Source organism: Mesorhizobium sp. M1A.F.Ca.ET.072.01.1.1 (genome assembly GCF_004023325.1).
Taxonomy (GTDB): Bacteria; Pseudomonadota; Alphaproteobacteria; order Rhizobiales; family Rhizobiaceae; genus Mesorhizobium.
The window spans coordinates 1-48,230 of sequence record NZ_RZSF01000014.1; the positions used below are offsets into that span (position 1 = coordinate 1).

The window sequence follows — 48,230 nt, forward strand, 5'->3', positions numbered from 1 at the left end:
CCAAGCACGCTGCCGCAAGCGTCACGAAGAAGATGCGCTTAGAGGTCCCGCCTAATTCAAACAAGGCTCGGCACTCCGCAGATAAGGAAAATAGGTTGAAGGCATGTGCCGGCAAGTCGTGCGGCGAGAGGCATGGCGGAACCAAATGCGAGGCGGACCTCTTGCGCGCCATTTCTAAGCGGCGAAGACCGTAAGCAGCCTTCGCTCCAGTCGCCGACAGAGGCCGCCAAGAGGGAACTCTCGCCTAGAACCATGCGAGGACGGCACCCGACACCGCGAGATATCTGCCGGCTTTGGCAGCCGTGACGATGGGAATGAAGCTCCAGAGCGGTTCGCGAAAAACGCCGGCCATTAGTGTGAGTGGATCGCCGATCACAGGTGCCCAGCTCAAGAGCAAGCTCCACCGTCCATATTGGCGGTATCGTATCGCTGCGCGGTCGAGCGCTGCTGGCTTCACCGGAAACCACTTGCGATCGCGAAAGCGATCGATGCCGCGCCCGAGCAGCCAATTGACCACCGAGCCCAGTACATTGCCGACCGTGGCGACGAGAATCAGGGCGGCCGGCGACTGGGCGCCCGTAAGGAGCAGGCCAGCCAGCAGCGCCTCCGATTGCAACGGCAGGATGGTGGCCGCCCCGAACGCGGTCAGGAACAATCCGCCGAACGCGGCAGTGTCGCCAATCATCGCGTCCGTCAGCTGGCCTTCGGCCATCTCGGGTGCCGATCATCCACGACATAGCCGTGCGCGTGCTCGTAGCCCGCCTCTGTCCAGAGGGCGTTCTCTATATGTGGATGGCCGTGCGGCAGGTCGTCGTGAACGTGCGTGATAACGTCGGGATCGTGACGCGGCCACAATCCCATTGCCACCAGCAACGCGATGGTGCCGATAGCGCCGAGCAGAAGATAAGTGAACGGCAAGCCCAACGCCGCCCCTACGCGTCCGGCGATCGGATAAGTGATCAACCAGCAGGCATGCGAGAGCGCGAACTGCGCGGCAAACAAGGCTGGCCTATCGACGGCGTCCGCGGAACGGCGGATCAGGCGGCCCGACGGTGTTTGAGCGATGGAGTAGCCAAGCCCGAGCACGAACCACAGTGCCAGCAGCAGCGGATATCGACCAACAAGCGGCCCAAGGAACATGCCGGCCACCAGAATAGCCGCGCCCGTTAGCATCGCGGTCCGATCGGGTATCTTCTCGAGCAGTCGCGGCAGCGCAAGAGCGGCGATCATGGACCCGCCGCCAAAGGCCGCGAGGGCGAGCGCCGTCTGGCGCTGCGACAGGCCAAACTGACCCTGCACCAGGACGACGGTGTTGACGATCACCATAGCGCCGGACGCCGCCACCGCAAGATTGATGGCTAGCAGACCGCGCAGACGCGGCGTCGCGAGATAAATGCGCAAGCCGCGCGTCGTGCGATCGTAGATGCCGCGTGGTTGCGAAGGCTTCGGGCTCGGCAGCACCACCGAAACTACCAGCGCGGCGGAGGCCAGGAAGCCGATGACAGTGCCCGCGAAAAGGCTGTGAAAGCTGATCACGGAAAGCAGCGCTGCGGCCAGCATCGGACTGGCAACGCTTTCGAGATCGTATGCCAGACGTGAGAGGGAAAGCGCCTTGGTATAGTCCTTCTCGCCCGGCAAAACGTCGGGGATTGTGGCCTGGAACGTCGGCGTGAAACCGGCTGAGGCCGACTGCAGGATGAAGATCAGGACGTAGACCTGCCAAATCTCAGTGACGAACGGCAGGAACACCGCGACCAAGGCTCGAACAAGATCGAGCGCCACCAGCATGGTGCGCCTGGGCAGCCGCTCGGCGAAAGCGGCCGCTACCGGCGAGACGCCGACATAAGCGATCATCTTAATGGCAAGTGCGGTGCCGAGCACCGCGCCCGCATCCTCGCCGGCGAGATCGAACGCTAGAAGGCCGAGCGCCACTGTCGCGAGACCAGTGCCGACCAGCGCGATGACCTGCGCCATGAATAGGTGCCGATAAGTACGGTCGGCAAGGACGCTCAGCATGATGACTTTCTTCTCCGAAGCCTGTGAGACAGGCCAGCCGCCATTTTCAGCTTCCTGGGCATTTTAGTTCTGAGGCCATATCAAACGGAATGGAACAGCAGCAAATAACTTCAGCTCACGTCGATGACCACCATCAGCCCGCCGCCGCCCTTCTCCTCGACATTGTTGTTCGTCGTGTGATGCGGAATGTGGCAATGGATCAGCCACTTGCCGGGCCGCTGGGCCTTCCAGACGACGTCATAGCGTTGGCCAGGTCCGACGTTGATCGTGTCGGCTAGGAAACGGGCCGACGGGGAAATCGTCTCGCCATCGCGGGCGACCACCTCGAATGGTCCGCCATGGATGTGCATCGGATGGATGAAGCCGTTGTTGGTGCCGATGAAACGGACCTTCAGCGTCTCGCCGACCTTCATATGAAATGTATCGGTGGATGGATACGCCTTGCCGTTGATTGTGAAGAAGTTCGGCAGGCCGCCCTCCATCGGCATCGAAGGAAACGTCAAGCTTTCCCGCACCAGCCATTCCTGCAGCTCGATCACATAGTCGTGGTCGGCGGCGACCTCGTCGGCGGGGTTGGCCGGATCGATGATCAGAGCCCCATAAAGGCCGAGCGCTTGCGTGCGGTCTGGCTTGGCATGCGGATGATAGAAATAGGTCCCGTGTTGCGTGGCCGTAAACTCGTATGAAAACTTACCGCCTGGCTCGATCGGTTCTTGCGTTATCTCAGCCGGCCCGTCCATCTGGTTGGGCAGGATCATCCCATGCCAATGAATAGTCGTTTCTTCCGGCAAATCGTTGGTGACATTGACCCTGATGCGGTCCCTCTGACGGATATGGATGCGCGGACCCGGGACCTGGCCGTTATAGGCATAGGCGTCGACCGTCACGTCCGGCAGGATCTGCCAGCGGACCACCGAGGGTCTCAGCTCGAACACCTTCACGCCGTTCTCCATCCGGAACGGCAGGTCTTGGTCTCCCTTGGCCGAAAGGCCATAGGATGCGCTCACCAGGCGCGGATCGGCCGCCGCCATGTCGCGCATCGCATCCGCCGGCGTGTCGCGGTCCATGATCATGCCCGGCGGCATGATCACGCCGCCGACGTCGCGGGCCGACAGTCGCAGGTTCAGCCAGTTCGCCGGAGCCAGCATGCCGACGCCGAGGGCAATCAGCGACACCACGCCGAGCGCCGCGATCTGCGGCGTTGTCGCGTCCGACAGCATCTGGTGGCCTCCCCCGCCCTTGTGTGGACCCATATTGTGCCCGTGCTCATGATGGGCATGGCCACTGGCGTTGGCCTGCTGCATCTGCATCTGCGCGTGCTGTATCTCGGCAGCCGGCTCTCGGTTGTCCTTTCCGGTGTCTGCCGAGCGCTCGGTCATCAGCCCATGCTTCAGGCCGCGCGCGACCAGCCAGACATTGGCGGGATAGGCCAGCGCGAAGCCAGCGATCACGCCGACCGACATCACCCCCCAGAACAGCAGCTCTGTCGGCTCCATGGCGCGCATGTCGCGGCCCATCATCAGGAAGCTCATAACCGGCGCCATACCGGCCATCATGAAGTTCATGGAGATGAATTCGGGCAGGAAGCTCTTCTTCACGTTCTTCCAATAGCTGCCGCCCATCATCGATTTCATGAACAGCGACTGGAAGATGAACAGGCCGAAAGCAAAGCCGGCGAGGTATTCGACGATCAGGTCGAGCCACATCGGCAGGCCGAGCGTGGCGGTGACGACGGCGGCAAGGATGATGCCGGTGGCATCGCCCGCCACGCAATGGATGGTCGAGCCGACGCCCTGCTTCCAAAGGGGTTTTGTGAAGGCCTCATGCTCGCCCGGGCGCGGTTCCTTGTCGGCGAGCACATAGAGCAGCAGCCCGAGCGGGCCCATATAGAGCGTCACCAGGATGAACCCCCATTTCATCACCACCGGCTCGGGATTGTTGCGATACTGGTCGAAGCCGACATAGAGCGTCGATGTTCCCGCCAATGCGAACCAGGCAACGAGGAAATAGTCGATCGGTTGGATGAGCATCCGCCTTCTCGCGCTGTTCGATAAAACGGGTGGTTGTACCAGCCCTGCGGATGAACGCGCCGGCGACCATTACGATCCGCACGGCTCCCCGCCGATCGCGCCTTGACCTTCCAGCAACTGGAACCCTTAGCTTGAGGAGAGGAACGCCCAGGCGGCGCGTTTCAATCACGTGCTAGGAGAAAAAGATGCATCGACGCGGCTTTTTGGTGGCGGGCTTGGCAACGGCTCTCGCGGGCTCTCGCGCGCTGGCGCAGACGAAGAGTTCCATGCCGGGCATGAACAGCCATGCCGGCATGAGCGCCATGGGCCAAGGCCCCGCTGCGCTGCCAGAAGGCGAGGCGCTGCGCGAACTGCCGCTGCTGGCGAATGAAGCCGACAGGCTCGGCTTGTTCAAGGCAAGGCTGACCGCGGGACCCGCCGTGGCGCGCTTTGCCGCCGACCGGGACACGCCGATCCTTGCCTACAACGGCATGAGTCCGGGACCGCTGTTGAGGCTTATGAGGGCGACCGCGTCGAGATCGCTTTCGCCAACCGGATCGAGGGCGAGCCAAGCACGATCCACTGGCACGGCATGCCGGTGCCGGCCGACCAGGACGGCAATCCGATGGATGAGGTGGCGGCGGGCGCGGACCGCATGTACACCTTCGAGCTGCCCGAAGGCAGCGCCGGCTCTTACTGGTACCACCCGCATCCGCACGGCCGGACGGCCGAGCAGGTGTATCGCGGCCTTGCCGGCGCCTTCGTCGTCAAGGCTAAGGTCGATCCTGTGCCGGCCGCCTATGGCGACACGGTACTTATGTTCACCGACCTCCGCCTTGCCGCCGACGGTTCACTGCCCGGCAACACCATGAAGGATCTGATGAACGGCCGCGTCGGCGACCATGTGCTGGTCAACGGCCAGAAGAACCCGCGGCTCGCTGTAGCGACGGGCGAGATGCGGCGCCTGCGACTCTACAACGCCACCAATGCGCGTTTCCTCAGGCTTGCCTTCGCTAATGCCGCAATGACCGTAATCGGCAGCGAGGGCGGCCTGCTTGAGGCGCCCCTGGCGGCCGACGACATTCTGTTAAGTCCAGCCGAACGCGTCGAACTGGTCGTCTCCTTCGACAGGGCGGGCGCCGCCACACTGACCACACTCGATTATGATCGTGGCTGGATGGGACCCGGCCGGCCGGCTGACGCCGGGCTGACACTGCTGACGGTTGACGTTTCAGAGACGCGGGCGGACACGATGCCGCCCCTGCCCGAGCGGCTAAACCCGATCGCGTCGCTTGGGCAGCCAACTGTCACCCGCCGCCTTGTGCTCACCGAGACCATGGCGATGAGCGCCAGCGGCATGGAAATGGGCTTCCTGATCAACGGTAAAGCGTTCGACATGGGGCGCATCGACATCGTCGCCAGGGCCGGTGAAACGGAGCTGTGGGAAATCGTCAACCAGGCCGACATGGATCACCCGTTCCATCTCCACGGCACGCAGTTCCAGGTCGTCGAGCGCGAGCGCGACGGCCAGGTCGCCAGATCGCCATATCTGGCATGGAAGGACACGATCAACGTTGCGCGAGGAGAGACGGTGCGGCTCATCACGCGCCAGGAGCGGCCGGGTGCGCGCATGTACCACTGCCACATCCTCGAGCATGAGCAGCTCGGCATGATGGGCATTGTCGACGTGCGGGCATGAGGTTCCGGGTCGTTCTTGGGACGGCGATGCTCGCGCTCGCCGGCTCGCTCACCTTTGCTACGTCGCTGGCAGCGGGTTCGGGCGGTCCCATTGTGACGGCGCGACAGAACTCGATGAAGGAGATGGCGGCCGCCGCGAAGGCGATAGCCGAGATGTTCGACGGCAAGCGCGGTTATGAGCCGGCGGCGTTCAAGGCAGCGGCGGACGCGCTGAACGTGCGTGCCGGCGCGCTGATTCGCGAATTCCCGCAAGGCACGCTCGGCGCGCCGTCCGCCGCCAGGCCGGAAATCGACGACGCCCGGCCGGAATTCGAGGCGCTCGCCCGCCATATCGGCCGGTTCGCCGACGCGCTCGCCAACAAAGCCGGAAAGGCGCCGGACGGGATCACCGCCGATATGCGCATGACCGAACCGCCCATGGACGGCGGCAGCCTGCTCGGCAAGCGCCCGGGTGCCGCCGAGGCCGATCCGGAAAAAATGCCGGAGGAACATCTGCTGCACTTGATCCTGCAGGATTGCGCCAGCTGCCACTCGAAGTTCCGGCAAAAGGAGAAATGAAAGAGGCGCTGACGCATTGGTCATCACACCGGGCCGAACGTAGAACTTTCCATGCCTCGTCCCCTATGACCTTGCTCTCGTGCTACCATGTTTCGCAACGGCTTGCGCCTAGCGCGAATTGGTCCGCGAGCCCCACGGCATTCACCAGGACGTCTGCTTTCAGGACAAGGCGAAATTCCTTCTCACGACCGCGATTGGGCGCAGAGCTGCCGTCGCGGCATTTTCGCGGTGGAGACGCCATCAATCTTGGGGAATAAGAATTCGAGAAGTGCTGATCCGGTGCGCAGGGCTGTTTAGCCAGCCGCGTCCAGAGTGGCTTGGTGCTTCCGTTTTGCTAGAAGTCCCGTCAGCCAATCCGGATCCATTGCCGGGACGGAAGAGAGAAGCAGTTCGGTGTAGGCAGCTTGAGGTGACGTCAGTATCTCGGTTTTTGGACCCTGCTCCACAACCTTCCCTTGGTGCATGACGACGACCTCGTCCGCGATTGCTCTTACTGTCGCGATATCATGGGTGATAAAGATGTAGCTGACGCCCAGTTCGCGCTGTAGGCGTATCAGAAGCTTCAAGATCTCTTCTTGCACAATTTGATCCAGAGCCGAGGTGACCTCGTCACAGATGATGAGCTCGGGATTCGCGGCGAGCGCGCGCGCAATGCAGATTCGCTGTTTCTGGCCTCCGGACAATTCACCGGGCATCCTATCGAGGAAACTTTCGTCCATCTCGATCATGTGCATGAGTTCGCCGATCCGGCGGTCGCGCTGCTCCCCTTTTAAGCCTAGATAGAACTCAAGCGGACGCGCGATTACGTCCTCGACAGTCTGGCGAGGGTTAAGCGCGCTGTCCGGCGACTGATAGATCATTTGGATACGCCGCAGCAGGTCTTTCGAGCGTTGCTTTAAAGACAGAGGAATCGGCTGGGCGTCAAATGAGATCGACCCGGACATAGCAGGCAGCAAACCGGTAACGACACGGGCGAGTGTCGATTTGCCCGACCCTGATTCGCCCACCAACGCGACCGTTCGGCCACGCGGAACCCTGATGGACACGTCCGACAGCACCTTGACCCTTCCGGCATATGCGGCGGTGACATTGTCGATGGTAAGTATGTGGTCCCGGGCCTCAATCTCCGGCTTGGCGAGCTTGCGCACAGCCCAGAGCGTCCGAGTATATTCCTGAGCAGGAGCTGTGAGCATCTGCCGTGTGCCCGCTTCCTCGACAGTTTGCCCGTGGCGTAGAACCATGATCCGGTCCGCCATCTGCGCCACTACCGCCAGATCGTGTGTCACGTATATCGCTGCAGTGTTAAAATCTTCAACGACCCTCCGGATCGACGCCAAGACCTCCACTTGCGTTGTCACATCGAGCGCAGTTGTCGGCTCATCGAACACAATCAGGTCGGGTCGGCAAGCCATAGCCATGGCGGTCATGGCTCGCTGCAACTGGCCGCCGGATACCTGATGCGGATAGCGGAAGCCTATGGTCTCTGGCTCTGGAAGTTGCAGGCGTTTATAGAGCTCCACAGCATCACGGTTGGCCTCGCCTCGGCTGGCGATCCCGTGCGCAACCGCCGTTTCCACAGTCTGATCAAGGAGCCGGTGAGCCGGATTGAACCAGGCAGCCGCGCTTTGCGCCACATAAGCAATGCGGGAGCCTCGGAGCCGCCGACGGCGTGCTTCGCTCATCGACAAAAGATCGACCCCATCGAACAGCACCGAGCCGCGGGTAATGCGGCATCCCGGCTTGGCATATCCCATTGCAGCAAGGCCGATAGTGGACTTCCCGGCTCCGGATTCGCCAATCAGGCCCAACACTTCTCCGCGCTTGAGCGAGAAATCCACACCGCGCACGATCGGGTGCCAGCGCTCGTCGGAGAATCCTTCAACGTGAAGGTCGCGGACCGTGAGAAGATCTGTCCCCCTTTCGCGCGCGATGACACTGCTACTTTTCATCACGCAGCCCGCTCGTTGAATGCAGGAACCAGTCTACGACGAAGTTAACCGCTACTGTGAGGAGGGCAATGGCGCCCGCCGGCAGAAGTGGCGTGACATCGCCATAGGTAATCAGCGTCGCGTTTTCCCGCACCATCGATCCCCAATCGGCGGATGGCGGCTGTATGCCGACGCCCAGGAACGACAATGCTGCAATGGTCAGAAAAACAAAACAGAATCGCAGACCAAACTCCGCGATGAGCGGCGGCAGAATGTTGGGCAGGATTTCCTTGCGGAGAATCCATGCGGGTCCTTCGCCCCGCAGCTGCGCGACCTCGACATATTCCATCACCACTACGTTCAGGCCAACTGCCCGGGCCAGACGGAACACGCGCGTCGAATCGAGCAGCGCTATCACCAAGATCAGGCTGGTTATCGAAGAGCCGAATATCGAAAGCAACATCAGCGCGAAAATCAGGCTCGGGATGGACATCAACACGTCCACGGCGCGTGACAATAGTTGGTCTAGCCAGCCCCGGTACATTGCAGCGAGAAGACCGAGCGTCACACCCGCTGCAAAGGATAAGATTGTTGTGATGAAGGCGATGCCGATCGTGTTGCGGGCGCCATAGATCAGCCGAGTAAGCATGTCGCGACCGAGTTGGTCAGTCCCGAACGCAAACTCGTGGCTCCAGGGCGCGAAAGCCTCGCTAAAGACCTGTGTTTCTCGATATGGAGCGATCAGAGGCGCAAACAATGCGACAACAACGTAGCAGAGGATCACGCCCATACCGAACCAGGCGCTGAGCGGGGCCTTCTTCAGCGCTATTGTCATGCGAGATCGGCGCGTCCGCCTTGCCCTTGGCGCCCTGGTGGTCTGGATCACGGGCTCTGCACTTGTCATCGTGGGTGCAAAAGTCTCGGGTTGGTTGCGATCGAAATAATGTCGGCGATCAGGTTGAGCAGGATGTAGGTAGCGGCGAACACGAGCGCGCAGGCTTGAACGACAGGTACGTCTCTCGATCTCACGGCATCGACCATCAGTTGGCCGACGCCGGGGTAGACAAACACCACCTCGACAACCACGACGCCTACGATGAGATATGCAAGATTGAAGGCCACAACCGTCACAATCGGGGCCCAGGCGTTTGGCAACGCGTGCCGAAGCACGACCACCATTGGCCTCATTCCCTTCAACCGAGCCATGTCGATATAGGGGCTCGAAAGCATGTTGAGGATCGCTGCGCGCGTCATCCGCATCATGTGAGCAACGATGACAAGCGTGAGCGTGATCGACGGCAGAGCGGCGCGCCAGACGTGGTCCCAGAAAGGGGTCTGGTCGTTGATATTGGCCAGAGTCGGGAACTTCGGCACGACGTTCAGGGTCCAGTTGATCGAAATTGCCAGCCAGACGGGCAAAGACTGTGCGAATTCGCTGCCCTCAAAGGTATCGCGCGAGATAATCAGGAAGGCGAGCATGTAGGCAACAAAGAATTCCGGGAACGAAATCGTCGTAAGTGTTACCGTGTTCACAACCCGATCGAACCAGCTGTTGCGATACAGGGCCGCGACAATGCCCAGCCCCAGCGCCAGCGGCACCGCGATGAGAGCGGTCATGACCGCCAGGAACATGGTGTTGTAGAGACGAGGTGCGATGATCTCCGCGACCGTCCGCCGGTAGCCGGTTCGACTGGCGAAGGAGGATCCAAAGTCCCCCTTTGCCATCTTACCGATCCAGCTGAAGTAACGCTCAATTGGCGGGCGATCGAGGCCGATCTCGTGTTGAAGAGCCGCGACCGTTTCCGGGGTGGCAGATTGACCGAGTGTCGCCTTGGCGAAGTCGCCAGGGAGCATTGCGATCGCCGAAAAGATGATGATCGAGACGATGAACAGGGTAATTAGGCCGAGGCCTAACCGTTGTAGAACCGTTTTTGCGACCGGATTCAAACGCATGCGCGCATTCCCAGAAGTGCGCCGTCCGCAGGGCAAGCGACGCAGTTGGCAACACCCTACGCTTCCGCCATCCACCAGCGCTCCGCCATCTTCAGTCCGTCATTTTCCCAATTCGGCGCCACATCGCCATGGCCTAGTTTCTTGGATTTGGCGCTGACGAAGTTATTAAACACCAGCACGATGCTACCGCTATCGTCGTGGGTCAGCTGCTGCATCTCGCCATACATCGCGGCGCGCTTGGCTTCGTCCGTCTCGGCTCGTGCTTGGACAAGCAATTCGTTGAAACGAGGATTTTTCCAGAATGACTCGTTCCAGCTGGATTCCGCTGCGAAGGCCTGTGTGAACATCCAGTCGGCTGTCGCGCGACCGCTCCAATAGGAAGCGCACCACGGCTTCTTGAGCCAGATATTGTCCCAATAGGCGTCCTCGGCCTCGCGCACCACATTGACGTCGATGCCGCACTGTGCGGCAGTCTCGCGAATGAGCGCCCCCGCGTCCACCGCACCTGCGAAAGCCGCATCGGCGACCGAGAGATCAACCTTTAACTTTTCCATCCCCGCCTTCTTCAGATAGTGGCGGGCTTTTTCAGGATCGAAACGGTGTTGCGGGTCCGGGTTCTTGTAAAACTTGATCGCCGGTGCGATCGGGCTGTCATTGGCAACAGTAGCATGTCCGAGGAAGATTTTGTCAGCGATCTCTTGGCGGTTGATTGCCCATTTCATTGCCATGCGGACGTCCGGATTGTCGAAGGGCGCCATAGTGACGTTCATCGGCAAGGTATAATGCCCATAGCCGGTGACTTCGATGATCTCGATTTTTGGATTGCGTTTCAGCATGCCGAGGGTCTTCAGATCGGCGCGGCCAATGTAATCCACTTCCCCGGTCGAGAGGGCAGCCATGCGTGCCGCCAAATCAGTAATGGCGATGAACTCCACCTCATCCAAGTAAGGCTTGCCGTTCTTGAAATAGTTCGGATTGCGCTTGAGCTTGGCCGAAACGCCAGGTTGGAAATTCTCAAGCACGAATGCGCCGGTTCGTGTTCCTGATGCCCAATCCGCTTTCCCGTCCACGCTCGGCATGATGACGAAGTGATAGTCGCTCATGATGTAAGGGAAATCGGCGTTACCGCTTTTGAGGGTGAAGACAACTGTTTCTGGGCCATCCGCCTTGATGTCGGAAACGGATTCAAGCAGAGACTTTGCCGCCGATTTGGTATCGGCACCCATGTGATACCGCATCGAGGACACGACATCTTCCGCCGTCACATTCTTGCCGTTATGAAAGGTGACGCCCTTGCGCAGCTTGAAAACCCACGTTTTGGCCCCATTGGCAGATTCGAAGCTCTCGGCCAAGTCCGGCTGTATGCCACCCTTGGCGTCGACCTCCGTGAGGCCGTTGGACATAGCGCCTGAAAAGGCCGTTTGCGTGAAGGTATCCGGATAGCCGGCCGGATCGATGGAATCTGTCGTCGCGCCATGCGCCATGCCAAGCTTGGCGAAGCCGCCTTGCTGCGGTTGTGCTCGCGCTGCGGTGACGAACATCTGATCTGAGACAGCGACGGTCAGGCCCGCGGCTAGCCCCAAATGGATGAAGTCGCGGCGGGAAACCTTGCCGCGCCCGATCAGACTCTGCGCGATGCGAAGTTTGTACTCAGATTCAGACATTTTCCTTCTCCCATTTGCGGATTTTCCGCTATTTTTTTAAACCCGTTCAAGTCAGCCGGTCAGGCCTTTTTCCGTTGGTTCCGTCTCCCTGCACCGGACTGCTGATCGTTTTGACCCTCACGCCGTCACATAAATGTTGCCGTCCTCAACTGTGACCGGGAATGTTCGCGCACGCACAGTTGGGTCGACGAGTGCGGAACCCGTCTTGATGTCGAACTCCCAGCCGTGCCAGGCGCAGCGCACGATCTCGTTTTCTCGATGATAGATGAACCGCGCATCCTCGACCGGCGCGGTCGTCCCGCATTGCGGCCCCTCACAGAGGGGCGCACCGCGATGCGGACAGATGTTGAGCAGCGCATGGAAGCTCTCTCCGATGCGGAACACACCCACCGAAAGGCTCCGGACTTTAGCAATGACAGGTGTCCCGACTTCGATCTCGTCAACGCGGCAGATGAAGGTTTTCTCACCCATATTCTGCTCCGTCAGGCAGCGTTCGCGGTCAGAATGGCAGGAATGCGCTTGTAGACCTCGAGCGCATTCTGCCCCATCACCTTCGCTTTCCAGGAAGGCGGAATGTGGAGCGTATTGGCGTCGTCATAGTCCCAGTGCGGATAGTCTGACGCAAACATCAACGTGTTCTCGCCATCCATCGCTTCCAGAATGGACCACAGATGCTGCACGTTGGCTGGCTGCTCCAGCGGCTGTGTTGAGAAGCGGATATTACGGCGGCAGTATTCCGATGGTAGCATCTTGAGCCATGGCGTTTCTTTACGCAGCGCCTTGTAGTCCGCGTCGAGGCGCCACAGCACCGTCGGCACCCATGCGACGCCGCATTCGATCACGACGAAATAGAGTTCTGGCCATTTCTCAAAGACGCCGTGAGCGATCATGCTGGCGACATGGCTGATCGCCGACATGTGCAGGATGGCGTGCGTTTCCCAGAAGAAAGTAGTGGGGGCAGGCGCGACGGCGTTCCAGTTGACACCTCCGTGCCCGCCGAGGTGAATCGCGAACGGCAATCCCATTTCCGCGCAGGCTTCATAGATCGGGTGGTAGAAGGGATCACCATACGGCTTCACTGAGCCTTGGGAGGCTAGAACCTGGACCATGCGAGGATGATTGCCCAGCCGACGGATTTCAGCGGCCGCCAGCTTTGGATCCTGGGGCGCAATGACGATCGAACCCATGAAGCGATTGTCCTTCGGCAACCACTCCGCGATCTGATAGTCATTGTAGGCACTGACCAGGGCACTAGCGTAATACGGGTTTGCCAACGTCGAGGCTTCAATGGGCTCGTCGCCGGTCAGGACTGCCACCCCGACATTATACTTGTCGAGATGTTTTTCCTTCATGATCCGGTAGTTGTCCGCCTCGGTCTCGGGCCGCACATCTTTTCGGGAGAAATCCTGCGGATGAAACCAGGGGCGATGGCCGTGTGGGAAAGATCCTTTGGGGCCAGTCTTCTCGCCCTCGATGAACATGTCCTTCCAGATGCCCGAAAGATACGGCTCCAAAACCGTGGCGCTTGACCAGTAGTTGTGACAATCGCAGTCGACGATAAACACTTTAGCTTTCGCTCCCTGTCTGGCTTAGCCGCGCCTAGCCGTTTACTGCCTCCACCTTCCGCCTTGACAATTCCCGGATCAAGCCAATGATCTCCGGCTAATGATCGGCTTTTTCGATTAAGGCATGCTGCATGCAGTTGGACCACATCGAGACGTTCCTCGACATTATTGAATCGCGCAACTTCAACCGGACTGCGGACCGGCTGAACATCACTCAGTCTACGGTGAGTTCTCGGATCAAGGGTCTGGAAAGCGCGGTTGGGTCAGAGCTTTTCCATCGTGGTCGTGCTGGCGCTGAGCCGACCGCGGCGGGGCGACGTTTCGAAGCCTACGCGCGAGCGATGCTTTCGACGTGGTCGCAAGCGCGCCATGACGTGCGCGCATTCAACCGGTTCGAAGGGACGCTACGTGTGGCCGCACAGGTTGGCATGACACGATCGGTGCTGCCTGGGTGGGTGGAGGCGCTCTGCCAGGTTCTTCCAAAGGCCTCGATTCATGTAGAGTCCGACTATTCCAATCAGATGGTGACCGATCTCAGCATGGGAAATCTCGACATAGCCGTGCTCTATGCACCCCGCTATCTTCCCGAAATTACTTATGAGCACCTCATGGTCGAGGGATATGTGATGGTCTCCACCGTTGCGAGGACGCTATCGGAGGTGAATCCTGACAGTTACATTCGCCCGGGGTACACCGTCCTACTGGAGAAAACCCATTCGGAGCTGATCCCTGCCCTGGCAATTTCCCGGCTTTCCATGGGATCCGAAAGCTTGGCCGAAGCGATGCTGCGGCGAACCGGGGGGAGTTGTTATATGCGCAATGACGATGCCCGCAGGTTCACGGCCGAGGTCCCGTCGTTCCTGGTCGAGGGCGCCCCGACGCTTTACCAGCCCGTCCATACGGCCATGCTCGCCCGGCGCAAGCATGAGCCGATCATCCGCAAGGGGCTTCGTGCGCTCCAGCTCGCGGTGATGTCGCTCGAGAGCTAGATCGAAATCCCCGATTAAAAAGGAGGCCTCAAGCCACTGTTCTGCGAAGGTTTGGGCTGCCATGTTGGCGCGTCATTGAGAGCCAAAATGAACGCACACACCTCGGTTCCGGCTTCCGAATTTGTTGCTGCGATGCGGCAGCGGCAATGGGCTGATGCATCGCCGCAGGCAATGCTCTGCCGTCGGGTGATCGACGAGACCCACGACGTGAAAACGTTTGTTTTTTCGGCTGCGTCAGACCGCATGTTCTGCTTCAATGCGGGGCAATATGTGCTTCTTCGCCTGAGCATTGATGGGCTCAATGTGACGCGAGCCTACTCCGTCTCCTCTCCACCCACTCGGCCACTTGATTTGCACATCACGGTCAAGCGGACACCTGGCGGGCTGGTTTCCAATTGGCTCCACGACAATCTGCGGTCCGGCGATGAAATCAAGATTGAAGGCCCCCTGGGTTCGTTCAAACTCGATGGCGCTGCCAGCGAAAAGCCTCTCTTTCTTGCGGGCGGCAGCGGGATCACGCCTCTTATGTCAATGCTGCGAATGTTGACGGACCGAGCATCCGATCTGGACCTTCGGCTCATCTTCAGCGTGCGCTCGGCACGCGATATCATCTTTAGATCGGAACTCGATGCACTCGCCGCCCGATTTCCCAACATCGAGGTGACATTCCTTTGTTCCAAGGGAGATTCCTCGTGGGCAGGACCGAGTGGCCGGTTAAATGGCCCCATGCTCCTGCACCTTGTTCCCGATCTTGCCAATCGCACAGTCTACACCTGTGGCCCCGAACTCTACATGAAGGCAATACGAGACAGTTTTGATGAAGTTGGTATTGAACCGCTGGCCTATTACGAGGAGAGCTTCGGAGGGTACGCCAGCGGTGCTGCTCCGGATGAAGCCTCTGCCATTTCGTCTTTTGTCCACTTCACCAAGTCTGGAATAGAGCATTGCTGCGCCCCCGGAGAGACCCTGCTGGATGCAGCGCGCAAATGTGGCGTCTATGTTCCCACCGCGTGCCAGCAAGGAGTTTGCGGCACTTGCCGAATAGCCAAGCTCTCCGGCGAAGTGTCGATGTGTGATCTTGGCGGGCTCACGTCCGAAGAGAAGTCTGCGGGTTATGTGCTGGCCTGTTGCAGCCGGGCGCAAGGCAATGTTTCAATCGATCTTTGATGGCCCTGGCGGTGTGCCCCTGTGCAGTGTCGGGGTAAAGCGCAGCTCTACGGTCAGAGTCCGTCCTTCTGAACGGAGGCGCGGCAAAGGAGTCCCTGGTCGCGGCACTCAAACTTTCCGGCCGTCGCGTCCGTGCGAACTTCACTCGACTGCTGAAACCGGGCTGATTGCGGCCGCTCGAGCACATCATCGCCTCACCATTAGGCACAGTTTCAGCCGGCCAAGCCGCCCTCGCGGTGCTGCATCGCCTCGAAGACGACTTCGAACACGCTGTCGAGCTCGTCGTGGAACCCTTCGGGCGAGATGCCTTCGCGCCCTGCAGCCACCATCCGTGGCGCCTGCGAACGTCCCGATGCCTGCATTCTCGAAAGGGCGCACAGTCTCTCAAGGTATGCTTGTGAACGACCTTGCCGGCTTGTGATTCCGGCTCGATGAAAAACAACAAATGTAAATGTGGATCAGGGTGACCGACGCCACAATGAGCCAGGGCCTATCGCAACGCAGTTTGCTGACCATATGGCCCCTTGTCCTCCGACGACCGTCGACACACCCTGGTCCCCCGCCCCCCTCGGCGGTCGTCTTCTTGTTGAGCGACGCGCACCAGCGCTGCTCATGGCCGGAACCTTTCCGTGTGCCAGACGATCTTGCCGTCGACCTACATGGGCTTGTGGATCACAAGCTTCCTCGGCAGATGCTCGGGGTGAACCTCGACGAGCGTCACCTTGATCTCCGGCTTGCAGCGGCTGCAGTCGAACCTCAGGCGGAAGGGATTGGCGCCCCCGCCGTAGACCATCATGAGGTCAGCCGACCGGCAGTAGCGCACGTTCCCGCAGGCGCACTCCACCTTCAAAAGCATGTTGTGCCGGGTCGCCTTGCCCAGCGTGTCGATCATCTCATGCGCCATGAGAACAGAAAAAGAACAAAAAACTTGAACATCAAGCGGGCATATGGAATCTTTTCGTCATGAGCGACGAGCCGACACGCCCTGGTGAGCCTGTGCAAACGCGCGAGCGCGGGCCTCTCGGCCACGAAAACCAGTGAGATGGCTTCCTCGGGCGAGCAAAGCCCCAGCCCGCGTCTTTCCACAACCCTCGTGCTTTGAGCACCGTGGGGAGGGGGAACGCTACCTGTAGCGGAGGCACATTATGCTAAGTGAGACGATAGCAACCGACCTGGAAGTTGCAGCCGACCAGATTGCAGAGTCTCGAGAGCCGACCTTCAGGTGATGCTCCGCAGGGCCGCCCTGATGCTGAGGAATGCGACGGGTCGTCCTGGATCCGAAGGTCGAGGAAGCGTTGGGGCTATCCAAGGCGGAGCTCGTCAGAACGATCGTCGGGGAATGGCTGATGGCCAATGCCTACCTGCCGGTGCCCTTACGCGCTTGATGACGAGAGCGTCCTGACCCGCCGTCCGTCATCACACCTTGCCCGGTGATGCAGGCTGCGCAAGGAAAGCGGGCCCGGCCTGTCGCGAGGGGGGACTTTGGTTAGCAGGAGAGCCCCACCTCCTCCGCGCGCGGGCTCTTTGCGTCGGGACCGACCCGACAGGACGCGCCCCCGGCGCCGCGTCACCGACGATATCGACCGGGTTTGCATGCGACCATGTCGGTGGCAGCACATGACTGAGCCGCTCGATCGTCGACGGCGCAAGTTCAGCCAGCTCGCCTCCTCTTTCGACTAGCTTTTCGACGGCAAGAATGCCGGCGCCGCCGCCATTGGTGATGATGCCGACGCGGCCACGTTCAAGCTGGGGGTAGCGCGCGATCGTTTCGGCGGCGTCGAACAGCTCGGCGGTTTTCCGCGAAGCACTCCCGCCCTATGCAAGACGGCTTCCACGCCCCCGTCAGCCGGTCGCGCCTACGACAGCCACGGATTTCGGTGAGACCGAGTACTCAAGATTTCGGATTGTCATCGCGGAAAACTCCCTGCCCGCCACATTCACCGAAGGCGCCGAGCATTCATTGCGCTGAATCAAAGCATCGGCCGAACCCGTGGCCTAAAGCGAAGCTGTCACTTCCGGCAAAGATCACCGCGATGGAGAACCCTGATGAGCTACTATCTCAGCAAAAGCCTCGAGATGCCGTTCGCCGCGGCAATCGAACATGTAACCAGGAAGCTCCGGCAAGGGCTTCGGTATCCTGCCAAGGATCGATGTCCAGCACACGATGAAGGTCAAGCTGGACGGTGCAGGAAATGATCGGCTAGCTTTGATAGCAATTGCCATGAACGAGCTCGTGCTGCGGCGTGTCTTGCTCACTACTGCCATCCTATGCCTTGTGCTTGGACTGGGTGTTTGGCGAAGCGGTATCGGCCCCCTCTCGCCCAATACAATCTGGACGGCGGCGACCCTGCCTGTTGTTGTGACACTGGCCATCTCGATCCTGCGGGATTTCTGGATCGGCCGGATCGGCGTCGATGCGATCGCTGTTGTTTCGATGTCGGCGGCACTGCTGATTGGCCAGGCATTGGCGGCGGTGGTTGTCGCCATCATGTATGCCGGTGGCACTGTGCTCGAAGATCTGGCACGCGGCCGCGCGGAGCGCAACCTCAGGGCCCTGACTGACCGCGCACCGCGTGTGGCGCATCGAAAGTCCGGGAGCGGCACCGAGACCATTCCGATCAGTCACGTAACGGTCGGCGACGAGCTTTTAGTGCGCGCAGGCGAATTGCTGCCCGTCGACGGCATCTTGATCGACGCATCGGCCCTGCTTGATGAGTCGACTGTTACCGGAGAGCCCCTACCGGAGCGGCGAAGCACCGGCGACGTCCTGCGCAGCGGCACGGTCAACGCCGGCGAAGCCTTTGTCATGCGCGCCGAGGCTATCGCCGACGAGAGCACCTATACCGCGATCGTGCGCATGGTCGCTGCCGCGCAGACCGCCAAGGCGCCTTTCATACGCATGGCGGACAGGTTCGCCCTGCTGCTCCTTCCTCTCACGCTCCTGGTCGCCGGTATCGCCTGGTATCTTTCGGGTGACCCGATCCGAGCGCTTGCCGTCCTGGTGGTCGCAACACCTTGTCCGCTGATCTTGGCCGCGCCTGTTGCATTCATCGGTGGCGTTTCACGCGCGGCACGCGCCGGCATTCTGATGAAAGGTGGCATGGCGCTGGAGGCACTCGCCGGGATACGCACCGCGATCTTCGACAAGACGGGAACCTTGACCCTCGGCGGCGCCGAGCTGATCGAGATTGATGTCGCCCCGGGCCAGGAAGTCGATGAATCGCTGCGGCTGCTGGCCTCGCTTGAACAGGCTTCGCATCATGTGCTCGCGGATTCGATTGTCCGCATCGCTCGCCACAGAAACCTGGTGCTGTCGCAGCCTCATGATGTCCGCGAATATCGAGGAGAAGGCCTGAAGGGCGAGGTAGACCGAGTTTCGGTCACGGCAGGGTCGAGATCGCTCGTCATCGGTGACAGGCCGCTGCCTCACTGGGCGGAAGGTGGTGAAGAACGACACCGCAATGCGCAGGTGCTCAGGGTATTTCTGGCTCTCGATGGAAGGCTCGCCGGCATCTTCACTTTTGGAGATCAGATACGACAGGATGCACGCGACACCGTCGGAGTTTTGCGCTCGGCTGGCGTAAGCCGGATACTCATGCTCACCGGAGACGACGGCGCAGCGGCCGAGAGGGTATCAGATTTGCTCGATCTTGATGCCGTGATTGCAGATGCGATACCGGCAGCCAAGGTCAAAGCCGTCAAGGCCGAGAAGGCGACGGCGCCGACAATGATGGTGGGCGATGGCATCAACGATGCCCCTGCCCTTGCCGCTGCGAGCGTAGGGATTGCGATGGGAGCTCGCGGCGGAACAGCTTCATCGGAGGCGGCCGATGTTGTCGTACTGACCGACCGACTGCAGCCTGTTGCGGAGGCGTTGCGGATCGCCAGACGCACGCGCAGAATCGCCCTGCAGAGCATTATCGTCGGCCTGTTACTCTCGGGCGCGGCAATGATCTCTGCCGCCATGGGGCACATAACGCCAGTGGCGGGAGCGCTGCTTCAGGAGGGCATAGACGTCGCCGTCATCCTCAATGCACTGCGTGCCCTTGGCGACGGGCGCTTCGAACACGATCGAGACTGGAGAATTGAGGGGTCATGACGCAGCAGAATCTGGTGGTTTGCACCAAATGCGGCGTGGTCAACCGCCTGCCGCCCAACCGAAATGGCGCCGACGGCCAATGCGGCAAGTGTGGCGCCAGACTGTTTTCGGGATCCCGACAGGATATCGACGCGGTGAACTTCGATCGTCAGATCGGACGCGGCAGCCTGCCTGTCCTCGTCGACGTCTGGGCTCCATGGTGCGGTCCCTGCAAGATGATGGCCCCGGCCTATGAAGCCGCCGCCAAGGCACTCGAACCCCACTTTCGGCCGGTCAAGCTGAATTCCGACAAAGAATAGGCCCTCGCTGCGCGGCTGGGCATTCGCGACATCCCCACCATGATCCTGTTTCATCACCAGAAGGAAATCGGGCGCGTCTCGGGAGCGATGAGCACCAGCCAGATCGTCAGCTGGGCTCGCGAGAATATGCCGACTGGCAAAAACTGAACCTTCCGTCGAACCAGGACCATTTGACCCTGATCAAAGTCCCCTCCGGCCGCTGCGGTAGGAATGGCCTCGAAGGAGTTTGCCATGACCACTTTGCACGACCTCACCCCGAAATTCAAAAACGTCCGCCTGCTTCTCGCTCGCGAGAAGGGTCAACCGGAAGGCGACCGCGAAGAAGGCTACGACGTGCTGGCGCCACTCACCGACGAAGGACGGCTGGACGCAGAGGAATGGAAGTCGCACCGGACGGTCTGCCGTGTCCGCCGCTTCCGGACCGGCGAAGACGATCTTGTCGGCCGCTTGCGTCGCAAGCCGGGTGGCCAATGGTATTTCGACTACGCCGAGGGCGACCGCGACGACGAGGTCGGCTTTCACTTCGGAGAGGAGCGCTTCGTTACCGGTGAGTATGTTTCCATAAACCGTAACGGAGCCATGCACACCTATCAGGTCGCTCGCGTCGAGCAACCATAGGGATTCTCTGGGAAGCTGGCCAGGCCATGCCACGCCGCATACTCATTGTCATCGGCCATCCGGACCCGTCGCCTGACCGGCTCTGCCGGGCCTTGGCTTCGGCATACGCCGAAGGCGCGGAAGGAGCCGGCCATGCCGTGCGCAAGATCGACCTGGCTTTGCTGGCGTTTCCGATGCTTCGGACAATGCAGGAGTTCGAGCACGGAACCCTCCCAGACAACCTTAAGGAACCGGCCGAGGCGGTCGCGTGGGCAGAGCATGTCGTCTTTGTCTTCCCGCTTTGGCTGGGCACCATGCCGGCCATGCTCAAGGCATTCCTGGAGCAAATCATGCGGCCGGGCACGGCGTTCGCCTACCCGGAAAAGGATGAGGGTTTCGCAAAATCCTTGCTGCGCGGCCGCTCCGCGCGCCTGGTCGTGACGATGGGCATGCCCACGCCGATCTACCGGATCTGGTTCCTGAGCCACGGGATTGCTGGCATGCGGCGCGGCATCCTCAACTTCGTCGGTATAAGGCCGGTGCGCGAGACCTTGTTCGGCATGGTCGCGAACGCCAGCGAAACGAAACGGGCGAGCTGGCTCAAGCAGATGCAACGGCTTGGCGAACGCGCGGCCTAGTCAGACGGCCGATCATGGCCGCAGGACAGCGGCGCCCTTCAACCTGCCCATCCGCAAATCGTCCAGCGCCTTATTGGCCTGCTCAAGCGTATAGACCTTTGTGCGCGTGCGCACCTGTCTCACCGCGTCACGGCGAGTAAGATTGGCACTGCCACCAATTCTCTTTTTTCCCAGAGAAATCGGTAGGGCATCGACTGCCTGGATCGACGGGTGCTTCGAACTCAGTTCTAAGTAGTTTCCCGTAGGGACAAAACCGAATTTCGGCGTGGCCGGATCTGCGCGATTGCTGTTGTCACAAATTCACGGGACCACAGCCATGTACGCTCAAGCTTCCGCCAAGATCGAACTCTCGTCATATGTTCCCCATCAGAGCCCGGCACCCGTCTTTGAGGGCGCAACAATGCAGCCGGTCAGCTTCTTCCCGGCAGGCAGCGAGATTTACGCTCAAGGCGAAAAGGCGGGGGCGCTCTACCACGTCGAATTCGGTGCGGTCCGTGTTTATCGTCTGCTCGCCGACGGCCGCAGACAGATCAGCGCATTCCATCTGGCAGGAGAGACTTTCGGCTTCGAAGCCGACGCCACGCACCACTTCTTCGCCGAAGCGATCAACGCAACCGGCGTGCGGGTCTTTCACGCCTCTGCGGGAACGGACATGTCCCGCCAGCTCCTGCCCCTGGCTCTCAAGAGCCTTACCCGCGCGCAAGAGCACCTTCTCGTGCTCGGCCGCCAGAACGCAATCGAGCGCGTTGCTGCATTCCTGGTCGAGATGTCGGAGCGCCAGGGCGGGCTCAGGCAGGTCGAATTGCCGATGTCGCGGGTCGATATCGGCGACTATCTCGGCCTCACGATCGAAACCGTCTCGCGCGTCTTCACCCGCCTGAAGGAGAAAGGCGTGATCCGGCTGCTCAGCCTGCGCAGCGTCGAAATCCTCAAGTGGGATACGCTGCTTGCGATGGGGGAATGATGCCATGCGGCCAGTCGCCCCCGCGCATTACTCTGGACGACAATGAAAGCGAGTTGCGAACTCTGGGTGTCGACCACTTCCCGGCCGGTCCGGTTGAAACCGTCTCGATAACGCCCGGCCATGCAGCGGCCTCGCAGGGCAATAAACGACCATCTCGCGTTTGCCTGCTCCTTCTGTCGGATTGACTGGGGCGCTGATTGCATCAGAAATTGCATCCAGACGGCGCAGCCCTCAACCGGACCGGTTGAGAAAGTCGAGAGGCGGGGCAAACTCTGGGAGGACGAGGACTTGACCGGTCAGCATGCGGACAGAATTCAGGCCGCGATCGCCTCGGACGCGGCGGCAACGTCCGCGCTGGTCGCCTCCTGGCGACGATCTTCCAATTTGCATCGGCTCGATCCAGCTGACCGCAGCCCGGCTCGTTACCTGACTGAGCTGGAACTGGGACGCGCTCGCCAACGGGTCGAACCGCTCATCCGGGCTGCCCAGCCCAGTCTCGACCGGCTCTATCTTGCTGTGGGTGGCGTCGGATGCTGCGTGCTCCTGGCTGACCGCGAGGGCGTTCCGGTCGAACGGCGTGGCGCTCCGGCGGATGACGAGACTTTTCATTCCTGGGGTTTGTGGACCGGTTCTGTCTGGAACGAAGAGAGCCAAGGCACCAACGGGATCGGCACTTGTCTGGTCGAACAGCGGGTGCTGACCATCCATCGCGATCAGCATTTCCACACGCGCAACACAGGTTTGAGCTGTACCACCGCGCCGATTTACGATCACCTGGGTGATCTTGTGGCTGCGCTTGACGTGTCTTCCTGTCGAGCCGATCTGACGGAAGCCTTCGCCAATCTGATTTCGGTGGCCGTGGTCGACGCGGCGCGCCGGATCGAAGCGGAGAATTTCAAGATTGCGTTCCCCAAGGCGCGAATTCTGCTGGCGCCAGTCGGCGACAAAGGTTCCGGAGCGCTGATCGCCGTCGACGCCGACGACCTCGTTGTCGGCGCCACCCGTTCGGCTCGCCTGGCGCTTGGACTTACGCAACAATGTCTCGACAAGCCGATGCCTGCGCGCGATCTGCTCGGTTGGGCGGAGAACCGTCCTGAAGTCCTCGCCGAGGCGGAGCGCAGCGTTCTGCAGCGGGCGCTGGCGCGGGCGGACGGAAATGTCTCGGCCGCTGCCCAAGCGCTTGGCATCAGCCGTGCCACGCTGCACCGCAAGCTCAACCGCCTGGATGTTCACAGGCCTCATTGATCCTTCGAAACCACTCACGACTGTCGCAATTCTGCGACACCTCGCGGCCGCCCGCTGCATTCGACGCGGTGACAAAAGCGACGGAAATCGCAAACCTATCTTCCGAAGCGTCGCATCCCGCGACGCGCTTTGGGAGGAAGACACATGAACAAGGTTGAATTCTCACGCTCGATCAAGGCGCCCTTCGACAAACGTTACGGCAACTTCATCCGCGGCAAATGGACCGAGCCATGCTCCGGCCGCTACTTCGAGAACCGCTCGCCGGTGAACGGCCAGCTGCTATGCGAAGTGGCGCGTTCGGATGCCCACGACATCGAGGCAGCCCTGGACGCGGCACATGCTGCGAAGGACTCCTGGGCGCGCACCAGCGTGGCCGAGCGGTCGCTCATCCTCAACCGCATCGCCGACCGCATGGAAGAAAATCTCGATCTCCTTGCCCGCGCCGAAACCTGGGACAACGGCAAGCCGATCCGCGAAACGACCGCCGCCGATCTGCCTCTGGCCATCGACCATTTTCGCTATTTCGCTGGCGCGTTGCGTGGCCAGGAAGGCAGCCTTTCCCAGATCGACGACGATACAGTCGCCTATCATTTCCATGAGCCGCTCGGCGTTGTTGGCCAGATCATCCCGTGGAACTTCCCGCTCCTGATGGCGTGTTGGAAGCTTGCTCCCGCGCTTGCGGCCGGAAACTGCGTGGTGCTGAAGCCGGCCGAGCAGACGCCGGCTGCCATCTTGCTCTGGGCCGATCTTGTCGGCGATCTTTTGCCGCCAGGCGTGCTCAACATCGTCAACGGTTTTGGCCTCGAAGCCGGCAAGCCCCTCGCCTCCTCGCCGCGCATTGCCAAGATCGCCTTTACCGGCGAAACCACGACGGGCCGGCTGATCATGCAGTATGCCAGCCAGAATTTGATCCCTGTCACGCTGGAACTCGGCGGCAAGTCGCCCAACATCTTCTTCAAGGACGTTGTCGCCGAAGACGACGACTTCTTCGACAAGGCGATCGAGGGTTTCGTCATGTTCGCGCTGAATCAGGGCGAGGTCTGCACCTGCCCGAGCCGCGCGCTCATCCATGAATCGATCTACGACACCTTCATGGAACGTGCCCTCAAGCGCGTCGAGGCGATCGTGCAGGGAGACCCGCTCGATCCGGCAACGATGATCGGCGCGCAGGCATCGAGCGAGCAACTGGAGAAGATCCTGTCTTACTTCGACATCGGCCGGCAGGAAGGAGCGGAAGTGCTGACCGGCGGCGAGCAAAACCACCTGCCTGGTGATCTGGCGGGTGGCTACTACGTCAAGCCGACGGTGTTCAAGGGCCACAACAAGATGCGCATTTTCCAGGAAGAGATCTTCGGACCGGTGGTTTCGGTCACGACCTTCAAGGACGATGGCGACGCGCTCGGCATTGCAAACGACACGCTCTACGGTCTCGGCGCCGGCATCTGGACACGCGATGGCAATCGTGCCTACCGCTTCGGCCGCGCGATCCAGGCCGGCCGCGTCTGGACCAACTGCTACCACGCCTATCCGGCACACGCCGCTTTCGGTGGCTACAAGCAGTCCGGCATCGGCCGTGAGACGCACAAGATGATGCTCGACCACTACCAGCAGACCAAGAACATGCTGGTCAGCTATAGCCCGAAGAAGCTCGGCTTCTTCTGATCGCCTATCTGGTTCATAGGCGCGGCTTTAGAGAGCCGCGCCTATGAGTGAAGGGTGGGGAAAGCCCATGCAAGCGAAGGTCACTGCAACGCCGGCTGCCCTCGAGCTTGTCGCCGAAATCGTTGCCGAGCATGGTCCGGTGCTGTTCCATCAATCCGGCGGCTGCTGCGACGGCTCGTCGCCCATGTGCTACCCGCGCGACGGGTTCATTGTCAGCGAGCAGGATGTGCTGCTCGGTTATATCGCCGAGATGCCGTTCTATATCGGGGCACCGCAATTCGAGGCCTGGAAGCATACCGATCTCATTATCGATGTGGTGCCTGGCCGCGGCGGCATGTTCTCGCTCGACAACGGACGCGAGAAGCGGTTCCTGACACGCTCCACGATCTGCACTGCTCGAATGTGAAGGGGACAACATCGAACTGCGCGCTCTTTGTCTCAGCGCAACGAGCATCCCGGGAATTGGATGCAACATGCCGCCTCCGAGGTGGAGAAGCGGCATGAAACGGAAACTGGACGACGATGCGACGATGGACGGGATCATGCGCGAGACGCCTGCGGCAATCCGCGTCGTTCTTCAACATGGCATGCTGTGCGTCGGCTGCCCAATTGCTCCTTTTCACACGGTTTCCGATGCGGCACGTGAACATGAGCTTGACGAGGACCAGCTCCGCCGCGATCTGGAGGTGGCCATCGACGCCCGGCGAGTGGACTGAGCATGTCGCACAAAAGTGTGCGGCCGTCTTGCGAGAACGACCTGCATAAAAACAGAACCTAAGCGCCTCGCTCAATCCGCTTCAGCGCGACGCGCGCATTAGCTCCTTGCCGCACGACCCTCGGCGATGACGAGGAGCCGATGCGGCTCGATCACGATGACCCTCTGACGGCCGCTCTTGACCAGGCCCTGATCTTCCCAGGCCGAGAGCAGCCGGCTTACCGTGTGAAGCGTGGTCCCAGTCATTTCCGCGATATCCTGGCGTGAAAGCGGGAAATCGATCATCAGCCCTTCATCGGTCTTTTTCCCCGACTGCTTGATCAGCTTGAGCAACGCATGCGCGACGCGCTGCTCCACCTGCTCGGTTGACATTTCGATGACGCGCGTGTGGGCATCCTGCAATCTTGTTCCCACCGTTTTGTAGGTACTGGCGCTGAAACTTGGAAAGCTCGTCGCGAATGTGGGCCAGAGCTGGCTTGGCCAGGCAAGCACAACACAATCGACGGCCGCGATGGCATTTGCCGGGTAGGTCGTCCGGCCCAACGCGCTGGCGATCCCCATCAATTCGCCCGGGCTGATATATCGCACGGTGACTTCATGCCCGTCCGGGGTCGATTTCACCACGCGCACATGACCGTCGAGCAGCAGGAAGAAGGAATGAGCCTCTTGCTCCTGCTCGAAAACCGGTTGGTCCCTGGCGATCCGCATGGATCTGGCCTGTCCGACAATGCGATCCAGGTCAGCGGCGGCGATCCCCTCGAACACAGACAGTCCGGCAATCAGCGATCGATCAAGGCTTGCCAACTGCCGTTCTCCCAGCTTTCAACAATGCAACGCGCTCAGGCTCCTGACCAGACTTTTGTCATGGACGACGGCCCATCGACAAGTGGAGCCTTCTGTCGCCGGAGACGGCAATTCGCTCTCTTGTTTGCGCTGCCGCAAATTCCATCCTTCAGGCCTCGATAGACAAGCCGGACAGGCTCGCCGCCTGGTTTTCAAAGAGGCACATCATGGCAATTCAGCGTACGCGGCCAAGCACATATCCGGCAATCTTCTCCTACGGGTTTCGGCCCTTCTTCCTGCTGGGCTCGCTGCAAGCCGCTACCGCGATGCTTTTTTGGTTGCCCCTCTACTACGGCCAGCTCGAAACCTTCAGCGCGTTTGCGCCTGTTGATTGGCACATTCACGAATTGCTCTTCGGCTACTTGTCTGCCGTCGTGACGGGCTTCCTGCTGACTGCAATTCCGAACTGGACGGGACGACTTCCCGTTCAGGATCTTCGTCTGCTGGTGCTCGTGCTGCTCTGGATCGCGGGCAGGATCGCCGTGTCCTTTTCGGCGGAGCTCGGGTGGCTGCCGGGCGCCGTCATAGACTGCTCCTTTCTTTTGGCGGTGGTAGCCGCGGCCGCGACCGAAATCGTTGCCGGGCGAAATTGGCGGAATCTCAAGGTGCTCCTACCGGTCGCCATCCTTTTTGCCGCAAACGTCATGTTTCATGCCGAAGCGCACTATCAGGGCATCTCCGACATCAGCCGCCGCCTGGGTCTTGGAGCCGTTGCGCTCCTCATCATGATCATCGGCGGGCGCATAATCCCCAGTTTCACCCGCAATTGGCTGGTCCGCGAGAACCCCGGTCGGGTTCCCACACCATTCGGCGGATTCGATGTCGGAACGATCGCGCTGTCCGCTGTCGGGCTGGTCGCCTGGACATTTTTTCCCAATAGCATTGCAACCGGCTTTTTGCTGGTTGCCGGAGCGCTGGCAAATGCCGTTAGGATGGCCCGCTGGGCGGGTTACCGGACGCTGTCCGACCCTCTGCTTCTGATCCTGCACGTCGCGTTCGCCTTTGTGCCGATCGGGCTATTGCTTGCCGGACTGGCCGTTTTCGTTCCCGAGACGATACCTGAGATTGCCGGCATTCATGCGTTGGCGGTTGGAGCGGTCGCCGGCATGACGCTTGCAGTCATGACCCGCGCCACCTTTGGCCACACTGGACGCGAATTGCGGTCAAGCCGGGGGACATGCGCGATTTTCATGGCCATCGTTCTTGCTGCCATCCTGCGCATCATCGCAGGTGTTGTGCCATCCTACGCAGTATTCCTTCATATCTCAGCAGCGCTCTGGGTGGCCGCTTTCGTCGGCTACACCGTCCAGTTTGGAGGCATGCTCGTGCGACCGCGCCTCAACGCGCGCCGGAAGAGTGCTTCTTGAATGGCGTGCGGCGATTTTTCGTCGAGCAATTTGAGCCAGCGCAAATCACCAGGACACCTGACGAACTAGAAGGATGCAGCGGTTGAAGCCGTGGTGAACGAAAGAAAGGACTCTCCAATGAAACTGCCCCTTATCGCTGCGGCGATCGCGTTGCTCTCCATCGCTGGCACCGCAAATGCCGAAGAACATGTCGTCCAGATGCTGAATAAGGGTGAGAAGGGCTCAATGGTCTTCCAGCCTGCTTTTGTCCGCGCCGCACCCGGCGACACGATCAAATTCGTTCCGACCGACAAATCCCACAATGCCGAAAGCATCAAGGACATGATTCCGGACGGCGCCCAGCCCTTTAAAGGCAAGCCGAATGACGAAGTAACCGTGACCCTCACCCAGGAAGGCGTCTACGGCGTGAAATGTGCCCCGCACTACGGTATGGGCATGGTAGCGCTGGTTGTCGTCGGCAAGCCGGTGAACCTTTCGGCGGCGGAGGCCATCAAGCAGGTTGGCAAAGCCAAGACAGTTTTTGCTGAACTGTTCGCTGAAGCGAGCAAGGTCGCTTCCAACTGACTTGATTCTTCAGAGATTGCCTTCGGCAATGGCGGGCCGGAGGCATAGGCCGGGCAGATCCCGAGGAGAGATCTGTCCGGCCTTTTTTGTGCCGGCCGCGCTTTACGCCGGTCTGCCGAAACAATCCCGCTGTCCGTGAGAGTCTCGCATTAGGAAGTTTCTCAAAGCAGTTTCCACAAAACCATCAGATTTGCGCCAGCGCAAAGAAGTCGTCGTCCCAACTGCTATCTTGCTGGCATCGAAAGGTCGAAACCAAAGGGAGACTGAGATGCTTACGAGACGCGAAGCTTTGTTGGGTTCTGTTCTTGCTGCGACCGCCGTCGCAGCTGCCGGAGCGGTGCCGTCCATGGCAGCGGCCAAGGCACAGGATGTGGCCGGACTGCCTCGCGAAAAGGTGACGCTGGTCGCGCCGCCCTTGGTGCACGCTCACGATCAGGCCGCCAAGGGCGGCCCAAAGGTCGTCGAGTTCACCATGACCATCGAAGAGAAGCCGATGGTCATCGACGCCGACGGCACGCAGCTCAACGCCATGACCTATAACGGCTCCATTCCGGGGCCTCTCATGGTCGTGCACGAGGGCGATTACCTCGAGCTCACGCTGGTCAACCCCGATACCAACAGTCTCGCCCACAACATCGACTTCCATGCGGCAACCGGCGCGCTCGGCGGCGGCGAACTGACGCTGATCAACCCGGGCGAGCAGGTCACTTTACGCTTCAAGGCGACGCGGACGGGAACCTTCGTCTATCACTGCGCGCCCGGCGGAGCGATGATACCCTGGCACGTTGTGTCGGGAATGAGCGGAGCGGTGATGGTCCTGCCGCGCGACGGGCTGATGGACGATAAGGGCAAGCCGGTCCGCTATGATCGCATCTACTATATCGGTGAAAACGATTTCTACATCCCACGCGACGAGCAGGGAAAGTTCAAGAAGTACGATTCGGCCGGTGATGGTTACGACGAGACGATGAAGGTCATGCGCGGCCTCATACCGACACATGTCGTGTTCAACGGCAAGGCGGGATCGCTGACAGGCGAAAACGCCATGAAGGCGAAGGTCGGCGAAACTGTTCTCATCGTCCACTCGCAAGCCAACCGCGACACACGTCCGCACTTGATCGGCGGTCATGGCGACTTTGTCTGGGAAGGCGGCAAGTTCGCCAACCCGCCTGCCAGGGACATGGAAACCTGGTTTATCCGCGGCGGGTCGGCGGGTGCCGCGCTCTACACCTTCCTGCAGCCGGGCGTCTACGCCTACGTCAATCACAACCTGATCGAGGCAGTCGAGCTCGGCGCGACCGCGCATTTCATGGTTGAAGGAAGCTGGAACGACGATCTGATGAAACAGGTCGAAGCTCCCAGGGCAATTGCCTCCTAAGAGCAGAGCGGAATCGCAGCGCAGCCCGCTTCTGGCGGATTGCGCTGCTCCCCGGGGGGTGCAGCATGTCCTTCGATCCTCTCTTCACATTCGGTGTTATCGGGGCTGCCGCCGTCATCGGCCTGGGGGTCAGCCAAGCGCTCGATGGCATGTCGTCGCGCGCGGCGATTGCGGCTTCACCACGCGAGCTCGTGGCTCTGGCACCCGGTTCATTCAAGCATCCGCAGCCAGGCGAATTCCTCAAGGACAACCATCCTGCCCCTGCGCCCGCCTTGACCGAAACTATCGAGGCGCCGGTGGAAATCATGAAGTTCCAGGTGAGCGCAACGGACTACGACCGTTGCGTTTCGGAGGGCGCCTGCAGGCCTGCTGAGTCAAATCTTGCCGACAACGTTCCAGCAACTGGGATCAGCTTTCTCGATGCGCAGGCCTATGCGAACTGGTTGTCGGCAAAGACGGGCGAAGTGTGGCGGCTGCCGACTGACGTGGAATGGGCCTACGCGGCGGCGGAGCGATTTCGGGCAGATATAGAAGGCGGTGAAGGCGACCCGGCCAATCCGGCAAGGCGATGGCTCACCCGCTATCGCAATGAGGCCGCGCTCGATCGCAAACCGGATCCTGAACCGCGGCAAAGCGGATCCTTTGGCCTCAATTCAAAGGGCATTGCCGATATTGCCGGCAATGTCTGGGAGCGGACATCGACCTGCTACACACACGCGCGTGTGTCCGGCGAGGTCGTAGCCAGTGTGGTCACCAATTGCGGTGTGCATGTTGTGGAAGGTTTCCACCGCACCTACATGTCGAACTTCATCCGCGATGGCAAAAGCGGCGGCTGCGCGGTCGGCACACCACCAGACAATCTGGGCTTCCGGCTTGTCCGCGACCGCGATGGCTTCCTGAGGGCCGTGGTTCGTCGCCTTGGCCTGACCTGACTGCCTGCTGACAAGGAATATGAATGACATCGAAGTCAATTTTGACTGACAGGATTCGCCCTGTCACCGAACAGCCTCTGATGCGCCCCGGTGTGGATCGTGCTTCGATAGGAGCACTGGTGCGCAAATTCTATGTCAGAGTGAGAGAGGACGAGCAGCTCGGACCCATCTTCACCCGGGAGATCACTGGCGACTGGGGACCTCACCTCGAGAAGATGACCAATTTCTGGTGCTCCGTCATGTTGAAGAGCGGCGACTATCATGGACGTCCGGTGCCGGCTCACCTGAAACTGGAGGATGTCACCGAAGCCGACTTCGACACCTGGTTGGCTCTCTTCCGGGCGACGGCATCGGACCAGTTCGAGCCCGAAACCGCGGCGGTGTTCATCGAGCGGGCGGAGCGAATAGCAGCGAGCCTGAAGCTCGCCATGTTCTTTCGCCTGGATCGGGCGGCAGCGTGCAGGTAGGCCAATAGTCGGGCCGGCTGGTTGATTGTCCTGGAACCTTGGCTGATCCCGACTTGATTTTACGCAAAGACTAAGCCCGTCAGGGGTCATAGCTTGTTCGAATGATCCTCAATCTCTGCGTCGGCACGAGCGTCATCAGCCTGACGGTCCTGATACACACCTTCGGCCTGATCGCGATCACTCACGTGATGGCGCACCTCGTGGCGCATTTTCGCATGCACGGCCGCCGCAGCCGCGTCCTCGCCATGATCAGCGTCGTGATGGGGCTTTTCACTGTCATGACAGCGGAAGTTTGGCTCTGGGCCGGAATGTACATACTACTCGGCGTCCTCCCGGACTTTGAGACTGCGCTCTACTTCTCCACCATAACCTTTTCCACGGTCGGCTATGGCGACGTCGTGCCCGCCCACGGTTGGCGTGTCCTGGCTGCTCTGGAGGGCGTGAACGGGTTTCTGCTGATCGGCTGGTCGACAGCCTATCTGATTGCGGCCGGGACCCGTATCGGTCCGTTCAAGGCGGGCGAGCACTTTTGAAGTGCTAGGCCCAGCTTTGCGCTCAGACCGCCAACGAGTGCCTGCCGGTTCCGTTTCTGAAATACTTGTCGAATTTCGCCGCCACCGTCCTGACCAGCGGACGGCTTTCTTCCGGCACGATGAAGTATTCACCGTCGAGCCGAAGAAGCTGGCCTGCTCCGCTGATGGCCAATCGGCTCGCCTCGCAGAGCAGCCTTTGGCCGATATTCCCGAAGCGTTCGACAAGTTCTATCGCTGAGAAAGTGAAGTTGCACATCAGACGCTCGATGAGCCAGGCCCTCGCCTGATCATCCACACTAAGCTCAATGCCGCGCACCGTCGCCAGTTGTCCGGCATCGACAGCCTTTTCGTATTCACCAGTTGCAACAATGTTCTGGGCATAACCCTGGCGGAACCGGCTGATCGCGGAGGGCCCAAGACCGATCAGGGTTTCACACGGGTCCTCGGTATAACCCTGGAAATTGCGGTGGATCCTGCCGCCGCGCGCGGCAACCGCCAGCGCATCATGCGGCTTTGCGAAATGATCCAGTCCCAGCGCCTCGTAGCCGGCATCGACGATCATTCGTGCGGCAAGCTGCGACTGCGCCAGACGTGCGGCTGAATCGGGCAGCCAGGCCTCATCGATCATCGTCTGATGCTTCTTGAACCATGGCACATGCGCGTAGCCGAATAGGGCAAGCCGGTCCGGCACCAACGTCAGCGCCTGGGTGACTGTCGCGGCGACGCTCTCGCAGGTCTGATGCGGCAAACCGTAGAGCAGGTCTAGGTTGACGGATCTGACGCCCCGCGCCCGCACAGCATCAACAATGCTTTTGGTCAGCGCAAAACTCTGCTCGCGATTGATCGCCTTCTGTACTTTGAGATCAAAGTCCTGGACGCCGAGGCTCGCCCGCGTCATGCCGATCGCGGCGAAAGCATCGAGCCGTCCCTCGTCCATGTCGCTCGGGTCGATCTCGACGCTGAAACTGGCGTCATCGAGAAAGTCGAACCGATCCCGCAACGCTCTTCCGAGCATCAGGATGTCGTCCGGTTTCAGCATCGTCGGGGAGCCGCCGCCGAAATGAACGGCGCGCACCCTGCCCCGGCCACTGACAAGGCCACCGACGGTTTCGATTTCCCTGTGCAGCGAGCGCAGGAAGGTGGCCACCGGCGCATAGTGCCGTGTCTGCTTGGTATGGCAGGCGCAGAACCAGCACAGCCTGTCGCAGTAGGGGATGTGCAGATACAGCGATATCTCGTCATCGCCTTCCAGCCCATCCAGCCAGCCCCGAACGACGACTGGGTCGACGCCAGGGTGAAAGTGTGGCGCCGTCGGATAGCTCGTATACCGCGGCACGTTCTCGGCCGAGCTGTTGGCCAAGGCCATGCGGATATCGTTCGCCGTTTTCTGTTGCATGCCGCAACCTAGCCGCGCTCGTCTGTTGAAGACTTGATTTCAATCAATGCGGACCAAAGGACAAAAGGACGCAACAATCCCACAATGCAAAGGTGATACCCTGCCAACCTTGTTGGGCTCGGCCCCACTTTGTTTTGGCTTCAGATGCGATGAACGTTCGACAGGACATCCATAGTGCCGGTATCCCTGTGCTTTGCCAGTCCTGTGAAGCGCGGCACCGTGGTTTATGCGGTGCGCTCGAACCCGATCAGCTGGTTGAGCTATCCAAGACATCCTCAAGGCACGGCGTGTCACCGGGTGCTGAGCTGATGGGCGATGCCGAAGTCGTAGAACGCTATTCGAACGTCCTCTCCGGGGTTGTCAAACTGACAAAGAGCCTTTCGGACGGGCGCCAGCAGATCGTCGGCCTGCAGTTCGCTCCGGATTTCCTGGGGCGACCGTTCAAGTCCGAAAGTGCAATCAATGCCGAAGCGGCTACGGAAGTATCACTGTGCTCGTTTCCAAGGACGGTGATCGAAAGGATGATGAGGGTTTCTCCGGGATTCGAACACCGCCTGCTCAAGCAGGCTCTGAACGAGCTCGATGAAGCGCGAGACTGGATGGTAGCGCTGGGGCGCAAGACAGCGTCCGAAAGGGTCGCCAGCTTCCTTCTTATGATTGCCAGGAATATAGACCCGGCGTCCGATCCGGCAGCCAGGTCGGCCAGCTTCGACTTGCCGCTGACGCGTGCCGACATCGCTGATTTTCTCGGACTCACCATCGAGACGGTCAGCCGCCAGCTGACGCGACTGCGCACCGACGATGTGATCCGGATCGAGAGCAACCGCCATGTCACGGTGGACAGCCTCAGCCGCCTGCAACAACGCTGTGGTGACTGATCGCGCCAGCGCGGTTGGCGGAGCGCTCTAAGAGTCGCTCAGTCCGATCCTCGGAAGGATGTGCTCGCGCTCGAACGCGATATGGCGCCGCATGCTTTCGAAGAAGCCGCGCAGCATGAAGCCGACCGCTTTCGCATTCTCGATCCTCGGTCAACTCGTCCGCTTAGCATTCGTGCTCGAGGTGCTCCGCCCGACCGGCTGATGGAGGCAAGATTGGACTCTGAGAGCCGCCTCATAGGCCGGGAAGACGACCGTTCCCTCATAGCGGTGAATGGCGCGTAGCAGCGGAACGATGCTGTTGGCCACGCCAAGGCATTGCAGGCGATCGACATGCGGCAGGGCGTCGGCCAATTGCTCGAGCGTATCGCAGAGCCGCAGCTTTCCCGATGTGCCCGTCTCATCATGGCGCCGGGCACTGCTTCATCGCCGAACCCAGCGGCTTGGGACAGATGGCCGCAGTCTTGCCACGGCGCCGTGCCGGCGTGCCTTTTCCTGCCCAACGACCGCCTGCTGACCGAACTGGCATCGAGGCTGCCCAAACCGAAACGACAGGGCTTTGACCTAGATCAAGGCCGACAGTCCCCGATTGAGGAACTCATGCGGCCGTCGGCATCCGCCGGAATTCGAGATCGGGGACTTGCGATGAGATTTGGCACGGAGATCGTTCTTCTAAGCCTCTTTGCTTTTGCGGCGCTTGTGGCCGCCGGCTTCGGCGTGGACGAACCCTTTCGCCAGCATATGTGGGTCTTGTTCTTCGTCTTGGCTGGCTTCACCACGATCCTGTTGCGCACGACGGACTTCAAGCCGGCGATCCCCGTTGACCCCGGCGCGTATATGGACGGTCCGGTCCGCTACGGCGCCATCGCAACCATATTCTGGGGGGGTGTCGGGATGCTGGTCGGCGTGATTATCGCGCTGCAACTCGCTTATCCCGACCTGAATGTCGCGCCATGGTTCAATTTCGGCCGTCTGCGCCCGCTGCACACCTCTGGTGTCGTCTTTGCCTTCGGCGGCAACGCGCTTCTGTGCACCTCCCTCTACGTGGTGCAACGCACCTGCCGCGCCCGCCTGTTCGGCGGCAATCTGGCCTGGTTCGTCTTCTGGGGTTACCAGCTCTTCATCGTCATGGCCGCGACCGGCTATCTGCTCGGCATCACCGAGAGCCGCGAATACGCCGAGCCCGAATGGTATGTCGACATCTGGCTGACCATCGTCTGGGTCGCCTATCTGCTGCTCTTCCTCGGCACCATCCTGAAGCGCAAGGAACCGCACATCTACGTCGCGAACTGGTTCTACCTGTCCTTCATCATCACCATCGCGATGCTGCACGTCGTCAACAACCTGTCGATGCCGGCCTCGTTCGTCGGATCGAAGAGCTATTCGGCTTTCTCCGGCGTCCAGGACGCGCTCACGCAATGGTGGTACGGCCACAACGCCGTCGGCTTCTTCCTCACCGCCGGCTTTCTCGGCATGATGTACTATTTCGTGCCGAAGCAGGTGAACCGGCCGGTCTACTCCTACCGCCTCTCGATCATCCACTTCTGGGCCCTGATCTTCCTCTACATCTGGGCGGGCCCCCATCACCTTCACTACACCGCCCTGCCCGACTGGGCTCAGACGCTCGGCATGGTGTTTTCAATCATGCTGTGGATGCCGTCCTGGGGCGGCATGATCAACGGCCTCATGACCCTGTCAGGCGCCTGGGACAAGATCCGCACCGATCCGATCGTGCGCATGATGGTCGCGGCCATCGCTTTCTACGGCATGTCGACCTTCGAAGGCCCGATGATGTCGATCAAGGCCGTCAACTCGCTGTCCCACTATACGGACTGGACAATCGGCCACGTCCATTCGGGCGCGCTTGGCTGGGTCGGGCTGATCTCGTTCGGCGCCATCTACTACATGGTGCCGAAGCTGTGGAACCGTCAGCGGCTCTATTCGCTGCGGCTCGTCACCTGGCACCTCTGGCTGGCGACGCTCGGAATCGTCGTCTACGCCGCGGTCATGTGGGTCTCCGGCATCATGCAGGGCCTGATGTGGCGCGAGTACGACGAGCAGGGTTTCCTGGTCTATTCCTTCGCTGAGACGGTCGCGGCCATGCACCCCTACTACGTCATGCGCGCCGCGGGCGGCGCTCTCTACCTTGCCGGCATGCTGATCATGGCATGGAACATCACCATGACCATTCTAGGCTACCAGCGCGAGGAACAATCCCAGCCGGGATCCACGCCCGCCCTCCAGCCTGCCGAATAAGGAGCCAGACATGGGCTTGATGGACAAACACGCGCTCATCGAGAGGAACGCCACGCTTCTTCTCGTCGGGTCCCTGTTGGTCGTGACCATTGGGGGCATCGTCGAGATCGCGCCGCTCTTCTACCTCGATAACACGATCGAGAAGGTCGAAGGCATGCGGCCTTACTCGCCGCTAGAGCTTGCGGGACGCGACATCTATGTCCGCGAAGGCTGCTACCTCTGCCACAGCCAGATGATCCGGCCGTTCAGGGACGAGGTCGAGCGCTACGGCCACTACAGCCTAGCCGCCGAGTCGATGTACGACCACCCGTTCCAATGGGGTTCCAAGCGCACCGGACCGGACCTTGCCCGCGTCGGCGACCGCTACTCCAACAGCTGGCACGTCCAGCACCTTGCCGACCCCCGCTCGGTGGTGCCGGAATCGATCATGCCCGGCTATGCCTTCCTGAAGGACACGCCGATCGACGTGAAGGATTTCTCCACGCATCTGGTCGCGAACCGGCGCGTCGGCGTTCCCTATACCGACGACATGATTGCCAACTCCAATGCGGACCTGATGGCGCAGGCCGATCCCAGCGCCGATACGTCGGGCCTGGAAGCGCGCTATCCCAAGGCCAAGATCGGCGACTTCGACGGCAATCCGCAGCAGGTTACCGAGATGGATGCGCTCGTCGCATATCTGCAAATGCTCGGCACGCTGGTCGACTTCAAGACCTATGACGAAGCCGCCGGCTATCGCTGAGGAGAGTGACCGATGGACTACAATTTGATGCGGGAGTTTGCCGACAGCTGGAGCCTGCTCGCCATGGCGCTGTTCTTCGTCGGCTGCGTTGCCTTCGCGCTCCGCCCCGGCGGCAAGGCGCACGCCGACCAGGCCGCACAGATTCCACTCAAGGACGGCTGATCATGAGCAGCGAGCATATCGACGAAATCTCGGGCATCGCGACGACCGGTCACGAATGGGACGGGATCAGGGAACTCAACAATCCGCTGCCGCGCTGGTGGGTGATCACCTTCTACATCACCATCGCGTGGGCGCTCGCCTACACGATCGCCTATCCGGCGTGGCCGATGATCAGCTCTGCCACCCAAGGCGTTCTGGGCTTCTCCAGCCGCAACGACGTCAAGAACGAGATGGCCGCCGCCGAGACGGCCAAGGCTCAGTATGTCGCGGCGATCCAGGCCAAGAGCGTCTCCGAGATCGCCGCCGATAACGCGTTGCGCGAGTTCGCCGTCGCCGCGGGCGGCGCTGCGTTCAGGGTCAACTGCGTGCAATGCCACGGCTCCGGCGCGCAAGGGTCGACAGGGTTTCCGAACCTCAACGACGACGATTGGCTATGGGGTGGAAAGACCGACCAGATCCAGCAGACGATCACGCACGGCATTCGCTTCGCCACCGATGCCGATACTCGCCAGTCGGAGATGACCGCCTTCGCCGATGTGCTGAAGCCTGACCAGATCGCTGAGGTCAGCGCTTATGTCGCCAGCCTCTCGGGCCCTGTCCAGGACAAGAACCTGGTCGGCCCCGGCGCCAAGGTCTTCGCCGACAATTGCGCCGCGTGCCATGGCGAGAATGCAAAGGGCAACCGGGAGCTTGGAGCGCCCGACCTTACCGACGCCATCTGGCTTTATGGGTCCAGCGAGGCGGCGATCGCGGCGCAGGTCCGCACGCCGCATAACGGGGTGATGCCTGCCTGGGGCGGGCGCCTCGGCGAGACGACGGTCAAGGAACTGGCGGTCTATGTTCATTCGCTTGGCGGCGGAGAATAGGAAGCGGGGCCTATTCTCGGCCCTCGGCCGTGCAAGCGACGAGGCCCGGCCCGAGCCGGGCCTCGACCTGTTCCATCGGCGGTTTTTGACCTGGGTCAACGCGCTGCGATGAGACCTCCGGCAAGACTGCCCGATGAGAGCGGCTCCGTACTTTGCCGCCGTTGGAGATGCATGTGCTCGCCCAGACGCAGGTAGAACGGCTCGAGGCCGAAGCGGTGAATTCCGCGAAGTCGCGCCAGCCTCTCTACGCCGCGCGCAAGAAGATCTTTCCGAAGCGCGCCTCGGGCCGTTTCCGCCAGTTCAAGTGGCTGGTGATGGCGATCACGCTCGGCATCTATTACCTGACGCCGTGGCTGCGCTGGGATCGCGGCTCCTTCGCTCCTGATCAGGCTGTGCTTGTCGATCTGGCGAACCGCCGCTTCTACTTCTTCTTCATCGAGATCTGGCCGCAGGAATTCTACTACGTCGCCGGCCTCCTCATGATGGCAGGCGTCGGCCTGTTCCTGGTCACGTCCACGGTCGGGCGAGCCTGGTGCGGCTACGCCTGCCCGCAGACCGTCTGGGTCGACCTGTTCCTCGTGGTCGAGCGCGCGATCGAAGGCGACCGCAATGCCCGCATGAAACTGGACGCCGCTCCCTGGACGGCGCGCAAGCTGTTCCTGCGTTCCATCAAGCACGTCATCTGGCTGGCCATAGGGATGGCCACCGGCGGCGCTTGGATCTTCTACTTCGCCGATGCGCCGACATTGCTCATGGAAGTCGTGACCGGCACGGCGGCGCCCGTCGCCTATGTCACGATCGCCGTTCTGACAGGCACCACCTATGTGTTCGGCGGGCTGATGCGCGAGCAGGTTTGCACCTACATGTGCCCGTGGCCGCGCATACAGGCCGCCATGCTCGACGAGAACTCGTTGACCGTGACCTATAACGACTGGCGCGGCGAACCGCGCTCACGTCACGCGAAGAAGGCACTGGCCGCCGGACAGCTGGTCGGCGATTGCGTCGACTGCAACGCCTGCGTCGCCGTCTGCCCGATGGGCATCGATATCCGCGACGGCCAGCAACTGGAATGCATCACCTGCGCGCTCTGCATCGACGCTTGCGACGGTGTCATGGACAAGCTCGGCCGCGAACGCGGCTTGATCTCCTACGCGACGCTGGCGGACTACAACGCCAACATGGCGGTGGCGACCGCCGGCGGCACCAGTCCGGTCAATCCGGCGCTGGTGAGAACGCCGAGCGGCAGCTTCGCCGACGGATTGGCGCATTTCCACCTGAGCAAGATCTTCCGCCTGCGCACCTACATCTATCTGGGCGCCTGGTCGGCGATCGGGCTTGTCCTCGTCTATTCGCTGCTGACCCGCGAGCGGCTGGAGCTGAATGTCCTTCATGACCGCAATCCTCAGTTCGTGACGCTTTCGGACGGCTCGATCCGCAACGGCTACACCGTCAAGCTGCTCAACATGATCCCCGAGCCGAGAACGATCGAGGTTACGTTGCAAGGGCTGGACGGCGGCGAAATGAGCATCGTCGGCATCGACCAGCCCTCGAGCCGCACATTTGCCGTCGCGGTCGAGCCCGACAGGTTGAATGTCCTCAAGGTCTTCGTCCGCCAACCAACCGAGCTGATCAAAGCGCCCGTGCAGAGCTTCGAATTCCGGATCGCGGACAAGGCGAGTTCCGAATCCGCCCAGTACACCGCCAGTTTCAACGCACCCGAGAACCGCAAATGAGCACCGATACACGAAAGCCGCGCGAGTTCACCGGCAGGCACATGCTGGCCTCCATCCTCGCCTTTTTTGCGGTCGTCATCGGCGTGAACCTGACCATGGCAACTCTCGCCCGCCGGAGTTGGACGGGTCTGGTCGTCGAGAACACCTATGTTGCCAGCCAGCAGTTCAACGAGCGGGTCAGGGAAGGACGCGCGCAAGCCGCGCTCGGCTGGAAAGGCAAGTTGACCATCGCCCCCGGCGAGGTCCGCTACAGCCTTGCCGATACACAGGGAAATCCGGTGCCGCTTCACGGCGTCAAGGTCTTGTTCCGGCATCCGACCTACGAGACCGAGGACGAGGCTTTGACGCTCGCCGCGGCCACGGGCGGCGTTCCTTCGAAAACGGGGGAATTTGCCGCCCGGCACACACCGAGGGACGGCGTCTGGATCGTCGAGATCGATGCCGACGCCGGGCTGACATTGCCGTTTCGCGATGTTCGTCGCCTCATGATCTCGAAAGGAGCCCTGCAATGAGCTGCTGCGCACCGGGTGCCGCAATGGCGTTGGATATCGCCGATGCGGCGTCTGCTTCGCCCTCGAGTGACGAGATCAGGCTTGCCAGCCGCAACCTCGGCGGCGACATTCACCAGACCGAACTGTCGGTGCCGACCGTTCACTGCGGGGCCTGCATCCAGACGATTGAAGCCGCCCTTGCAAAGATCGAGAACGTCGACTCCGCGCGCGTCAACCTGTCGACGAAACGCGTAACGGTTCGCTGGCAGGGCGGCAGGGTCCCACCTTTCTTTGCCGTGCTTGGCCGGCTCGGCTATCAGGCACATCTTTTCGACCCCGAGACGCACGAGAAGGACAAGGCCCTCTCGGAACTGATCCGGGCCGTCGCAGTCGCCGGTTTCGCCGCTGGAAACATAATGCTTTTGTCCGTTTCGGTCTGGTCTGGCGCCGAGGGCCCGACGCGGGACCTGTTCCACTGGCTGTCGGCGCTGATCGCCATGCCTGCCCTCTTCTTCGCCGGCGGCATCTACTTCCGCTCCGCCGCGAACGCTTTGCGTCACGGCCGCATGAACATGGATGTCCCGATAGCGGTGGGCGTATCGCTGGCATATGCGATGAGCCTCTACGAGACCATCAACCACGGCGATCACGCCTATTTCGATGCCTCGGTCTCGCTGCTCTTCTTCTTGTTGATCGGCCGCACGTTGGATCATGTGATGCGCGAGCGGGCTCGAACGGCCGTCAATGGCCTTTCGCGACTTGCAGCGCGGGGATCGGTGGTGCTGCGCGATGACGGCACGCGCGAATACGTGCCCGTTGCCGAGCTGACGCCGGGGATGCGCCTGCTGATCTCGGCCGGGGAGCGGATTCCTGTCGACGGCGACATCATCAGCGGCAATTCCGATCTTGATTGCTCGCTCGTCTCCGGCGAAAGCACGCCGAAATCCGTCAGCGCCGCGACCCATGTCCAGGCCGGAACGCTCAACCTCACCGGTCCGCTGACGATGCAGGCGACCGCGGCCGCGAAGGATTCCTTCCTGGCGGAAATGGTTCGGCTGATGGAAGCCGCGGAAGGCGGGCGCGCGCGCTACCGGCGCATCGCTGATCGCGTATCGGCGCTCTACGCGCCGGTGGTCCATATCGCGGCTTTCGCGACCTTCCTTGGTTGGATGGTGGCGTCCGGCGATTGGCACCGGGCCATGACGATCGCCATCGCCGTGCTCATCATCACCTGCCCGTGCGCCCTCGGTCTCGCGGTGCCGATCGTGCAGGTCATGGCGGCCCGGCGCCTGTTCGAGGCTGGGATCATGGTCAAGGACGGCTCCGCCATGGAGCGCCTGGCCGCAGTCGATGCGGCTGTCTTCGACAAGACCGGAACACTGACCCTGGGCCGGCCCCGTCTCACCAATGCGTCATCGATCGATCCAACCATGCTGGCGATGGCGGCAAGCATGGCCGCGCATTCGCGTCATCCGTTCTCAAGGGCCCTGGCGATCCATGCCGGCGTTTCGGGCCGGCCTAGGCTTGTCTCGGTGCGGGAAGAACCCGGCTTTGGCATCGAGGCCGAAGCCGGCGGCGACATCTGGCGCCTTGGGCGGCGTGGCTGGGCCGGATGGAAGGCCCGGGCCGGAGGTGAAGGCAAGCTCGGCGGCCATGGCGGAACCGTTCTGTCAAGGAACGGCACGATCGTCGCGTGCTTTGCCTTCGAGGACGCGCCGCGGTCCGATGCCAATGCGGCTGTCGGAAGCATGAAGCGCGCCGGCGTGTCCGTCGAAATGCTTTCCGGCGATACGAAGAGAGCGTGCGGCGAGGTTGCCAGGTCACTGGGCATCGACAGCTTCGTGCCGGCGCTGCTTCCTTCGGGCAAGGTCGAGCGGATCGAGACGCTGGCCCGCGCCGGCCACAAGGTTTTGATGGTCGGCGACGGACTCAACGACACGCCCGCGCTTGGGGCGGCGCATGTGTCCATGGCGCCTGCCAACGCGGCCGACGTCGGCCGCAAGGCGGCCGACTTCGTCTTCCTGCGCGAAAGCCTGCTGGCGGTGCCGCTTGCCTTGGACCTGTCGCGCAAGGCAGGCCGGCTCATCCGCCAAAACATCGCAATCGCGATCGTCTACAATGCCTTTGCCGTGCCGATCGCCATCTTGGGTTATGTGACGCCGCTGATCGCAGCCATCGCAATGTCAGCGTCCTCACTGATCGTGATCGCGAACGCGATGCGGCTGAGAGGAGCCGCGACGGGGGCCGCTCCCCAGCAACGTGAGCGTCGTCAGCACCGCACCGTCATCGTTGAAGCGGCCCGTTGATGACCACGCTTGTCTATCTCATTCCCGTGGCCCTGTTCCTGGGAGCGCTCGGCCTGTCGGGCTTCCTGTGGGCGCTACGCAGCGGACAATACGAGGACCTTGATGGGGCTGCCGAGCGGATCCTGATCGACCCGGACGACAGCGAGAACGAAATCGCGCGCCGAAAATGAGGCAGATCAAAGCGCGGCCCGCCTAGAAGCCTCTAAACATGCGAGAAACGATGGAGGCTTACATGCAGGCCAGTGCCATAATGATAACCCCGGTGATCACGATTGACCCGGCAACCCCCGTCGCCGGCGCAGTGGAACTGATGCTGTCTAAGAAGATCAGCTGTCTGCCGGTCGTCGGCGCTGATGGAACGCTGGCTGGCATGGTCAGCGAAGGCGACTTCCTGCGTCGAGCGGAGCTTGGCACCCAGCGCGCGCGCGCACGCTGGCTGCAGTTCCTCCTGGGCCCCGGCAAGATCGCAGACGAATATGTTCGCGCCAACGGGCGGCGGGTCGACGAGGTGATGACAACGGATGTCGTCTCGGCGTCCCCTGGTGCCTCGCTCGCCGAAATCGTTGAACTGATGACCCGCCACGCCATCAAGAACGTTCCGATCGTCGAAGCTGGCGAGATTCTCGGCATCATCACGCGATCGGACCTCTTGCGCGCTTTGGCTCGTGTCCTGCCGAAATCGGGCGCGACGACCGCCGATGACGAGTTGATCCGCAGGAGCGTCGTCGCTGAGTTGCAGAGCCAATCCTGGTGTGGTGGCGACTTGATCGGCGTGACGGTGGACAACGGGGCTGTCGAATTGAATGGCGCGATCTTTGACGAGCGCCAGCGCAAGGCGGCGGTCGTGGCGGCCGAAAACGTCGCCGGCGTGAAGGCGGTCAAGGACAGCCTGTTCTGTGCGGAACCGTTTTCGGTGGTGCTTGTGTCCTAGAACGACGCCTGCCGGAGCCACACCGCGGTTCCGGTTCTGCCGGGGCTAGGTGGCCGCCAACGGGATCAGTGGTCCGAGAAGCAAGACGGCGAATGCTATCAGCGCTGCGCCAGCAACCCAGTCAACCGTGGTTCGGCCCCCGCTGAACCTGCTGCCAAGCAGGATCCAAAAGGTTCCCGTGACAGCCGTGGTCGCCAGCAGCACGACCCAGTACACACCCAGCGCCTGGGGCTTGGCGTCCGCCGGCACCATTGCCAGGCAATAGATGAATCCCTTCGGATTGATGGCACTTGTCGCGAAAACTGTAATGGCGTCGGCCTTTTTGGATGTGTTGGCGCCAACGCCAGGCATCAGACGCAGGCCAAGAACAACCAGCCATCCGGCTGCAACCAGCTTGATTATCAGGACGGCGCCGGGCGACACCAAAGGACGAAGCGAAAACCAGCAGGCGGATGCGATCCCGTACCCGCATGCCTGGGCGATCAACAGGGCGATCGCTTTCTCTCGCTTGATCGCTCCCGCCATCAAGAGAGCATTGGTCGGCCCTGGCGCGGCAAAAAGCAGAAATGCTTCAAGAAAATGCACACTGTTCAAGCTGTTTCGTCCCGTGGATGCCGACCAATTGATCGCGGAGGTCTCGCTTGCGGCGACTCTCGTCAGACCCTTGCTGGATCATCAATCTCCGCCGGGTGAGTGCCATGTTGGTGCTGTTCAAGACTTTGCCCGATGGCCATCCGTCAGTTCGACAGGAGGCGGCTGATGCCGCTCTCGTCGATCAGCGAGCGCGTGACACCGCCAAAAGCCCATTCCCTCAGTCGGCTGTGACCATAGGCCCCTGAAACGATCAGGTCGGCATGGATCGAGAGCGCAAAAGTCACGAGCTTGCCGCCGTCCGTGTCGCCTATGATCACCTCGCTTCGTGCGGTGATGCCGTGCTGCTCCAAGAAAACAACGATGTCGGCGAGGCTGTTTCGAACATCCTCTCCGAAGCCGGATTCCATGGTGGCGACGACCACCTCGTTTGCTTTAGCCAGGAGGGGCAAGGCATCAGACAGGGCCTACGTGCTTCCCGGCTGTCCTTCCAGGCGACAAGGGCAGTCTTGCTCAAAAAATGCTCGGCATTGGCCGCAGTGACCAGTACAGGCCGGCCTGCGCCGAGCACAACGCTCGCGATATCAACCTCCCGGTAGACATTCTCCCCGCCATCCGCTGTTACGATGAGATCGGCTGAACGAGCTGCCAAGCCCAGAGCGCGCGTCGGGCCGCATACGTGTTGTCTCCATTCGCTGCTGACCGAGGGCGGGACAAGCTTCTCGAATAGCTCGCGCAATTCGGCGAGACGTTTGTCGATCTCGAGGCGCTGGATCTGCATCACCTTGCCTTCGTGGACCATGCCTTCCCCCGTTGCGACCAACGGCGGAAGTCGGCGGCAGCGAGGCCGATCAGGTGAGCATCGAAGCGCTGCGCGAGCTCTGTTGCCAGATTGAGGATCGCCGCCGGGTTGCATCAACGGCTAGGTTGACGACCATCGTTTTGTAGGCCATTCGGGCACCTCGCCTGGAAGCGGAATACATCGTCATTTGCATACTGCGAACGAACCGCGCCTTGATACCGATCAAATGCTCAAAGCAGCCTGTTTGGCGAGCAGGCGGATGAGTGCTACATCATCCATCATTGCTCTTCCCCGATCCGGAGTTCGCTTGTGAGCAAGAAGGGGCAAGCTTCGCCCGAAACTGTGGCAAAAGCGGCCCAGCTGGCAGGCAGTCGACTGCAACACGACAATATGCCGGAACATGAGCTTCTTGCGCTGATGTTCGATCAGGCTCCAGGTTTCATGACCTTGCTCAGCGAGCCTGGGCACGTTTTCCAGTTGACCAATGCGGCTTACCAGCGACTGATCGGTCAGCGGCAAGTTATCGGCAAGCCGGTGCGCGAGGCGTTGCCGGAGCTCGAGGGCCAGGGCTTCTTCGAATTGCTCGATCGTGTCAGCGAAACCGGCGAGCCTTATGTGGGCCGCAATGCCAAAATCGTCCTACGCAACGCCGAGACGGGTATGGCGGAAGAACGCATCCTGGACTTCGTCAATCAACCCATTAGAGCCAGGGATGGCCGCATCAGCGCTATCTTCGTACAGGGCACGGATGTCAGCGACCTGTCGTTTGCCAACGCTTCACTGCAATTACGCGAGGATCACCTGCGTTCGATCCTGGCGACGGTGCCCGATGCAATGATCGTCATCGACGAAAGCGCCCTGATCCAATCTTTCAGTACGGCGGCCGAGACGTTGTTCGGCTACAAGGCCAGCGAAGTCATCGGTCAAAACGTCAAGTTGCTGATGCCCCCGCCTTACCGGGAGGAGCATGACGGGTATATGCAGCGTTACCTGATGACGGGAGAGCGCCGCATCATCGGGCTGGGCCGTACGGTGACCGGGATGCGCAAGGACGGATCGACCTTTCCCATGGAGCTCTCCGTGGGCGAAATGCACCCCGGAACGGGTCGCTTCTTCACCGGTTTCTGCCGCGACCTGACGGAACGCCACAGAGCCGAAGCGAGGATTCAGGAGCAGCAGCAGGAACTGCTTCATATGGCGCGGTTCACCGCACTCGGGGAAATGGCTTCGACACTGGCGCACGAGATAAACCAGCCGCTGACGGCGATCACGAACTATCTCAAAGGCAGCCGCCGCCTGCTCGAAAAGAGCAAAGACGACAATGCCGTCATGTTGGAGGATGCTGTCGAAAAGGCCGCCGAGCAGGCCTTGCGCGCCGGGGATGTCATCCGTCGTCTCAGGGATTTTGTCGCTAGGGGCGAAAGCGAGCGTCAGGTCGAACGTCTGCCGGCGCTGATCGAGGATGCCTCGTCGCTGGCTTTGGTTGGTGCGAGAGAGGCGGACGTGCGCGTCACTTACGATCTCGATCCGGGGGCCGAGCTTGTTTTGACCGACCGTATCCAAATCCAGCAGGTGCTGCTGAATCTGATGAGAAATGCCGTGGAAGCCATGCAGGGGCAGCCGCGCCGCGAGCTGCGTATCGTCACCTTAGCGCGGCACGACGGCATGACGGAAGTTAGCGTTATCGACACTGGTCCGGGCTTGCCCCCTGAGGTCTCAGCTCAGCTCTTCCAGCCTTTCGTCACCACCAAGAAGCAGGGCATGGGCGTCGGCCTGTCCATTTGCCGTACTATCGTTGAGTCCCATGGTGGTCATATCTGGGCAGAGTCGGCAGCCGGCGGTGGGACCGCATTTCGGTTCACTTTGCGCGCCGTGGAAAGGGAAGAGGTCGCCAATGGCCAGTGATGTCGTGCATGTGGTCGATGATGACGTCGACGTCCGCAAGTCTCTGGGCTTCCTTCTTGCGACAGCCGACTTTGCGGTGCGCCTCTATGAATCGGCAACAGCATTCCTGGCAACAGACCCGAAGGAGGTCGACGGCTGCATCGTCACCGACGTGCGCATGCCGGGCATCGACGGCATAGAATTCCTGCGGCAGTTGAAGGCTCGCGGCCATGCCGTGCCGGTCATCGTCATGACCGGGCACGCGGACGTGGCGCTGGCAGTACAAGCGATGAAGGAAGGAGCGGCCGATTTCATCGAGAAGCCATTCGACGACCAGGTGCTGATCGGCGCAATTCGCTCGGCGGTCGATAACCGTAACCGCGGGGTGGCGTCACACCCGCAAGCCGCCGACATTCGGAAAAATCTGTCCACGCTCTCGGATCGGGAACGTCAGGTGCTGGACGGTCTCGTTTCGGGTTTGCCGAATAAGACGATAGCCTACGATCTTGGGATCAGTCCGCGCACGGTCGAAATCCATCGCGCGAACCTCATGAGCAAGATGGGCGCCGGCAGTCTTTCGCATCTGGTGCGTATGGCTTTGATCGCCGATCCCAAGGGCTGAAAAGGCGTTGCGCGAAGGCAAGCACTTTGGTTGCGGAAAGCCGAACTGAAAACCGTTCCATACCTTCGGAATTGCTCTACGAGGGGTTCTGACAATCCTCTTGGCCTCTTTCCAGATGCCAGGCGCGCCAATGTGTCGGCCGGATATCGACCCGGATGCCGGTAACGGCATGCCGCCATCCCTCGCGCCCTTTTTCGCACGGAAATACAAGCGCGTGTAGGCCCTCCTCGTCCAGAACGGCTAGTTCGAGGCTGCGGCCAAACGGAGCGCTTGCGATTGGATTCCACATCCGGTCAGCGTGGGCCGAAAGGTGGCCCGGCGCTTTGATTTGGATCAGTTTTGGCGCGGCCTACGCCTAGAATCTGCGCATCTCACGACCAGGCGCCCTGCAATTTGACACAGCTCAAAGCGGCGCCCTTTCCTCGTTCGTAGTTTGGGTCCAGCGGATCGAACCGTCGCACCCACGGCGCGCCTCCTGAACAGGAAACTTACACATGAACTACCAGCGGTTCTTCGAAGACGCGATCGACCAGCTCCACGCCGAGCGGCGCTACCGCGTTTTCGCCGACCTCGAGCGCATCATGGGCAAGTTTCCACGCGCCATCTGGCGCTCCAACGGTCGCGCCCAGGAAATCACCGTCTGGTGCTCCAACGACTATCTCGGCATGGGCCAGAATCCGGACGTCATCGCCGCCTTCCAGAACGCGGCGGGCCGGATGGGCT

General features: G+C 61.1%; 47 protein-coding genes and 2 pseudogenes. 33 read left to right on the forward strand and 16 right to left on the reverse strand.

Features of this window, described 5'->3' with window-relative positions; genetic code table 11:
* Positions 1–244: 244 nt before the first annotated feature.
* The 3 genes from EOA32_RS03850 to EOA32_RS03860 form a co-directional block, all read right to left on the reverse strand.
* A complete protein-coding gene (locus tag EOA32_RS03850) occupies positions 245–712 on the reverse strand; it encodes a YqaA family protein (protein ID WP_245499147.1) in 468 nt (155 codons plus the stop codon).
* The gene (locus EOA32_RS03855) at positions 694–2,016 is read right to left on the reverse strand and encodes an MFS transporter (RefSeq protein ID WP_128370932.1); all 1,323 of its coding nucleotides are present in this window, start codon (positions 2,014–2,016) and stop codon (positions 694–696) included. Before EOA32_RS03855 ends, EOA32_RS03850 begins: the two co-directional genes overlap by 19 nt.
* Before the next feature lie 110 nt (positions 2,017–2,126).
* Positions 2,127–4,046: a DUF4396 domain-containing protein gene (locus tag EOA32_RS03860; protein ID WP_128370933.1), complete on the reverse strand. Its 1,920-nt coding sequence runs from the start codon at positions 4,044–4,046 to the stop codon at positions 2,127–2,129.
* A 535-nt stretch (positions 4,047–4,581) separates the two neighbouring features.
* On the opposite strand from EOA32_RS03860, the gene EOA32_RS03865 reads away from it, so the two are divergent.
* Both EOA32_RS03865 and EOA32_RS03870 read left to right on the forward strand, forming a co-directional pair.
* Positions 4,582–5,724 carry a multicopper oxidase family protein gene (locus tag EOA32_RS03865; RefSeq protein ID WP_245499152.1) on the forward strand — a complete coding sequence of 381 codons (1,143 nt, stop codon included), beginning with the start codon at positions 4,582–4,584 and terminating at the stop codon, positions 5,722–5,724.
* Between the two features lie 26 nt (positions 5,725–5,750).
* On the forward strand, positions 5,751–6,281 hold the full coding sequence (locus EOA32_RS03870) for a cytochrome c (RefSeq protein ID WP_245499148.1): 531 nt from the start codon (positions 5,751–5,753) through the stop codon (positions 6,279–6,281).
* Between the two features lie 293 nt (positions 6,282–6,574).
* Here EOA32_RS03870 and EOA32_RS03875 read toward each other — a convergent pair whose 3' ends face one another.
* The 6 genes from EOA32_RS03875 to EOA32_RS03900 form a co-directional block, all read right to left on the reverse strand.
* Positions 6,575–8,230, reverse strand: coding sequence for an ABC transporter ATP-binding protein (locus EOA32_RS03875; RefSeq protein ID WP_128370961.1), 1,656 nt, complete (start codon positions 8,228–8,230; stop codon positions 6,575–6,577).
* Positions 8,220–9,044 (reverse strand): ABC transporter permease, encoded by an 825-nt coding sequence (locus EOA32_RS03880; protein WP_245499149.1) that lies wholly within the window; start codon positions 9,042–9,044, stop codon positions 8,220–8,222. The genes EOA32_RS03875 and EOA32_RS03880 overlap by 11 nt, the downstream gene beginning before the upstream one ends.
* 65 nt (positions 9,045–9,109) lie before the next feature.
* Positions 9,110–10,156 (reverse strand): ABC transporter permease, encoded by a 1,047-nt coding sequence (locus EOA32_RS03885; protein ID WP_128370962.1) that lies wholly within the window; start codon positions 10,154–10,156, stop codon positions 9,110–9,112.
* Positions 10,157–10,218: 62 nt separating this feature from the next.
* Positions 10,219–11,826, reverse strand: coding sequence for an ABC transporter substrate-binding protein (locus EOA32_RS03890; protein ID WP_128370936.1), 1,608 nt, complete (start codon positions 11,824–11,826; stop codon positions 10,219–10,221).
* A gap of 117 nt (positions 11,827–11,943) precedes the next feature.
* A complete protein-coding gene (locus tag EOA32_RS03895; RefSeq protein WP_128370937.1) occupies positions 11,944–12,297 on the reverse strand; it encodes a Rieske (2Fe-2S) protein in 354 nt (117 codons plus the stop codon).
* Positions 12,298–12,308: 11 nt separating this feature from the next.
* Positions 12,309–13,391: an amidohydrolase family protein gene (locus EOA32_RS03900; RefSeq protein WP_095781417.1), complete on the reverse strand. Its 1,083-nt coding sequence runs from the start codon at positions 13,389–13,391 to the stop codon at positions 12,309–12,311.
* A gap of 131 nt (positions 13,392–13,522) precedes the next feature.
* On the opposite strand from EOA32_RS03900, the gene EOA32_RS03905 reads away from it, so the two are divergent.
* Positions 13,523–14,380, forward strand: a complete 858-nt coding sequence (locus EOA32_RS03905) for a LysR family transcriptional regulator (protein WP_128370938.1) — start codon at positions 13,523–13,525, stop codon at positions 14,378–14,380.
* Between the two features lie 87 nt (positions 14,381–14,467).
* Positions 14,468–15,547, forward strand: coding sequence for a hybrid-cluster NAD(P)-dependent oxidoreductase (locus tag EOA32_RS03910; RefSeq protein ID WP_128370939.1), 1,080 nt, complete (start codon positions 14,468–14,470; stop codon positions 15,545–15,547).
* A gap of 655 nt (positions 15,548–16,202) precedes the next feature.
* Here EOA32_RS03910 and EOA32_RS03915 read toward each other — a convergent pair.
* A complete protein-coding gene (locus EOA32_RS03915) occupies positions 16,203–16,439 on the reverse strand; it encodes a hypothetical protein (protein ID WP_245499150.1) in 237 nt (78 codons plus the stop codon).
* 364 nt (positions 16,440–16,803) lie between these two features.
* On the opposite strand from EOA32_RS03915, the gene EOA32_RS40745 reads away from it, so the two are divergent.
* Positions 16,804–16,932, forward strand: a complete 129-nt coding sequence (locus EOA32_RS40745; protein WP_348632185.1) for a hypothetical protein — start codon at positions 16,804–16,806, stop codon at positions 16,930–16,932.
* 31 nt (positions 16,933–16,963) lie between these two features.
* On the opposite strand, the gene EOA32_RS40750 is transcribed toward EOA32_RS40745, so the two are convergent.
* Entirely contained in the window at positions 16,964–17,332 is a 369-nt protein-coding gene (locus tag EOA32_RS40750) for a hypothetical protein (RefSeq protein WP_348632188.1), read from the reverse strand.
* A gap of 436 nt (positions 17,333–17,768) precedes the next feature.
* On the opposite strand from EOA32_RS40750, the gene EOA32_RS03930 reads away from it, so the two are divergent.
* From EOA32_RS03930 to EOA32_RS03975, 9 genes and pseudogenes are all read left to right on the forward strand, one after another.
* Positions 17,769–19,646 (forward strand): heavy metal translocating P-type ATPase, encoded by a 1,878-nt coding sequence (locus EOA32_RS03930; protein WP_128370963.1) that lies wholly within the window; start codon positions 17,769–17,771, stop codon positions 19,644–19,646.
* Positions 19,643–20,092: pseudogene (gene trxC / locus EOA32_RS03935) on the forward strand (thioredoxin TrxC). The gene EOA32_RS03930 and the pseudogene trxC overlap by 4 nt, the downstream one beginning before the upstream one ends.
* An 84-nt stretch (positions 20,093–20,176) precedes the next feature.
* Positions 20,177–20,563, forward strand: coding sequence for a hypothetical protein (locus EOA32_RS03940; RefSeq protein WP_128370941.1), 387 nt, complete (start codon positions 20,177–20,179; stop codon positions 20,561–20,563).
* A gap of 26 nt (positions 20,564–20,589) precedes the next feature.
* Positions 20,590–21,180, forward strand: coding sequence for an NAD(P)H-dependent oxidoreductase (locus tag EOA32_RS03945; RefSeq protein ID WP_128370942.1), 591 nt, complete (start codon positions 20,590–20,592; stop codon positions 21,178–21,180).
* A 316-nt stretch (positions 21,181–21,496) separates the two neighbouring features.
* Positions 21,497–22,144 (forward strand): helix-turn-helix domain-containing protein, encoded by a 648-nt coding sequence (locus EOA32_RS03955; protein WP_127246638.1) that lies wholly within the window; start codon positions 21,497–21,499, stop codon positions 22,142–22,144.
* Between the two features lie 288 nt (positions 22,145–22,432).
* On the forward strand, positions 22,433–23,389 hold the full coding sequence (locus EOA32_RS03960; RefSeq protein WP_127246587.1) for a helix-turn-helix domain-containing protein: 957 nt from the start codon (positions 22,433–22,435) through the stop codon (positions 23,387–23,389).
* A 144-nt stretch (positions 23,390–23,533) separates the two neighbouring features.
* Complete coding sequence (gene adh / locus EOA32_RS03965) at positions 23,534–25,051, forward strand: aldehyde dehydrogenase (RefSeq protein ID WP_128370943.1); 1,518 nt, start codon at positions 23,534–23,536, stop codon at positions 25,049–25,051.
* Between the two features lie 67 nt (positions 25,052–25,118).
* Positions 25,119–25,457, forward strand: a complete 339-nt coding sequence (locus EOA32_RS03970) for a DUF779 domain-containing protein (RefSeq protein WP_127239757.1) — start codon at positions 25,119–25,121, stop codon at positions 25,455–25,457.
* Between the two features lie 94 nt (positions 25,458–25,551).
* The gene (locus EOA32_RS03975; protein ID WP_128370944.1) at positions 25,552–25,767 is read left to right on the forward strand and encodes a DUF1858 domain-containing protein; all 216 of its coding nucleotides are present in this window, start codon (positions 25,552–25,554) and stop codon (positions 25,765–25,767) included.
* Between the two features lie 98 nt (positions 25,768–25,865).
* Here EOA32_RS03975 and EOA32_RS03980 read toward each other — a convergent pair whose 3' ends face one another.
* The gene (locus EOA32_RS03980; protein ID WP_127239755.1) at positions 25,866–26,570 is read right to left on the reverse strand and encodes a Crp/Fnr family transcriptional regulator; all 705 of its coding nucleotides are present in this window, start codon (positions 26,568–26,570) and stop codon (positions 25,866–25,868) included.
* Between the two features lie 206 nt (positions 26,571–26,776).
* Here EOA32_RS03980 and EOA32_RS03985 point away from each other — a divergent pair, with 206 nt between their 5' ends.
* The 6 genes from EOA32_RS03985 to EOA32_RS04010 all read left to right on the forward strand — a co-directional run bounded on the left by EOA32_RS03985 (position 26,777) and on the right by EOA32_RS04010 (position 31,850).
* Positions 26,777–27,976: an NnrS family protein gene (locus EOA32_RS03985; protein ID WP_128370945.1), complete on the forward strand. Its 1,200-nt coding sequence runs from the start codon at positions 26,777–26,779 to the stop codon at positions 27,974–27,976.
* A gap of 117 nt (positions 27,977–28,093) precedes the next feature.
* Positions 28,094–28,540, forward strand: coding sequence for a pseudoazurin (locus EOA32_RS03990; RefSeq protein WP_127239753.1), 447 nt, complete (start codon positions 28,094–28,096; stop codon positions 28,538–28,540).
* Between the two features lie 268 nt (positions 28,541–28,808).
* Positions 28,809–29,918, forward strand: coding sequence for a copper-containing nitrite reductase (gene nirK / locus EOA32_RS03995; protein WP_128370946.1), 1,110 nt, complete (start codon positions 28,809–28,811; stop codon positions 29,916–29,918).
* Positions 29,919–30,067: 149 nt separating this feature from the next.
* Positions 30,068–30,850, forward strand: a complete 783-nt coding sequence (locus tag EOA32_RS04000) for an SUMF1/EgtB/PvdO family nonheme iron enzyme (RefSeq protein ID WP_245499151.1) — start codon at positions 30,068–30,070, stop codon at positions 30,848–30,850.
* Between the two features lie 119 nt (positions 30,851–30,969).
* Entirely contained in the window at positions 30,970–31,317 is a 348-nt protein-coding gene (locus tag EOA32_RS04005; RefSeq protein ID WP_348632186.1) for a group III truncated hemoglobin, read from the forward strand.
* 101 nt (positions 31,318–31,418) lie between these two features.
* The gene (locus EOA32_RS04010) at positions 31,419–31,850 is read left to right on the forward strand and encodes a potassium channel family protein (RefSeq protein WP_128370949.1); all 432 of its coding nucleotides are present in this window, start codon (positions 31,419–31,421) and stop codon (positions 31,848–31,850) included.
* Between the two features lie 22 nt (positions 31,851–31,872).
* On the opposite strand, the gene hemN is transcribed toward EOA32_RS04010, so the two are convergent.
* Positions 31,873–33,246, reverse strand: a complete 1,374-nt coding sequence (gene hemN, locus EOA32_RS04015) for an oxygen-independent coproporphyrinogen III oxidase (RefSeq protein WP_189406904.1) — start codon at positions 33,244–33,246, stop codon at positions 31,873–31,875.
* 149 nt (positions 33,247–33,395) lie between these two features.
* Here hemN and EOA32_RS04020 point away from each other — a divergent pair, with 149 nt between their 5' ends.
* From EOA32_RS04020 to EOA32_RS04070, 10 genes are all read left to right on the forward strand, one after another.
* The gene (locus tag EOA32_RS04020; protein ID WP_128370950.1) at positions 33,396–34,124 is read left to right on the forward strand and encodes a Crp/Fnr family transcriptional regulator; all 729 of its coding nucleotides are present in this window, start codon (positions 33,396–33,398) and stop codon (positions 34,122–34,124) included.
* Positions 34,125–34,766: 642 nt separating this feature from the next.
* The gene (ccoN, locus tag EOA32_RS04030; RefSeq protein WP_128370951.1) at positions 34,767–36,377 is read left to right on the forward strand and encodes a cytochrome-c oxidase, cbb3-type subunit I; all 1,611 of its coding nucleotides are present in this window, start codon (positions 34,767–34,769) and stop codon (positions 36,375–36,377) included.
* Between the two features lie 10 nt (positions 36,378–36,387).
* Positions 36,388–37,119, forward strand: coding sequence for a cytochrome-c oxidase, cbb3-type subunit II (ccoO, locus tag EOA32_RS04035; protein WP_127239747.1), 732 nt, complete (start codon positions 36,388–36,390; stop codon positions 37,117–37,119).
* Positions 37,120–37,131: 12 nt separating this feature from the next.
* Positions 37,132–37,281: a cbb3-type cytochrome c oxidase subunit 3 gene (locus EOA32_RS04040; protein ID WP_128370952.1), complete on the forward strand. Its 150-nt coding sequence runs from the start codon at positions 37,132–37,134 to the stop codon at positions 37,279–37,281.
* A 2-nt stretch (positions 37,282–37,283) separates the two neighbouring features.
* The gene (ccoP, locus tag EOA32_RS04045; protein ID WP_127239745.1) at positions 37,284–38,147 is read left to right on the forward strand and encodes a cytochrome-c oxidase, cbb3-type subunit III; all 864 of its coding nucleotides are present in this window, start codon (positions 37,284–37,286) and stop codon (positions 38,145–38,147) included.
* Between the two features lie 167 nt (positions 38,148–38,314).
* Complete coding sequence (gene ccoG, locus EOA32_RS04050) at positions 38,315–39,880, forward strand: cytochrome c oxidase accessory protein CcoG (protein ID WP_128370953.1); 1,566 nt, start codon at positions 38,315–38,317, stop codon at positions 39,878–39,880.
* The gene (locus EOA32_RS04055; protein ID WP_128370954.1) at positions 39,877–40,392 is read left to right on the forward strand and encodes a FixH family protein; all 516 of its coding nucleotides are present in this window, start codon (positions 39,877–39,879) and stop codon (positions 40,390–40,392) included. The genes ccoG and EOA32_RS04055 overlap by 4 nt, the downstream gene beginning before the upstream one ends.
* Positions 40,389–42,677, forward strand: coding sequence for a cation-translocating P-type ATPase (locus EOA32_RS04060; RefSeq protein WP_128370955.1), 2,289 nt, complete (start codon positions 40,389–40,391; stop codon positions 42,675–42,677). Before EOA32_RS04055 ends, EOA32_RS04060 begins: the two co-directional genes overlap by 4 nt.
* A complete protein-coding gene (ccoS, locus tag EOA32_RS04065) occupies positions 42,677–42,847 on the forward strand; it encodes a cbb3-type cytochrome oxidase assembly protein CcoS (RefSeq protein ID WP_128370956.1) in 171 nt (56 codons plus the stop codon). The genes EOA32_RS04060 and ccoS overlap by 1 nt, the downstream gene beginning before the upstream one ends.
* A 62-nt stretch (positions 42,848–42,909) precedes the next feature.
* Positions 42,910–43,608, forward strand: coding sequence for a CBS domain-containing protein (locus EOA32_RS04070; RefSeq protein WP_128370957.1), 699 nt, complete (start codon positions 42,910–42,912; stop codon positions 43,606–43,608).
* A gap of 45 nt (positions 43,609–43,653) precedes the next feature.
* Here the strand turns inward: EOA32_RS04070 and EOA32_RS04075 are convergent, their stop codons facing one another.
* Together EOA32_RS04075 and EOA32_RS40755 are read right to left on the reverse strand one after the other, a co-directional pair.
* Positions 43,654–44,193 carry a hypothetical protein gene (locus EOA32_RS04075; RefSeq protein WP_245499153.1) on the reverse strand — a complete coding sequence of 180 codons (540 nt, stop codon included), beginning with the start codon at positions 44,191–44,193 and terminating at the stop codon, positions 43,654–43,656.
* 152 nt (positions 44,194–44,345) lie between these two features.
* Positions 44,346–44,624, reverse strand: coding sequence for a universal stress protein (locus EOA32_RS40755; protein ID WP_348632187.1), 279 nt, complete (start codon positions 44,622–44,624; stop codon positions 44,346–44,348).
* Between the two features lie 767 nt (positions 44,625–45,391).
* Here EOA32_RS40755 and EOA32_RS04085 point away from each other — a divergent pair.
* Together EOA32_RS04085 and fixJ are read left to right on the forward strand one after the other, a co-directional pair.
* Complete coding sequence (locus tag EOA32_RS04085; RefSeq protein ID WP_128370965.1) at positions 45,392–46,906, forward strand: PAS domain S-box protein; 1,515 nt, start codon at positions 45,392–45,394, stop codon at positions 46,904–46,906.
* Complete coding sequence (gene fixJ / locus EOA32_RS04090; protein WP_128370959.1) at positions 46,896–47,507, forward strand: response regulator FixJ; 612 nt, start codon at positions 46,896–46,898, stop codon at positions 47,505–47,507. Before EOA32_RS04085 ends, fixJ begins: the two co-directional genes overlap by 11 nt.
* Before the next feature lie 76 nt (positions 47,508–47,583).
* Here fixJ and EOA32_RS39620 read toward each other — a convergent pair whose 3' ends face one another.
* The gene (locus EOA32_RS39620; protein WP_127239738.1) at positions 47,584–47,796 is read right to left on the reverse strand and encodes a hypothetical protein; all 213 of its coding nucleotides are present in this window, start codon (positions 47,794–47,796) and stop codon (positions 47,584–47,586) included.
* 205 nt (positions 47,797–48,001) lie between these two features.
* Here EOA32_RS39620 and EOA32_RS04100 point away from each other — a divergent pair.
* Positions 48,002–48,230, forward strand: a pseudogene (locus EOA32_RS04100) (5-aminolevulinate synthase); the annotation flags it as partial.

What these genes read in the sequence shown, in the direction of transcription:
- EOA32_RS03850 (WP_245499147.1), bottom strand. Translation starts at nt 712, where the DNA reads ATGGCCGAAGGCCAGCTGACGGACGCGATGATTGGCGACACTGCCGCG.
- EOA32_RS03855 (WP_128370932.1), bottom strand. Translation starts at nt 2,016, where the DNA reads ATGCTGAGCGTCCTTGCCGACCGTACTTATCGGCACCTATTCATGGCG.
- EOA32_RS03860 (WP_128370933.1), bottom strand. Translation starts at nt 4,046, where the DNA reads ATGCTCATCCAACCGATCGACTATTTCCTCGTTGCCTGGTTCGCATTG.
- EOA32_RS03870 (WP_245499148.1), top strand. Translation starts at nt 5,751, where the DNA reads ATGCTCGCGCTCGCCGGCTCGCTCACCTTTGCTACGTCGCTGGCAGCG.
- EOA32_RS03875 (WP_128370961.1), bottom strand. Translation starts at nt 8,230, where the DNA reads ATGAAAAGTAGCAGTGTCATCGCGCGCGAAAGGGGGACAGATCTTCTC.
- EOA32_RS03880 (WP_245499149.1), bottom strand. Translation starts at nt 9,044, where the DNA reads ATGACAATAGCGCTGAAGAAGGCCCCGCTCAGCGCCTGGTTCGGTATG.
- EOA32_RS03890 (WP_128370936.1), bottom strand. Translation starts at nt 11,826, where the DNA reads ATGTCTGAATCTGAGTACAAACTTCGCATCGCGCAGAGTCTGATCGGG.
- EOA32_RS03895 (WP_128370937.1), bottom strand. Translation starts at nt 12,297, where the DNA reads ATGGGTGAGAAAACCTTCATCTGCCGCGTTGACGAGATCGAAGTCGGG.
- EOA32_RS03905 (WP_128370938.1), top strand. Translation starts at nt 13,523, where the DNA reads ATGCAGTTGGACCACATCGAGACGTTCCTCGACATTATTGAATCGCGC.
- EOA32_RS03910 (WP_128370939.1), top strand. Translation starts at nt 14,468, where the DNA reads ATGAACGCACACACCTCGGTTCCGGCTTCCGAATTTGTTGCTGCGATG.
- EOA32_RS03915 (WP_245499150.1), bottom strand. Translation starts at nt 16,439, where the DNA reads ATGATCGACACGCTGGGCAAGGCGACCCGGCACAACATGCTTTTGAAG.
- EOA32_RS40745 (WP_348632185.1), top strand. Translation starts at nt 16,804, where the DNA reads ATGCGACGGGTCGTCCTGGATCCGAAGGTCGAGGAAGCGTTGGGGCTA.
- EOA32_RS03930 (WP_128370963.1), top strand. Translation starts at nt 17,769, where the DNA reads ATGAACGAGCTCGTGCTGCGGCGTGTCTTGCTCACTACTGCCATCCTA.
- EOA32_RS03940 (WP_128370941.1), top strand. Translation starts at nt 20,177, where the DNA reads ATGACCACTTTGCACGACCTCACCCCGAAATTCAAAAACGTCCGCCTG.
- EOA32_RS03945 (WP_128370942.1), top strand. Translation starts at nt 20,590, where the DNA reads ATGCCACGCCGCATACTCATTGTCATCGGCCATCCGGACCCGTCGCCT.
- EOA32_RS03955 (WP_127246638.1), top strand. Translation starts at nt 21,497, where the DNA reads ATGTACGCTCAAGCTTCCGCCAAGATCGAACTCTCGTCATATGTTCCC.
- adh (WP_128370943.1), top strand. Translation starts at nt 23,534, where the DNA reads ATGAACAAGGTTGAATTCTCACGCTCGATCAAGGCGCCCTTCGACAAA.
- EOA32_RS03970 (WP_127239757.1), top strand. Translation starts at nt 25,119, where the DNA reads ATGCAAGCGAAGGTCACTGCAACGCCGGCTGCCCTCGAGCTTGTCGCC.
- EOA32_RS03975 (WP_128370944.1), top strand. Translation starts at nt 25,552, where the DNA reads ATGAAACGGAAACTGGACGACGATGCGACGATGGACGGGATCATGCGC.
- EOA32_RS03985 (WP_128370945.1), top strand. Translation starts at nt 26,777, where the DNA reads ATGGCAATTCAGCGTACGCGGCCAAGCACATATCCGGCAATCTTCTCC.
- EOA32_RS03990 (WP_127239753.1), top strand. Translation starts at nt 28,094, where the DNA reads ATGAAACTGCCCCTTATCGCTGCGGCGATCGCGTTGCTCTCCATCGCT.
- nirK (WP_128370946.1), top strand. Translation starts at nt 28,809, where the DNA reads ATGCTTACGAGACGCGAAGCTTTGTTGGGTTCTGTTCTTGCTGCGACC.
- EOA32_RS04000 (WP_245499151.1), top strand. Translation starts at nt 30,068, where the DNA reads ATGTCGTCGCGCGCGGCGATTGCGGCTTCACCACGCGAGCTCGTGGCT.
- EOA32_RS04010 (WP_128370949.1), top strand. Translation starts at nt 31,419, where the DNA reads ATGATCCTCAATCTCTGCGTCGGCACGAGCGTCATCAGCCTGACGGTC.
- hemN (WP_189406904.1), bottom strand. Translation starts at nt 33,246, where the DNA reads ATGCAACAGAAAACGGCGAACGATATCCGCATGGCCTTGGCCAACAGC.
- EOA32_RS04020 (WP_128370950.1), top strand. Translation starts at nt 33,396, where the DNA reads ATGAACGTTCGACAGGACATCCATAGTGCCGGTATCCCTGTGCTTTGC.
- ccoN (WP_128370951.1), top strand. Translation starts at nt 34,767, where the DNA reads ATGAGATTTGGCACGGAGATCGTTCTTCTAAGCCTCTTTGCTTTTGCG.
- ccoO (WP_127239747.1), top strand. Translation starts at nt 36,388, where the DNA reads ATGGGCTTGATGGACAAACACGCGCTCATCGAGAGGAACGCCACGCTT.
- EOA32_RS04040 (WP_128370952.1), top strand. Translation starts at nt 37,132, where the DNA reads ATGGACTACAATTTGATGCGGGAGTTTGCCGACAGCTGGAGCCTGCTC.
- ccoP (WP_127239745.1), top strand. Translation starts at nt 37,284, where the DNA reads ATGAGCAGCGAGCATATCGACGAAATCTCGGGCATCGCGACGACCGGT.
- ccoG (WP_128370953.1), top strand. Translation starts at nt 38,315, where the DNA reads ATGCATGTGCTCGCCCAGACGCAGGTAGAACGGCTCGAGGCCGAAGCG.
- EOA32_RS04055 (WP_128370954.1), top strand. Translation starts at nt 39,877, where the DNA reads ATGAGCACCGATACACGAAAGCCGCGCGAGTTCACCGGCAGGCACATG.
- EOA32_RS04060 (WP_128370955.1), top strand. Translation starts at nt 40,389, where the DNA reads ATGAGCTGCTGCGCACCGGGTGCCGCAATGGCGTTGGATATCGCCGAT.
- ccoS (WP_128370956.1), top strand. Translation starts at nt 42,677, where the DNA reads ATGACCACGCTTGTCTATCTCATTCCCGTGGCCCTGTTCCTGGGAGCG.
- EOA32_RS04070 (WP_128370957.1), top strand. Translation starts at nt 42,910, where the DNA reads ATGCAGGCCAGTGCCATAATGATAACCCCGGTGATCACGATTGACCCG.
- EOA32_RS04085 (WP_128370965.1), top strand. Translation starts at nt 45,392, where the DNA reads ATGCCGGAACATGAGCTTCTTGCGCTGATGTTCGATCAGGCTCCAGGT.
- fixJ (WP_128370959.1), top strand. Translation starts at nt 46,896, where the DNA reads ATGGCCAGTGATGTCGTGCATGTGGTCGATGATGACGTCGACGTCCGC.
- EOA32_RS39620 (WP_127239738.1), bottom strand. Translation starts at nt 47,796, where the DNA reads ATGTGGAATCCAATCGCAAGCGCTCCGTTTGGCCGCAGCCTCGAACTA.